Below are 54,543 nucleotides of genomic sequence, written 5' to 3' on the forward strand. Positions count from 1 at the left end.
AGGCTTTTCGAGGCACCGACCGGGGTTGTTTGCGTTGCCGCTTGCCCTGTCGATGGAGGCGCATTATAGGGAGCCAAAACTTTCTGGCAAGCCCTAGATCGCAATAAAACTGCAAAAATCGGCACTTTTTTAGTTATTCATAGCCAACCACAGCTTTTATACAAACTTATCCACAGAAATGCCTAATCCAGGGCTAAATTGGCTATGTCTCTATTGTGCAGATCAGGGCCCGGTATTGATTGGGGCATCTCGTTACCAGGTAAATGAACGTCACCTCGAGGATAAGAAATACCTATATAACAAGTGGCGCGATGAATACCGAGGCAGTTGAGGCAGTTGAGGCAGTTGAGGCAGTTGAGGCAGTTGAGGCAGTATCAGAATCCCTTAAAAGAAAAGCCGGGACAAGCCCGGCTTTTTCTTTATCACTCAGCAGCTGCTTCAGCAGCGGCCGGGCGGTCTACCAGCTCAATGTAAGCCATAGGGGCGTTGTCGCCTGCACGGAAACCGCATTTCAGAATGCGAGTATAACCGCCGGCGCGCTCCAGGTAGCGCGGGCCCAGTTCATTGAACAGCTTAGCCACGATCGCGTTATCGCGAGTGCGGGCAAATGCCAGGCGACGATTAGCAACGCTATCAGTCTTGGCAAGGGTGATCAGCGGTTCAACTACACGACGCAGCTCTTTTGCCTTAGGCAGAGTCGTCTTGATGATCTCATGACGAACCAGGGAGCTGGCCATGTTGCGGAACATAGCCTGACGATGGCTGCTGTTCCGGTTCAGTTGACGACCACTCAAACGATGGCGCATGACCTTATCCTTCTAACTAAATCTGTGAAACCCGTAATCTGGATTACTCGTCAGCGATGCTGGCGGGCGGCCAATTCTCGAGGCGCATGCCAAGAGACAGACCACGGGAGGCCAACACGTCCTTGATCTCAGTCAGGGACTTCTTACCGAGGTTAGGAGTTTTAAGCAACTCGACTTCGGTACGCTGTACCAGATCACCAATATAGTGGATAGCTTCTGCCTTCAGACAGTTCGCAGAACGAACTGTCAGCTCCAAATCATCGACAGGACGCAGCAGAATCGGATCAAACTCGGGTTTCTCTTCTTTCTTCTCGGGCACGCTGACATCGCGCAGATCCACGAAGGCTTCCAGTTGCTCGGCCAGAATAGTGGCAGAACGACGGATGGCTTCTTCTGGATCCAGAGTACCATTGGTCTCCATGTCGATAACGAGCTTGTCCAAGTCGGTGCGCTGTTCCACACGTGCCGCCTCAACATTGTAGGCGATGCGAACGATGGGGCTGAACGCGGAGTCCAGCAGCAGGCGGCCGATAGGACGCTCTTCATCATCGTTGTGAACACGGGCAGAAGCAGGCACATAACCACGACCGCGCTGAACTTTCAGGCGCATGCTGATCTCAGCATTGGCGCCAGTCAGGTGGCAGATTACGTGCTCCGGGTTTACGATCTCGACTTCATCACCGTGAGTGATATCACCAGCGGTAACGGGGCCTGTTCCAGACTTGGTCAGGGACAGAGTTACCTCGTCCTTGCCTTCCAGCTTCACAGCGATACCTTTCAGGTTGAGCAGGATTTCAAGAATGTCTTCCTGTACACCTTCTTTGCTGCTGTACTCGTGCAGTACTCCGTCGATCTCGACTTCAGTAACCGCACAACCGGGCATAGATGACAACAAAATACGACGCAGAGCATTGCCCAGCGTGTGACCAAAGCCACGCTCAAGCGGCTCGAGAGTCACTTTCGCGTGAGTCGGGCTAACTTGCTCGATGTCAACTAGCCGCGGTTTAAGAAAATCTGTTACAGAACCCAGCATTGTGTCCTCTCTTTAGAAGCTAGCTTTACTTGGAGTAAAGCTCGACGATCAGCTGTTCGTTAATGTCGGCAGACAGGTCGGAACGCTCTGGCAGGCGTTTGAAAGCACCTTCCATCTTAGCAGCGTCAACCTCTACCCAAGTCGGCTTCTCGCGCTGACCAGCAACTTCCAGGGAAGCTTTGATACGCGCTTGCTTTTTAGCCTTCTCACGAACGCAGATCACGTCCTCAGGGGATACCTGGAAAGAAGGAACATTCACGACACGGCCGTTTACCATGATGGCTTTGTGGCTCACCAGCTGACGAGATTCAGCACGAGTGGCGCCGAAGCCCATGCGGTAGACGACGTTGTCCAGACGACCTTCCAGCAGCTGCAACAGGTTTTCACCGGTGTTACCCTTTTGACGGGCAGCGTCGCGGTAGTAGTTGCGGAACTGTTTTTCCAATACGCCGTAGATACGACGTACTTTTTGTTTCTCGCGCAGTTGCACACCGTAGTCGGACAGACGCGCTTTACGCGCACCATGTTGACCAGGAACGGTGTCAATCTTGCACTTAGAATCAATCGCACGAACACCAGACTTCAGGAAGAGGTCGGTGCCCTCACGACGGCTAAGCTTAAGCTTAGGACCGATATATCTTGCCATCTTCTTTCTCCAACAATCCTAGACCAAGTAGCTACCAGCGTTACACGCGGCGCTTCTTGGGAGGACGACAACCGTTGTGCGGGATCGGAGTCACATCAGTAATGTTAGTGATGCGGAAACCAGCCGCGTTCAGAGCGCGGATGGAAGACTCACGACCGGGACCCGGACCTTTGACCATGACTTCCAGGTTCTTCACGCCGTATTCTTTGGCGATCTCACCAGCACGCTCAGCAGCTACCTGGGCAGCAAACGGAGTGGACTTACGGGAACCACGGAAACCGGAACCACCAGAGGTAGCCCAAGACAGAGCATTGCCCTGACGGTCAGTAATGGTCACGATTGTGTTGTTGAAAGATGCATGAACGTGCGCAATACCGTCGCTCACTTGCTTTTTAACGCGCTTGCGAGCACGAGTCGGAGTTTTAGCCATTTTCTACCTTCCCGTTACTTCTTGATAGCCTTGCGCGGACCCTTACGGGTACGAGCATTGGTCTTGGTACGTTGACCACGAACAGGCAGGCTACGACGGTGACGCAAACCACGGTAGCAACCCAGATCCATCAATCGCTTGATGTTCATGGAAATCTGACGACGCAAGTCACCTTCAACGGTGAATTTACCTACTTGCTCGCGCAGACTCTCGATCTGAGCTTCGTCCAAGTCTTTAATTTTCACATTCTCAGCAATACCGGCTGCGGCACAGATGGCCTTTGAGCGGGTACGACCGACGCCATAAATTGCAGTCAACGCAATGACTGCGTGCTTATGGTCAGGAATGTTAATGCCAGCGATACGGGCCACTGTTCACTCCTACGTAGCGTAGATAACGACCACCACAAAGCCCGTGAGCGGATACGTGGCGGTCAACCAATACACAACAAAAGTTGGCTGGCTATATTAGCCAGCACAACTATTTGTTGCAAGTACTAACCGTAAAAAATTAGCCTTGGCGCTGCTTATGCTTTGGCTCACTGCAAATCACACGCACCACACCGTGACGCTTGATGATTTTGCAGTTACGGCAGATTGCCTTAACGGAAGCACGAACTTTCATTGCTTAACTCCGTAACTACGCCGACCTTTAGCGGCCGTAGCCCTTCAGGTTGGCCTTCCTCAGGACGTCGCCATATTGATGAGACATCATATGGGTTTGTACCTGAGCCATGAAGTCCATGATAACCACCACGATAATCAGCAGCGAAGTGCCACCGAAGTAGAACTGTACGTTCCAGGCAGTCATCAAGAACTGAGGTACCAGACAGATAAAGGTTATATAGAGCGCACCTGCCAATGTCAGGCGTGTCATAACCTTATCGATGTAACGTGCTGTCTGCTCGCCCGGGCGGATCCCCGGGATAAAGGCTCCACTCTTCTTCAGGTTATCTGCTGTCTCGCGGGGGTTGAATACCAACGCGGTATAGAAGAAGCAGAAGAAGATAATGGCTGCTGCATAGAGCATTTCATACAGGGGCTGACCCGGCTGCAGGACCATAGAGACCTGTTGCAGGATATCAGCGACCTTGCCCTCGCCCTGGCCAAACCAAGAGGTAATGGTCCCAGGGAAGAGGATGATGCTAGATGCGAAAATCGCAGGAATCACACCGGCCATATTCACTTTCAATGGCAGGTGTGTGCTTTGCGCGGCGAATACCTGGCGGCCTTGTTGACGCTTGGCATAGTTAACGACGATACGACGCTGACCACGCTCCACGAACACCACAAAGTAAGTCACAGCGAAAACAATCAAGCCCAGCAACAACAACAGCAGGATGTGCAATTCCCCTTGACGTGCCTGTTCGGCCGTAGCGCCAATGGCATGAGGCAGACCGGCAACGATACCCGTGAAGATAATCAACGAGATACCATTACCAATCCCACGCTCGGTAATCTGTTCACCCAACCACATCAAGAACATGGTACCGGTGACCAGACTCACAACGGCTGTGAAATAGAAGCCCAAACCCGGATGAGTCACGAGTCCTTGCATCATATTCGGCAGACCGGTTGCGATACCAATGGCCTGGAAAGTTCCCAAAACCAGCGTGCCCCAACGGGTATATTGGCTAATCTTGCGACGGCCGGCTTCACCTTCCTTCTTGAGTTCAGCAAGAGCGGGGTGAACCACAGTCAGCAGCTGGATGATGATCGACGCCGAAATATACGGCATGATCCCCAGCGCAAGAATAGAAGCACGCGAGAGTGCACCACCACTGAACATGTTGAACATCTCAATGATGGTGCCCTTCTGTTGTTGGAACAACTCGGCCAGTACGGCGGCGTCAATACCAGGAATCGGCACATAAGAGCCTGCACGGAAAACGATAATCGCCCCGAGAACGAAGAGCAGACGGCTCTTCAGTTCACTCAGACCACCTTGTGCTTTAACATCCAATCCTGGTTTCTTAGCCATTGTACTGATTATTCCTCGATTTTACCGCCAGCGGCCTCGATGGCTGCACGTGCACCCTTGGTGACGGACAGACCACGAACGGTCACAGCACGGTCAATGTTGCCAGACAGAACAACTTTAGCGAACACGATGTTTTTGGTAATAACACCGGCTTGCTTCAGAGTGCTCACATCGACCACATCACCTTCTACCAGGGCAATTTCGTTCAGACGCACTTCGGCAGACACCAAAGATTTGCGGGAGAAGAAACCGAACTTCGGCAGACGGATTTTCAAAGGCATCTGGCCACCCTCGAAGCCGTTGCGAACTTTGCCGCCACCGGAACGAGAAGTTTGACCTTTAACACCACGACCACCAGTCTTGCCCAGACCAGAACCGATACCACGGCCCGGACGGTGCTTAACGCGCTTGGAACCAGCGGCCGGAGACAGAGTATTCAGACGCATGCTTAGCCCTCCACCTTAACCATGTAATAAACCTGGTTGATCATGCCGCGTACGCAGGGAGTATCTTCCAGCTCAACGGTGTGACCAATGCGACGCAGACCCAGACCACGCAGAGTCGCCTTGTGCTTTGGCAGACGGCCGATAGAGCTGCGAGTTTGAGTTACTTTTACAGTGTTAGCCATGTCGCATTACCCCAGAATTTCTTCAACGCGCAGACCACGCTTGGCAGCGATCTGTTCCGGCGATTGGCCGTGTACCAGAGCGTCGACAGTTGCGCGAACAACGTTGATTGGGTTGGTGGAACCGTAGGTCTTAGCCAGCACGTTGTGGATACCAGCCACTTCCAGCACGGCACGCATGGCGCCGCCGGCAATGATACCAGTACCTTGGGAGGCCGGCTTCATGAACACGGTGGAGCCAGAGTGAACACCGCGCACCGGGTGGTGCAGAGTGCCGTTGTTCAGCTCAACCTTGTTCAGGTTACGCTTAGCCTGTTCCATTGCCTTTTGAATGGCAGCCGGAACTTCACGGGCTTTACCGTAACCGTAACCTACACGGCCGTTACCATCACCCACCACGGTCAACGCGGTGAAGGACATGATACGACCACCTTTAACAGTTTTCGAAACACGGTTTACTGCAATCAGCTTTTCTTGCAGTTCGCCGGCTTGAGATTCGATTTTAGCCATCTTCGACTCCTAGCTTAGAACTGAAGACCAGCGTCACGAGCAGCGCTAGCCAGAGCGGCTACACGACCGTGATACTTGAAACCGGAACGATCGAAAGATACGTTCTGAACGCCTTTGGCAATCGCACGCTCAGCGATAGCTTTACCTACAGCGGTAGCTGCATCAGCATTACCGGTGTATTTGATAGCTTCACTGATGGCTTTCTCTACTGTGGAAGCAGAGGCCAGAACTTCGGAACCGTTGGCTGCGATAACCTGCGCATAGATATGACGCGGGGTACGGTGAACAACCAGACGGGTGGCTCCCAGTTCCTGCATCTTTTTCCGAGCACGAGTAGCACGACGGAGACGAGCTGCTTTCTTGTCCATAGTGTTACCTTACTTCTTCTTAGCTTCTTTAGTACGCACTTGCTCATTGGCATAGCGTACACCCTTGCCCTTGTAGGGCTCCGGAGCGCGGTAAGAACGGATATCGGCGGCGACTTGGCCAACCAGCTGCTTGTCCACACCACGGAGAACGATCTCAGTAGCGGTCGGGCATTCAGCGGTGACACCAGCCGGCAGCGCATGCTCTACCGGGTGAGAGAAGCCCAGAGCCAGCGCGACAGCATTGCCCTTGATGGAGGCTTTGTAACCTACACCAACCAGCTGCAGCTTGCGCTCGAAGCCTTGGGTAACACCGATTACCATGTTGTTGACCAATGCACGGGCAGTACCGGCCTGAGCGTCAGCACCAGCGATGCCGTCGCGCGGGGCGAACTTCAGTACATTGTCTTCTTTGGTCACTTCTACACCGGCGTGGATGGAACGAACCAGGGAACCTTTACCACCTTTGATGGACAGTTCCTGACCGTTCAGAGTCACCTCTACGCCAGCAGGAATAGTGACGGGTGCCTTAGCAACGCGAGACATTTCCGACCTCCTATTAAGCGACGTAGCAGATGATCTCACCACCCATGCTTGCCTTGCGGGCAGCACGGTCGGTCATCACACCTTTAGACGTGGACACGATAGCAACACCGAGACCGCCCATGACTTTCGGCAGATCAGTAGTGCGCTTGTAAATACGCAGGCCGGGACGGCTCACGCGTTGGATCAGTTCTACAACCGGCTTGCCCTGGAAATATTTCAGTTCAATTTCCAGTTCCGGCTTCACGTCACCAGCTACGGAGTAGCCAGCGATGTAACCTTCTTCTTTCAGCACTTTGGCAATAGCCACTTTCAGCTTGGAAGAAGGCATGGAAACCGCAACTTTGCTCGCCGCCTGACCGTTACGGATGCGGGTCAGCATATCCGCGATCGGATCTTGCATGCTCATAGTCTAACTCCCGAGATTCTTACCAAGAGGCCTTTTTGAGGCCTGGAATTTCGCCCTTCATGGCATGCTCACGCACCTTGATGCGGGACAGACCAAACTTGCGCAGGAAACCGTGCGGACGACCAGTAATATTGCAACGGTTACGCTGGCGGGACGGACTGGAATCACGGGGCAGCTGTTGCAGTTGCAAGACAGCGTCCCAACGCGCTTCTTCAGAAGCGTTCATATCAACGATGATAGCTTTCAGCTCGGTACGCTTGGTCGCGAACTTGGCTGCCAGCTTCGCACGCTTTGCTTCGCGCGCTTTCATGGATGTTTTAGCCATAACCCTAACCTTACTTGCGGAATGGGAAGTTAAAGGCAGCCAGCAGAGCACGGCCTTCTTCGTCGGTATTCGCGGAAGTGGTGATGGTGATATCCAGACCACGGACGCGATCGACCTTGTCATAGTCGATTTCCGGGAAGATGATTTGCTCACGCACGCCCATGGAGTAGTTACCACGGCCATCGAACGCCTTGGCGTTCAGACCACGGAAGTCACGGATACGCGGTACGGAGATGCAAATCAGCCGTTCCAGGAACTCCCACATACGCTCGCCACGCAGGGTTACTTTACAACCTATCGGGTAGCCTTCACGAATCTTGAAGCCCGCAACAGATTTGCGTGCTTTGGTGATCAGCGGTTTCTGACCGGAAATGGCAGCCATATCGGCAGCCGCATTTTCCAGCAGTTTCTTGTCAGAGATCGCTTCACCAACACCCATGTTCAGGGTGATTTTCTCGATCCGAGGGACTTGCATGATAGTCTTGTAACCGAACTGCTTGGACAGTTCATTTACTACATCGGATTTGTAGTAATCATGCAGTTTCGCCATCGTTAAACTCCAATTACTTCACAAGTTCGCCGGTGGATTTGAAGAAACGGACTTTCTTGCCGTCTTCAATCCGGAAACCAACGCGGTCAGCCTTGCCAGTGGCAGAGTTGAACAGCGCGATGTTAGATACATCGATGGGGGCTTCTTTGGTGACGATACCGCCAGCCTGACCCAGTGCGGGTACCGGCTTCTGGTGTTTCTTCACCTGGTTGATGCCTTCAACGATTACCTTACCTTTTGCAATCAGGACTTGAGTGACTTTGCCACGCTTGCCCTTGTCTTTGCCGGTAAGAACAATTACTTCGTCTTCGCGACGGATTTTAGCTGCCATCGTTCGACTCCTTACAGTACTTCGGGTGCCAGGGACACAATCTTCATGAACTTCTCATTACGGAGTTCACGGGTCACCGGGCCAAAAATACGAGTACCGATTGGCTGTTGGTTGTTGTTAAGCAACACAGCCGCATTGTTGTCGAAACGGATGACAGAGCCGTCCGGACGACGAACGCCTTTACGGGTGCGTACGACCACCGCGTTATACACATCACCTTTCTTCACTTTACCGCGAGGAATAGCTTCCTTGATGGAAACCTTAATGATGTCGCCGATGCCGGCGTAACGGCGGTGCGAACCACCCAGAACCTTAATACACATTACACTGCGAGCGCCGGAGTTGTCGGCAACACCCAGCATACTTTGCATCTGGATCATCTTAGTGCTCCGCTTTGTTTACTTCTTATCCCTTGCGGGGATCTGGCTGCCTTCAAAAGGCGCGAAACTATAACACAGCTATTTTTGAAAAGGTAGCCTAAAAAACAAACGGCCCCGATACGGGGCCGTTTGAGCTAAAAAGTACCGATTAGGCCTTTTCTACGACAGCAACCAGGGTCCAGGACTTGGTCTTGGACAGCGGGCGGCACTCGCGGATTTCCACGAGATCGCCAGCTTTACACTCGTTGTTCTCGTCGTGTACGTGCAGCTTGGTAGTGCGCTTGATGATCTTACCGTAGATCGGGTGCTTTACCTTGCGCTCGATAGCAACAGTGATGGACTTGTCCATCTTGTCGCTGATTACACGACCTTGCAGAGTACGGATCTTGTCAGTCATTACGCACCTGCCTTCTCAGTCAGTACAGTCTTGATACGTGCGACGTCACGACGCACTTGTTTCAGAGTGTGAGTCTGAGCCAGCTGGCCGGTGGAAGCTTGCATGCGCATGTTGAATTGCTCACGCAGCAGACCCAGCAGCTCCTGGTTCAGTTCTTCGACGCTCTTTTGACGCAGATCTTGGGCTTTCATCACATCACCGTCTTGATTACGAAAGTGGTCTGAACGGACAGCTTAGCAGCGGCCAGGGCGAATGCTTCACGGGCCAGAGCCTCGGGAACACCGTCCATCTCGTACAGAACTTTGCCAGGCTGGATCGGGCATACCCAGTATTCGACGTTACCCTTACCTTTACCCATACGAACTTCAAGGGGCTTTTCGGTAATCGGCTTGTCCGGGAACACACGGATCCAGATTTTACCCTGACGCTTAACGTGACGGGTCATGGCACGACGGGCTGCTTCGATTTGACGAGCAGTCAGTTGACCACGGGATGTCGCCTTCAGGCCGAAGGTACCGAAGGATACTTCGTTACCGGAGTTGGCCAGACCGCGGTTGCGACCCTTGTGGGTCTTGCGGAATTTAGTACGCTTTGGTTGCAACATTTACCGAATCTCCTTACTTGGCAGCGCGGCGCTTGTTGTCACGCTTGGGCTTCGCAGGAGCTTGCTCTTGAGCAGCGGCAGCATTGACTGCAGCCAGACCGCCCAGAACTTCGCCCTTGAAGATCCAAACTTTAACGCCGATCACACCGTAAGTGGTGTGGGCTTCAGAAGTTGCGTAGTCGATGTCGGCACGCAGGGTGTGCAACGGCACACGACCTTCACGGTACCATTCGGTACGCGCGATTTCAGCGCCGCCCAGACGACCGGACACTTCAACTTTGATGCCCTTGGCACCCAGGCGCATGGCGTTTTGTACGGCGCGCTTCATAGCGCGACGGAACATTACGCGACGTTCCAGCTGAGAAGTGATGCTGTCGGCAACCAGTTTGCCATCCAGCTCCGGCTTGCGGACTTCGGAAATGTTGATCTGAGCAGGCACGCCAGCAATAGTGGCTACAGCTTTGCGCAGTTTCTCAACGTCTTCGCCTTTCTTGCCGATCACGACACCCGGACGAGCGGTGTGAATGGTCACACGGATGCTCTTGGCCGGACGCTCGATAGTGATCTTGGACAAGGAAGCGTTTTTCAGCTCCTTGGTCAGGAACTGGCGTACTTGGAAATCGCTGTACAGGTTGTCAGCGAAGTCTTTGGTGTTCGCGAACCAGGTAGAATTCCAAGGCTTGGTAATACCCAGGCGAATGCCATTAGGATGTACTTTCTGACCCATTGCTTATCTCCCAGCCTTAGCGTCGGATACCACTACAGTGATGTGAGCGGTACGCTTGAGGATACGATCCGCGCGACCTTTGGCACGCGGGCGGATGCGCTTCATGGAGGGACCTTCGTCTACCATGATGGTGGCAACACGCAGGGCGTCGATGTCGGCGCCTTCGTTGTGCTCAGCGTTGGCAATGGCAGATTCCAGCACTTTCTTCACCAGAACAGCAGCCTTTTTCGGGCTGAAGGTCAGGATGTTCAGAGCCTTGTCTACGGACAGACCACGTACTTGATCGGCTACCAGACGAGCTTTCTGGGCAGAAGTACGGGCATAACGGTGTTTAGCGATAGCTTCCATCATTTATCCCTTAGCGCTTCTTAGCCTTCTTATCAGCAGCATGGCCGCGATAAGTACGAGTCGGTGCGAATTCACCCAGTTTGTGACCGATCATTTCTTCGGTAACGAAAACCGGAACGTGCTGACGACCATTATGGACAGCGATGGTCAAACCGATCATGTTCGGGATGATCATTGAACGACGGGACCAGGTCTTAACCGGCTTTTTATCCCCGCTTTCCACCGCTTTCTCTACCTTCTTCAGCAAGTGCAGGTCAATAAATGGACCCTTCTTGAGAGAACGTGGCATGGTGATTCCTCTATGTTAACAATTACTTGTTACGACGACGTACGATGTACTTGTCGGTACGCTTGTTCTTACGGGTCTTGAAGCCCTTAGCCTTCTGGCCCCATGGGGACACAGGCTGCATGCCCTTGTTACGACCCTCACCACCACCGTGCGGGTGATCAACCGGGTTCATCGCCATACCGCGAACGGTCGGACGAATACCACGCCAGCGGTTTGCACCGGCTTTACCCAGTTGACGCAGCATGTGCTCGGAGTTACCGACTTCACCGATGGTAGCGCGGCACTCGGCCAGAACTTTACGTACTTCGCCGGAACGCAGACGCAGAGTTACATAGTTACCTTCACGAGCCAGGATCTGGATGAAAGTACCAGCGGAACGAGCCAGCTGGGCACCTTTACCAGGCTTCATCTCTACGGCGTGAACGGTAGAACCGACCGGGATGTTACGCATCGGCAGGGTGTTACCTACCTTGATCGCAGCATCAGCACCAGAAGCGATAGCATCACCTGCTTTCAGGCCTTTCGGAGCCAGGATGTAACGACGCTCACCGTCTGCATACAGCACCAGGGCGATGTTTGCGGTACGGTTAGGATCGTATTCCAGACGCTCTACTTTGGCCGGAATGCCGTCTTTGTCGCGCTTGAAGTCGACCAGACGGTAGTGTTGCTTGTGACCACCACCGATGTGACGAGTGGTGATGCGGCCGTTGTTGTTACGACCACCGGACTTGCTTTTGCTGTCCAGCAGAGCGGCGAAGGGCTTGCCCTTGTACAGCTCTTGGTTGACGATCTTGACGACGTGGCGGCGGCCCGGAGAAGTAGGCTTGCACTTAACGATTGCCATTTTTGAGAACTCCTCTTACTCGGCTGCGCCCATGAAGTCGATGTCCTGACCCGCTTTCAGGGTGACATAAGCCTTCTTCCAATCGGAACGACGGCCTACGCGTGCACCTGCGCGCTTGGTCTTACCCTTCATGTTCAGGGTACGGACGGTCTCAACTTCGACCTCGAACAGTTTCGCAACTGCAGCTTTGACTTCCGCCTTGGTGGCATCAACAGCAACTTTGAACACGATAGTGTTCTGCTTTTCTGCAACCATGGTGCTCTTTTCAGAGATGTGCGGAGCCTTCAGAACTTTCAACAGACGTTCTTCGCGGATCATGCCAGCATCTCCTCGATTTGCTTCACTGCATCAGCAGTCATCAGAACCTTGTCGAAGGCGATCAGGCTGACCGGGTCGATACCGGCAACGTCACGCACGTCAACTTTGTACAGGTTGCGAGCAGCCAGGAACAGGTTCTCATCGACTTCAGCGGTCACGATCAGAACGTCAGTCAGTTCCATCTCTTTCAGCTTGGCGATCAGTTCTTTGGTCTTCGGAGCTTCGATGCCGAATTTCTCAACAACGATCAGACGCTCTTGACGTACCAGCTCGGACAGGATGCTACGGATAGCGCCGCGGTACATCTTCTTGTTTACTTTTTGGCTGTGATCTTGCGGCTTAGCAGCAAAGGTCACACCACCGGAACGCCAGATGGGCGAACGGATGGAGCCAGCACGGGCACGACCAGTACCCTTCTGACGCCACGGCTTTTTGCCGCCACCAGACACTTCAGAGCGAGTCAGCTGCGCACGAGTACCCTGACGGGCACCAGCGGCATAAGCAACGACAACCTGGTGAACCAGGGCTTCGTTGAATTCGCGCCCGAAGGTAGTCTCGGAAACTTCAAGAGCGCTCTTGGCGTCTTTCATTACCAATTCCATTACTATCTCCTCAGACGTTACGCTTTGACGGCAGGTTTAACGATCACGTTGCCGTTGGTTGCACCCGGTACTGCGCCTTTGATGAGCAGCAGGTTGCGTTCAGCGTCAACACGAACCAGTTCCAGGTTCTGAGTCGTTACACGCTCAGCACCCATGTGACCAGCCATCTTTTTGCCCTTGAATACACGGCCCGGGGTCTGGTTTTGACCGATGGAGCCAGGTACACGGTGGGACAGAGAGTTACCGTGGGTCATATCCTGGGTACGGAAGTTCCAGCGCTTAACAGTACCGGCAAAACCTTTACCCTTGGATGTGCCGGTAACGTCTACCAGCTTAACGTCAGCGAGAAGATCTACTTTCAGCTCGCTACCAACAGTGAAAGTTTCACCGTTGTTCAGGCGGAATTCCCACAGACCGCGACCGGCTTCTACACCAGCTTTGGCAAAGTGGCCAGCTTCCGGCTTGGTTACACGGCTGGCTTTCTTGGCGCCAGTGGTAACCTGAATAGCGTTGTAGCCGTCGGTTTCTACAGATTTGACCTGAGTTACACGGTTAGCTTCAACTTCGATAACAGTCACCGGGATAGAAACGCCATCTTCGGTGAAGATGCGAGTCATACCCACTTTGCGACCTACAAGACCGATTGTCATTGTTATCAACCTCTTTCCGTAATTAACCCAGGCTGATCTGGACGTCTACACCAGCTGCCAGATCCAGACGCATCAGAGCGTCTACGGTCTTGTCAGTCGGTTCAACGATGTCTACCAGACGCTTGTGAGTGCGGATCTCGTACTGATCACGCGCGTCTTTGTTGACGTGCGGGGAGATCAGAACGGTGAAGCGCTCTTTGCGAGTCGGCAGCGGAATAGGACCGCGAACCTGCGCGCCGGTGCGCTTTGCAGTTTCAACGATTTCCGCAGTGGATTGATCGATCAGGCGATGATCAAAAGCCTTCAGGCGGATACGGATTCTTTGGTTCTGCATTGACAGAGCTCCAATAGATAAAAGAACATAAATCAACACCGCCCGACCGGGATTACTCCCGCCAGAGGTGTGATTTTTCACGTTTCCCCCCATATCGGGAGGACTGTATGGCTGGCCCGCGTAAACGAGAAGCTCAGCATGCAGACATATCGTCTGGCTTACCTCATGGGTAAGCGGAGGGGATTATACGGATTTTTTCAATTCATGCAAGAGAAGGCGAACAGATTGTGCACAATCATCCGTCGCAGACGGATCTCGCCCAGGCGGCCTCGCCTGACCTCGATACCATGATGACGACAAGGTGCCGAGCGGACTGTTAAACTGCGCCCCTGCCTCTGTCAACGGAACGACCGCGATGCTCAAAGATCAGAAGAAAGCCTACCAGTATGGACTCTGCGCCGTGGCGCTCTGGTCGACAGTCGCCACCGCCTTCAAGATATCCCTCACCTATTTCGAGCCCGTGCAGTTGCTGCTCGTCGCGGCCTTCACCTCGACCCTGACCCTCACCGCCATCGTCGCCAAGCAAGGCAAGCTGCCCCTGCTGCTGAACTACATCCGGGCTCGCCCTCTCTATTATCTGGCCCTGGGGGTACTGAACCCCTTCCTCTATTACCTGTTGCTGTTCAAGGCCTATGATTTGCTGCCCGCCCAGCAGGCTCAGACCCTCAACTACACCTGGGCCATCACCCTCAGCCTGCTGGCGGTTCCCTTCCTCGGCCAGAAGCTGCGCCGCCGGGACGGGGTCGCCATCGTGCTGGGCTACTTCGGCGCCCTGGTCATCGCCACCAAGGGAGACGTGTTCGGCCTGCAGTTCGACAGCCCCCTCGGCGTGACCCTGGCGCTGGTATCGACCCTCATCTGGGCCGGCTACTGGATCCTCAACACCCGCAATCAAGGGGATCCCATCGTCAGCCTGCTGCTCGGCTTCCTCATCAGCCTGCCTTTCATCGTCGTGGCGACCTGGCTGATAGCGGGCTTCGCCATGACCGCCTGGCAAGGCTGGGCCGGCGCCATCTATGTGGGGCTGTTCGAGATGGGCTTCGGCTTCGTGCTCTGGCTGATGGCCCTGCGTCACGCCACCAACACGGCCCCCATCAGCAACCTCATCTTCATCTCACCCTTCGCCTCGCTGGTACTGCTGAATCTGCTCATCGGCGAGACCATACACCCGGCCACCCCCATCGGATTGGCGCTGATCGTGGCGGCCCTGCTCACCCAGCAACTCAAATACGGCAAGCGCTACCGCAACAAGGTCGGCTCGGAAGGCTGAAAACACAGAGGGCGCATCCTCCGATGCGCCCTCTGTCTCAATCTATCCACTCCAGCGGCTGCTGCTTGGGCAGCCGTATCTCCACCAGCAGGCCCCCGAGTGCCGAGCCACCGAGCCGTATGGTGCCGTGATGCAGAGAGACTATCTTGGCGACGATGGCCAGCCCCAGGCCACTGCCGCCGACGGTACGTGCCACATTGCCCTGGGTGAAGGGCTTGAGCACCCGCTGATAATCCTGCTCCGCGATGCCGGGGCCATTGTCAGAGAGCCGTAGTCGTACCCAGTGGCCATCATCCTTGAGCTCGGCCTGCAAGCGGCTCGCCCCGTAGCGCAGTGAGTTGCCCGACAGATTGTTGAGGATGCGCCTCAGGCTAACGGGGTTGCAGGCCACCCGCACCGCCTGCTCCGGCAACAGCAGCTCCACCTCCAGGCCCTGATCGGTCTGCATCAGCAGGGCATCGTGGATCAGCTGGGTCAGGTCGATCTGCTGGATGTCCAGCCCCTCGTCCGGCCGGATGTAGTCGATGAACTGATCGATGATGGCATTGGACTCGTCGATGTCCGCGTTGATGCTCTCCTTGAGGTACTCATCCCCGGAAGACATCATCTCGGTCGCCAGCCGGATGCGGGTCAGGGGGGTTCGCAAGTCATGGGAGACCCCCGCCATCATCAGGTTGCGCTCTTCTATCAGACTCTTGATGGAGCTCGACATGTGGTTGAAGGTGCGGGTCAGACGGCGTACCTCCCGGGAGCCCTGCTCACTCAGCGCATCGGGGAAGTTGCCGCGGGCCACCGCCACGGCCCCCGCCTCCAGATCCTCCAGCGGGCGCACCAGCTGGCGGGCGAATCGCCAGGCCGCGAACAGGGTCACCACCAGCAGCACGCTCATATAGAGCAGCAGCGGCTCAATATCGTCATCCTCAATCTCGGTCAGCGGGATCCGCACCCACATCTGGCTGGCCTGGGGCGGCTGGATCCAGATGATGTAGTGATCCTGGATCTCGACCCTGACCTTGGTCTTGCCCTTCAGCTCGTTGCTGATGTTCTCTTCCAGGTAGGGATAGGGTTTGGAGTCGTTGAGTCCGTGCTGCTCCGCTTCGCTCTGGGTATAGATGTCGCTGCCGGTCGCCACATAGACCAGGGCCTCGGCGTCTTCGCTCAGGGCCAGCTGATTGCTGTCGATGGGGAAGATGAGCTTGACCTGGTTGGCCAACAGATGGCTGATCTGATTGACCGCCGGCGACAGCAGATAGTTGTAGAAGGTGACATAGGAGACAAACTGATAGACCACCAGCACGGCAGCCAGAAACCAGAGCATGCGGGAAAACATGCTGCTCACTCGTTTCATGCGCCATCACCGTCCGGTACGAACACATAGCCCAGACCCCAGACGGTCTGCAGATAGCGCGGCTGGGCGGGATCCTGCTCCAGCAACCGGCGCAGGCGGGAGACCTGCACGTCTATGCTGCGCTCGGTGGCGGTGTACTCCCGCCCCCGGGCCAGATTCATCAGCTTGTCGCGGGAGAGCGGCTCGCGCGGGTGGCTCACCAGCACCTTGAGCACGGCGAACTCGCCGCTGGTCAGGGCGACCGGTTCTCCGTCCCGGCTCAGCTCCCGGGTCGCCAGGTTGAGTTGATAGGCACCGAAGGTCACCATCTTCTCGGCAGCGGAGGGGGCGCCGGGCAGCTCGACGGTATGACGGCGCAACACGGCGCGGATCCGGGCCAGCAGCTCGCGGGGATTGAACGGCTTGGGCAGATAGTCATCGGCCCCCATCTCGAGACCGACGATGCGATCCACCTCGTCCCCCTTGGCGGTGAGCATGAGCACCGGGATCTGGTTGCCCGCTTCCCGCAGGCGGCGGCAGATGGAGAGGCCATCTTCCCCCGGCAGCATCAGATCCAGCACCATCAGGCTGAAGTTCTCACGCGTCAACAGCCGGTCAGCCTGCTCGCCGTTGGCGACCCCCCGTACCATGAACCCCTGCTCGGTAAGATAACGCTCCAGCAGGGAACGCAGTTTCAGGTCATCGTCGACCACCAGGACCTTGTATTGCTGACTCATGCTTGCCACTCCTCTCTCGCTGCCCCCAATACTAGGGCTCCCCCTCCCAACGGCAAAGCATAAATATGTTACCGGTTATTACCCCGGGCGCGGCTAAAACCCCGGGCTATGGTCAGAGCCCGGGCCTCTCTGATACCTTTGCCCCCAAAGCCGGGGCGCCATCATCAAGAGTCCTGGCAGAACAACCTCCCTCATCAGGTCGTAACAGGGGCTGATTACGCCATGAAAACCAAACTCATCACGCGAGAAGGCTACAACAGGCTGCGACAAGAGCACGACATGCTGTGGCGAGAGGAGCGGCCCGAGGTCACCAAGAAGGTGGCCTGGGCGGCCAGCCTCGGCGATCGCAGCGAGAATGCCGACTACCAGTACAACAAGAAGCGGCTGCGGGAGATCGACCGCCGGGTGCGCTACCTGCGCAAGTGTCTGGAGGAGCTCACCATCGTCGACTACGCCCCCTCCCAGGAGGGCAAGGTGTTCTTCGGCGCCTGGGTCGAGGTGGAGAGCGAGGAAGGGGAGACCAAGCGCTTTCGCATCGTCGGTTATGACGAAATCTTCGGTCGCAAGGATTACATCTCCATCGACTCCCCCATGGCCCGCGCCCTGCTGAAGAAAGAGGTGGGTGACGAGGCCATAGTGCGTACGCCCGTGGGTGACGCCTGCTGGTATGTGAACGAGATAAGCTACCCCCGTTGAACCGCCGAGGGAGCCCCACTCCCTGCCGCCATGCCCCCGGCCGGGCTGGCATCCACCGTCCCCAGCCCCTATAGTGCTCCCACCCGGCGCCCAGGGCGCAAACCGGCCGGGTGGTGCCCCTTGCTGAGCCAGGACGCCACCTCAGTCCAGTTGGATAGAACCGACCATTAGAGATCCCCGATGCAGAGCCAACTCATAGAGAGACAGATCGCCACCGAGCTGAATGCTCGTCCCGATCAGGTGCAGGCCGCCGTGCGCCTGCTGGACGAGGGGGCGACCGTCCCCTTCATCGCCCGTTACCGCAAGGAGGTGACCGGCGGGCTGGACGACAGCCAGCTGCGTACCCTGGAGAGCCGCCTCGGCTACCTGCGGGAACTCGAAGATCGCCGCCAGGTGATCATCCGCTCCATCGAGGAGCAGGGCAAACTCACCCCGGAGCTCGCCCGCGACCTGCGCGAGGCGGACAGCAAGACCCGGCTGGAAGATCTCTACCTGCCCTACAAGCCCAAGCGCCGTACCAAGGGGCAGATGGCCATCGAGGCCGGACTCGAGCCCCTGGCGGATCGGCTGCTCGCCGATCCCATGCGTGACCCCGAGCAGGAGGCCGGCGCCTTCCTCAACACTGAACAGGGCATCAATGACAGCAAGGCTGCCCTCGACGGTGCCCGCTACATATTGATGGAGCGCTTCGCCGAGCAGGCCGACCTGCTGGAGAAGCTGCGGGACTACCTGTGGCACAACGCCACCCTGCGTGCCCGGGTAGTGGCGGGCAAGGAGCAGGAAGGGGCCAAGTTCAAGGATTACTTCGAACACGACGAACCCCTGCACAAGGCCCCCTCCCACCGGGTGCTGGCCATGCTGCGCGGCCGCAACGAGGGGGTGCTCAACCTGGCGCTGGTGACCGGCGAGGATGAGAGCGCCAGCCCCTGCGAAGGGATCATCGCTCATCACCTCAAGCTGAACCTGCAGAACCGTCCGGCGGACAAGTGGCTGCAGGGGGTGGTGAGCTGGACCTGGAAGATCAAGCTGTCGCTCCAGATGGAAACCGAGCTGGTCGGCCGAATCCGTGAGAGTGCCGAAGAGGAGGCGATCCAGGTGTTCGCCATGAACCTCAAGGATCTGCTGATGGCGGCACCAGCCGGCATGCGCTGCACCATGGGGCTGGATCCCGGCATCCGTACCGGGGTCAAGGTCGCCGTGGTGGATGCCACCGGCAAGCTGGTCGATCACACGACCATCTACCCGTTCGAGCCGAAGAAACAGGTGGATCAGAGCCTGCGCACCCTGAGCGAGCTGTGCCAGAAGCACAAGGTCGAGCTCATCAGCATCGGCAACGGCACCGCCTCCCGGGAAACCGACCGCCTGGTAAGCGATCTGTTCGAACGCTACCCGGCGGCCAAAGCCCAGAAGATAGTCGTGAGTGAAGCTGGCGCCTCCGTCTATTCCGCCTCCGAACTCGCCTCCCAGGAGTTCCCGGATCTCGACGTCTCCATCCGTGGCGCCGTCTCCATCGCCCGCCGGTTGCAGGATCCCCTGGCCGAGCTGGTCAAGATCGATCCCAAGAGCATCGGGGTCGGCCAATACCAGCACGATGTGGGCCAGAGCCAGCTGGCCCGCAGGCTCGATGCCGTGGTCGAGGATTGCGTGAACGCAGTCGGGGTGGATGTGAACACCGCCTCGGTCGCCCTGCTCAACCGGGTCTCCGGCCTCTCCCAGACCCTGGCCCAGAACATCGTTGCCTACCGGGACGACAACGGCGCCTTCCACAATCGCCAGCAGCTGCTCAAGGTAAGCCGGCTCGGTCCCAAGGCGTTCGAGCAGTGCGCCGGCTTCCTGCGCATTCGCGGCGGCAGCAACCCGCTGGACGGCTCGGCGGTTCACCCGGAGTCCTACCCCGTGGTGGAGAGGATCCTGGCACGGCTCCAACAGCAGGTGGAGAGCCTGCTCGGCAACAGCAGCCTGCTGCGGGGTCTGAAACCCGCCGACTACACGGATGAGCGTGTCGGCGTGCCCACCGTCACCGACATCATCGGCGAGCTGGACAAGCCGGGCCGCGACCCGCGCCCCGAGTTCAAGACCGCCACCTTCAAGGAAGGGGTCGAGAAAATCAGCGACCTGGTGCCCGAGATGGTGCTGGAGGGGGTGGTCACCAACGTCACCAACTTCGGCGCCTTCGTCGACATCGGGGTCCACCAGGATGGCCTGGTGCACATCAGCTCCCTGACCGATCGCTTCGTGAAAGATCCCCGCGAGGTGGTCAAGGCCGGCGACATAGTGCGGGTCAAGGTGCTGGAGGTGGACGCCCCCCGCAAGCGCATCAGCCTGACCATGCGTTTGCAAGAGAAGGCCGGCGAGAAGAGTGGGCCAGGGCGCAAGCCGGCGGAGCCACGCCAGGGCAACGCCGGTCGGGACAAGCCGCGCAGCGAGCCGCGGCAGAGTGCCCCCCAGACCGGCATGGGGGGCGCCATGGGCAACGCCTTCGCCGCCGCCCTCTCCAAGGCCAAGAAGTAAGAGAGCAAGATACAAAAAGCCCCGCGAGGGGCTTTTTACTGGGTATGCACATTGAATGCCTTGCCAGCGGCGCGGGGGATGTGGGCTCCACTGACCCGGCCGTTCAGATATCCTGGCTGAAATAGTGGCGGGGGGCGGGACGGCTTGCCTGCTGATAATGCTGCGCAATCACCTGGTTGCGTCTGTCCATATAGGCCCCGAGCGGGCTGGGCGACGTCTCGGCATCGGCGGCCATCAGCGCCTTGCGGGCCTGCGCCTCCTTGACCGTGGCGCTGCGGGCCACACTCAGATCCTGAGAGGAAGGCTCTATCGGTGCCAGCGCAGCGGCACGCACCTGCTGCATCTTGACCAGGGTCGCAGCCGGATCTCCGTGGATGACGCCGACATCGATGGCGACTTCCCCCCCACTCGCATAGCGCCTGCCATCCGGCCCCCGGGCATACTCGTAGGTCGGGCTGCCCGCGAGCTCGCCACCGGCCGTCTGGTGGGCCTGCTCATGCTTGCGTACCTCGAGATCCCGCTCCGCCAGCGCCTCTGCCTGCCGCCGCTGCTTCTGTTGCTCCTGCAGACCGGACTCCTGCTGCCTGCGCTTGCCCTCCTCATCCGTGGCCTCCACGAAACGATGGGGCAGGGTTGCCGGATGGCCGGTCTGGGCACTCTCTCTGCTGGACTGGGACTGTGGATTGGCATTGCCGGGGGCCGATCGGGATCGATCTTTTTGGGAGGCGACACCGGATTCGGCATTGGCGGCCTCCCCTTGCCGTAACTGGGGCACCAGCTCGGCACGGCGATTGTCAGTCTGCGCTGCTTCCGTCTGCGGATGCAGCTGGTTCGGCACCATGGTTGGCAGACTGACATTGACGTTCATCTCAGGCTCCGGTGCTGTGCAAGCTGCACATCGAACCCGTCTGCGGATGCAGCTGGTTCGGCACTGTGGGCGGCAGACTGACGTTGATGTTCATCTCAGGCCCGGATATCGATCAGGGTACCCATCATGTCGCTGGCGGTCTGGATCACCTTGGCGGAGGCGCCGGCCTGCAACTCGGCGACCTTGAGGTTGACCAGCTCATCCGGCAACTGGACCTGGTCACCCGCCGGGGTATTGAGGCGGGCTATCTGGCTGGAGGCCTGGGCTGCCTGTTGCTCCGCCCGCTGGAAACCCTGCCCCCCCGTAGTCATGGCTGAATCGATACGCATGGCTTCTCTCCTCTGTCGTTGGCCAATTATCAACCAGAACGGGGCGTTATTGAAGCCTTGAGCGCATTATTCGACCAATGGGCTCAGCCGACAAACTCCCGTACCAGGGCGATGAACTGATCAGGATGGGAGATGAAGGGGGCATGGGAGGCCTTATCCAGCACCCGGCTCTGGCTGTGGGGATAACGCTCGTCCAGCAGTCCAATGCTGGCCTTGGGCACCAGGGAATCCAGCCGACCATAGATGCGCAGCCAGGGCAGGCTCAGCGTCGTCAGCTCGTCGCGCAGATCGATCTCCGCCAGCAAGCCGAGACCGGCTTCCAGCGCAGCGAGCTGGGGGGCCGGGCGTTCTGCCAGCCAGTGGCGCAACTGACGGATATCGTCGCGGGCGTGTTCACTGCCCATGGCCTGGATCGCGAGGAAGCGCTCTATGGTCTGCTTGAAATCCCCCGCCAGCATCTGGTTGAAACCGGCCAGCACCTTGGGTGCTATGCCCGGCCAGTCATCCCGCGCCATGAAGCAGGGGGAGCTCGCCACCGTGATCAGGGATTGCACCCGCTCAGGCTGCATCAGGGCCAGCTGGCTCGCCACCAGGCCACCGAGGGACCAGCCGAGCAGATGAGAACGCGCGGGCATGACGGCGGCAACCTGCTCCGCCAACCAGGGCAAGGCGTAATCACTGCCTGCAGGCAGTGGACTGTTGCCAAATCCCGGCAGATCGATCAGGTGCAGACGATAATGCTGCGCCAGTGCCGGCATCACGCCGTGCCAGACGGCCCCGTTCATCCCCCAGCCATGCAGCAACACCAGATCCGGCCCCTGGCCAAACCGTTCAACCGATATGCTCATCTAGACTCAAGATCCTGTTTCTCTGCGTGGATGAGCGCATGTTAAAGCGGCTGCTCGCCAAAGCAAGTCCGATCCTCGGCGACCCCGGTGACTGGCTGGGGTTGTGCCAGCTCTGCCGCCAACCCTGCGATGAGCATCCCCTGCTGTGTCACTGGTGCCAGGCTGCACTGCACCAACCCCAATGCCGTTGCCGACTCTGCGCCGCCCCGCTGTCACAACATGTAAAGGAAGAGGAGCAGATCTGTGGCCGCTGCCAGCGCCGGCCGCCCCCCTGGCAGCGGTTGCAGGTGATCGGGGACTATCTACCCCCCTACCCTCTGTTGATCCCCGGCTTGAAATACGCGGGCCAGATCCTGCTGGCGCCACCGCTCGCCCGGGTGCTGGCGGATCACCTGGACCTGACCCAGCCCCCCGAGGTCATACTGCCGGTGCCGCTGCACTGGTGGCGCCAGTGGTGGCGCGGCTTCAATCAGGCGGAGGAGATAGGGCGGGCGCTTGGCGAGATCACCGGCATCCCCTGCGATGGCAGGCTGCTGCGCAGAGCCAAAGCCACGGCGCAGCAGACCCACCTCAGCGCGGGTCAGCGACGGCGCAACCTGCGTGGCGCCTTCCAGATTGCCCCTCACGCATACCGTCATGTGGCCCTGCTCGATGATGTGGTCACCACGGGCGCCACCGCGGGGCAACTCAGCCGGCTGCTCCATCAGAGCGGGGTCGAGCGGGTGGAGGTGTGGGCACTCTGTCGAACCCTGAGACACATCAAATAGGAAGGGACAAGCGATGTCGGCGAGATGCAGCGTCACGGCCGGGAACCCCGGCGTCGATCGGCCACTGCGCATCACAAGTGGCCGCCGTCATGCTACCCAAGCCCTGCCAAGAGAGTTATCATGAATACCTTAGTCGTACACTCAGGTTTATGAGGATAGTGATGATCAGCATTTCCGACACCGCCCAGGCCCACTTCCGCAAGTTGCTGGAAAAGCAGCCTGATGGCACCAACATCCGGGTGTTTGTGGTCAATCCGGGAACCCAGAATGCCGAGTGCGGCGTATCATATTGCCCACCCGACGCGGTCGATCCGGAAGATCAACACCTGCCCTTCAGTGGCTTCGACTGCCTGGTCGATCCCCTGAGCGCCCCCTTCCTGGTGGATGCCACCATCGACTTCGTCACCGATCAGATGGGCTCCCAGCTCACCCTGAAGGCGCCGAACGCCAAGATGCGCAAGGTCGCTGACGATGCCCCCCTGGCCGATCGCATCGAATACGTGCTGATGTCCGAGGTGAACCCCATGCTGGCCAGTCACGGTGGCAAGGTGACCCTGATTGACATCACCGACGACAAGCTGGCGATTTTGCAGTTTGGCGGCGGTTGCAACGGCTGCTCACAGGTGGATTACACCCTGAAAGAGGGGATCGAGAAGCAGCTGCTGGAGAAATTCCCGGGCGAGCTCAACGGCGTGAAAGACGCCACCGAGCACCAGCGTGGCGATCACTCCTACTATTGATTGCCTGCCGCCCATGAAAAAGGCCCTGCCAGAATCTGGCAGGGCCTTTTGCTATCCGGCGCACCGCGCACCATGACGATTACTCGTCTTTCTTGTCTCGCGACAGCAGGGCGATGGCAGCCTCTTTCGGGTTCTTGCCCTCGTAGAGCACCTTGAAGATCTGCTCGCAGATGGGCATCTCGACGCCACAACGGGCGGCCAGCAGATGCACTTCCTTGGTGTTGCGATAGCCTTCCACCACCTGGCCTATCTCGGCCATGGCGGTGTCCACGTCCTTGCCGGCACCGAGCGCCAGACCGAAACGGCGGTTGCGTGACTGGTTGTCGGTACAGGTCAGCACCAGATCCCCGAGCCCCGCCATCCCCATGAAGGTCTTGGCATCGGCACCCAAGGCGGCACCGAGACGCTGCATCTCCACCAGACCCCGGGTGATGAGCGCGGTTCTGGCGTTGGCGCCAAAACCGAGCCCGTCGGAGAGCCCGGCACCGATGGCGATGACGTTCTTGACCGCGCCACCGAGTTGCAGACCGGTGAAGTCCGGATTGGTGTAAACCCGGAACGAGCGGCCGCAATGGAGCAGCAGGGAGAGATCGTCGGCAAAGTCGTCGTGGGTCGAGGCGACCGAGATGGCGGTCGGCAAGCCGGCAGCCAATTCGCGGGCGAAGGTCGGGCCTGAGATCACCGCCAGCGGTATCTCGTCACCCAGCACCTCGCGCGCCACATCCTGCAACAGCCGACCGCTGTCCGGTTCCAGCCCCTTGGTGGCCCAGGCGATGCGGGTATCCGGGCGCAGGAAGGGCTTGACCCGGGCCAGCACCTGGCCGAACACATGGCTCGGCACGACCAGCAGCAGCACGGGGGCAGCTTGCACCGCCGCCTGCAGATCCGAGGTCAGTTGCAAGTCGGCCGGGAAGGGCACGTCCGGCAGGAAGGCCTTGTTGCAGCGATCCTGTTCCAGCTCGGCGACATGGGCAGGGTCGTGACCCCACAGCAGGGTCGGATGACCGTTGCGCGCCAGAGAAATGGCAAGGGCGGAGCCGTAAGACCCCGCCCCCAGGACCGAGATAGCGATCTGGTCGGCCATTATCAGGCTTCCGCAGCCGCCTGCTGGGCCTGTGCTTGCGCCATGTGCTGGGCAAACAGGGCATCGAAGTTGACCGGTGCCAGGTTCAGCTGCGGGAAGGAACCCTTGCTCACCAGATTAGCCACTGCTTCACGGGCATACGGGAACAGAATGTTCGGGCAGAAGGCCGCCAGGCAGTGAGCCAGCTGGGGTTCCGGCAGGTTGCCGATGGTGAAGATACCGGCCTGCTGCACTTCACACAGGAAGGCGGTCTCGGTTTCCAGCTTGCAGGTCACGGTCAGGGTCAACACCACTTCGTACACGCCGTCGGCCAGGACGTTGGTCTTGGTGTCCATGTCCAGCTTGACGTCCGGTTGCCACTCTTTCTGGAAGATGTGCGGGGTGTTCGGTGCTTCGAAAGAGACATCCTTGGTGTAGACACGCTGGATGTGGAATTCCGGTTGTACTTCCTGGTTGTTGATTTCGTCAGCCATTTCGTTTGATTCCTTTTTATGAAAATGAGTGGGCGCGGGCCCTTAAATCAGCGCTTTTTGGTCACCGGCAGATTCTCTGCCCGCCATTGGGCCATGCCGCCGCTGAGGGTATAAACCTGCTTGAAGCCGGCCTTGCTCAGTTGACGACCCGCACCACCAGCGGTCATCCCCGACTCGCACACCACTATGATGGGGGCGTCTTTGTGCTTTTCAACCGGGCCCAGATTGTTGGCCTGGATCTGGGTGAGGGGCAGGTGGTGAGCACCGGCCAGATGACCCTTGGCGAACTCGTCCTGACTGCGAATATCCACGACGGTGGCATTCTCACGGTTGATCAGCAGGGTGGCCGCGTGGTTGTTCACCGACTTCACCGGAGACAAACGAGCACGCACCGTGGTGTAAACCAGGGTGCCTGCCAGACCCAACCAGGCTGCGGTCAGCAGCGGGTTGCGGGTCGCAAAATCCAAATACTCTTGCATCTTCTACTATCCAGGGACCAAGACAAGTGCCCGAGTATACATGGGGCCCTTGATAAGATCAGCCACCTTGGCGGTAAAGCGGGAGTAAGCTCCCATCAGGGATTGGCCGTCGTTTGCACGGCGGAAAGGGTGGCCGTCAGGCCATGAAAATAACGAAGCAAATCCCGCGACGGGACGAAAAAACCGAGGGACGGACAAGCCGGCAACATGCCCAATACAGCGGGGCAACAGTTAAAAAACCAGGTGGCAGAGGGACTTGGCTATCAGGTGACTATTTCGGCAGATGTAGTAATATTACGCTAGTTTCAGTTCCCGCAATTCATTCCTATCCGAGAGGACATAGCCTTATGTCAACAGCTAAGAAACCGTTGGTTCTGGTCATCATGGACGGTTGGGGCTACAGCACCAAGCAAGAGTACAACGCCGTCGCTGCCGCCAAGACCCCCAACCTCGACCGCCTCGCCCGTGACTACACCAGCACCCTGATCTCCGGCTCCGGCCTGGACGTGGGCCTGCCCGATGGCCAGATGGGCAACTCCGAAGTGGGTCACGTCAACATCGGCGCCGGTCGCATCGTCTACCAGGAACTGACCCGCATCTCCAAGGAGATCCAGGACGGTGACTTCTTCCAGAACGTCGAGCTGGCCAAGGCTGTTGACGGTGCCGTGACCAAAGGCAAGGCCGTGCACATCATGGGCCTGATGTCCCCGGGTGGCGTCCACAGCCACGAAGAGCACATCATGGGCATGATCGAGATGGCCGCCAAACGTGGCGCCGAGCAGATCTACTTCCACGCCTTCCTGGATGGCCGTGACGTGCCGCCGCGCTCCGCCCAGTCCTCCATCGAGCTGTTCGACGCCCTGTTCGCCAAGCTCGGCAAGGGCCGTTTCGCCTCCATGATCGGTCGTTACTACTCCATGGACCGTGACAACCGCTGGGATCGCGTGCAGCAAGCCTATGACCTGATGACCCAGGGCAAGGCCGAGTTCACCGCCGACAGCGCCACCGAAGCCCTGGCCAACGCCTATGCCCGCGACGAGAACGACGAGTTCGTCAAGGCCACCCGCATCGGTGCCGCCGCGCCCATGCAGGATGGCGATGCACTGATCTTCATGAACTTCCGTGCCGACCGCGCCCGCGAGATCACCCGCGCCTTCGTCGACAGCGACTTCACCGGCTTCGCCCGCGCCGCAACGCCTGCACTGAACTTCGTGATGCTGACCGAGTACGCGGCCGACATCAAGACCGCCTGCGCCTACCCGCCCACCGCCCTGGTCAACACCCTGGGTGAATGGCTGGCCAAGCAGGGCAAGACCCAGCTGCGCATCTCCGAAACCGAGAAGTACGCCCACGTCACCTTCTTCTTCAACGGTGGCGAAGAGGATTGCTTCACCGGTGAAGATCGCGAGATCGTCGCCAGCCCGAAAGTGGCCACCTACGATCTGCAGCCGGAGATGAGCTCGGGCGAGCTGACCGACAAGCTGGTCGGCGCCATCAAGAGCGGCAAGTACGACGTCATCATCTGCAACTACCCGAACGGCGACATGGTCGGCCACACCGGCGTGTTCGATGCGGCCGTCAAGGCCTGTGAAGCGGTCGACCACTGCATCGGTCGCGTCACCGAGGCCCTGGCCGAAGTAGGTGGCGAATGCCTCATCACCGCCGACCACGGCAACGCCGAGAAGATGATGGACGAAGAGACTGGTCAGGCCCACACCGCCCACACCAATCTGCCGGTTCCCCTCATCTACTTCGGTCGCAAAGCCGAGGTGGTCGAAGGCGGCAAACTGTCCGATCTGGCCCCCACCATGCTGACCCTCATGGGTCTGCCGGTGCCGCCGGAAATGACTGGCAAGCCCCTGATGATTCTGAAATAATCCTTCCCCATGCGGGGATGCGAAGTTATTTCAACCAAAACCAGTCGCGTCGGCCTGTTGGCCGGCGCGCTGTTTTTTTGCCTGCTCGGCGGCGCCGGCAAGGCGCAGGCTGCCAACCAGCAGCTCGGTGCCATGCAGACCGAAATCAAGGCGCAGCAGAAGACCATCCGGCTGAGCAAGCAGGAGCTGGCCAAACTCAATACCCAGCTCAAGGCGGATGAACAGGCCATCTCGACGGCCGCCGCCAAACTCGATCAGACCAAGCTGCAGCTGAAACAGAACCAGCAGAAGCTGGTGAAACTGCAACAGGACAAGCTGGAACTGGAGCGCCAGGCCAGCCACCAGAAGCAATTGCTGGCCAGACAGGCGGAGAGCGCCTTTCAGGCGGGCAACCACGACTACCTCAAGCTGCTGCTCAATCAGCAGGATCCGGCCAAACTGAGCCGCGCCCTCGACTATTTCGACTACCTCAACAAGGCCCGTATCGAGGCCATCGAAGCCCTGCGTGCGACCCGCACCAAGCTGGCCCACAACCAGCAGGCCACCCAGGAGACCGAGAGCAAGCTGCAGAGTCTGCTCACCGAGCAGCAAGCCACCCACCAGAGCCTGCTGGCCAGCCAGCAGAGCCGCGCCACCGTACGCAACCTGTTGCAGCAATCGGTGCAGGATGACGAGCAGAAGCTGAGCAAGCTGGTGAAGGCTGAGAAGGCCCTCAAGGCGCGACTGGAAGAGCTGCGCCGCCAACAGGAAGAGAAAGAGCGACGCGAGCGGGCGGAGCGGGAACGCCTCGCCAAGTTGAAGGCGGAACAGGAGCGCCAGCGCAAGCTGGAGGCACAACGCCTGGCCGCCGAGCAGAAGCGGATCGCCGAGCAACAGCGTCTTGCCGCCCAGCAGCAGAAGGTGGGGGAGCAGCAGCGGCTCGCCGCCGAGCAGCGCCGGGTCAGCGCACAGCAGGATCGGGTGGCGCAGCAGCAAGCCGCCGCCCGCAACAGCGCCAAGGCAAGCAATGGCTACAGCGGCCTCAAGACCAACGGCAGCCTGCGCTGGCCGGTGCAGGGCCCCATCCTCATCTCCTACGGCTCGCCGCGCACCGCCGAGCTGAAATGGAAGGGCACCCTGATCGGCGCCAGTGAAGGCACCCAGGTCAAGGCGGTCGCCCCGGGTCAGGTGGTCTACGCAGACTGGCTGGACGGCTTCGGCATGCTGCTGGTGATCGATCACGGCCGCGGCTACATGAGCCTCTACGGTCACAATCAGTCGCTGCTGCGCCAGGTCGGCCAGAATGTGGAACAGGGGGAGCCCGTGGCCCTGGTGGGTGACAGTGGTGGTCAGGACAGGCCCGGCCTCTACTTCGAGATCCGCTATCAGGGCGAGGCTATCAACCCCACCAAGTGGCTCGCCAGACGCTAACCTGACGTTCACCAGAAAGCCTGCATGATGCTGGCTTTCTGGTGTTGGCGGGTGGTCAGGATGATGAAAACTTACCGACTATTCTGTCCATCCGGCCGGCTCATCAAGCCTTTCGCCCCCCATCTCTCACATCATCCCGCCATTCAAGGGAAGACGACCAAGCCTATCTGCTCCAGCAAGCCCTGCTGCTGCTCCTCGCTGATCTTGACCCCTTCCAGATTGACCCGCCGCAGATCCAGTCCCGGCAGATCGCACTGGCGCAGATCGCAGCCCTGCAGGTTGAAGCTGGTCCAGTCTATCTGTCCGAAGGCTGAGCCGCCGAGATCGGATCCCGCGAGGGAGGCCCCCAGCAGATTGGCCCCCTGCCAGCGGTTGCCGCCGAGTTCGCACTGCTCCAGCAGGCAGCCCTCGAAGTTGCCGTAGCTGAAGTTGTTGCCGGTCAGGTGCGCCTCGCAGAAGTAGCTCTTCCGGGTGATCTGGTTCGCGAAGCTGGCATTGGCGAAGTTGATGCCCATGGCCTGGCAGTCCCGCATCTCCAGCCCCAGACACTGGCTGCGGCTCAGGTCGGCCAGGGTGAGGTCACAGCGCAGGAAGCTGGCTTCCCGCAGATCGCAGCCCTGCAGCTGGCAACCCTGTTCGTGCTCCCTGTCGTAGAAACTGCAGTCGACGAAGCGGCTCTCGCTCAGATCCAGCCAGGAGAAATTGCAGTCGATGAAGCGGCAATCGCTGAAATCTTCATCGTCCACCTCCTGCTGTTCGAACCGTTTCCCGTTGAAGCTCTTGCCCTTTATCAATTGAAACCTCCCAGCGGCAGCGCCATCGGCTGACTTTGCTACCCAAAACCGTTAATGTTACCTGTAACATTCTCGCCGGACCCCCAGATGAACGATACCCGCAAGCGCCGCCCTACCCTGCAAGACATCGCCGACCTGACCGGGGTGACCAAGATGACCGTCAGCCGCTATCTGCGGGATCCCCAGGCCGTGGCCGAGGGCACTCGCGAACGGGTCGCCGCCGCGGTGGAGACCCTGGGCTACATCCCGAACCGGGCACCGGAGATCCTCTCCAACGCCACCAGCAAGGCCATCGGCATCCTGATCCCCTCCCTCTCCAACCAGGTCTTCTCCGCCGTGGTGCATGGCATCGAATCGGTGACCCGACCTGCCGGCTACCAGGCCCTGCTGGCCCACTACGGCTACAGCCCGCTGCGAGAAGAAGAGCAGGTCGCCTCCCTGCTCTCCTACAACGTGGATGGCCTGATCCTCTCGGACAGCCAGCACACCGAGCGCACCCGCAAGATGATCGCCACCGCCGGCATCCCGGTGGTGGAGACCATGGACCTGCCCCAGGATCCCATCGACATGGTGGTCGGCATGGATCACCGGGCGGCCGCCCGGGCCATGGTAACAGAGATGCTGCGTCGGGGGCGGCGCAAGGTGGTCTATCTGGGGGCGCGGCTCGATGTGCGTACCCAGTTGCGGATGGAAGGCTATTACCAGGCGATGAATGAGGCTGGCCTCGAGGGGCGCCACCTGCTGACCGAGCAATCCTCCACCTTCACCCTGGGAGGCCAGTTGCTGGACCAGGCGCTGGCGCGCTATCCGGATCTGGACGGCCTGTTCTGCACCAACGATGACCTGGCGGTGGGGGCCCTGCTGCAGTGCCAGGCCAAGTGGATCCCCGTGCCTCAGCAGGTCGCCATCGCCGGCAGCAACGCCCTCGACATCGGCCACGCCATGACCCCCAAGCTCGCCAGCATCGTCACCCCGCGCCAGGAGATAGGCCGCGAGGCGGCCGCCATGCTGCTGGCCCGGCTGAGCGGCCAGCCCCACGCCGAGAACCGCCGGGACATGGGTTTCTCCCTCTATGAAGGGGAGAGCCTGGGTTAAACGGCGCCCGGCCTGACCCTCGGGATGCAACAGGGGGGAATAAAAGCGCCCGCCTCCCCTGCTTTGCACGAAAAACGACAGGCCACCCTGAGGTGGCCTGTTTAGTTTTGCTAAACGATAAAGACTTAGCGTTTAACCAATTCAACCGCCTCACGGGACAGGCGGGTCACCTCATCCCAGTTGCCGGCCTTGACGGCCTCTGCCGGCAGCATCCAGGAGCCGCCAACGGTGGCGACACATTTCAGTGCCAGATAGTCGGCCACGTTTTTCGGGCCGATGCCGCCGGTCGGGCAGAACTTGACCTGGGGCAGGGGGGCGGCGATGGCGGACAGCGCCTTGGTGCCGCCGTTGGCCTCGGCCGGGAAGAACTTCAGGTGATCGTACCCGGCTTCCAGCGCCTGCATCACCTCGGACGGGGTGGCCACCCCGGGGATCAGCGGCGCCGTGCTCTTGGCCGCATGGGCCAGCAGGGCCGGGGTCATGCCCGGGGAGATGACGAAGCGGGCACCGGCGGCTACGGCGGCATCGAACTGGGCGCTGTTGAGCACGGTCCCCGCCCCCACCATGGCTTCCGGCATTTCGCGGGCGATGAGGGCGATGGCATCCAGCGCCACCGGGGTACGCAGGGTGATCTCGAAGACCGAGATGCCACCGGCCAGCAGGGCCTTGGCCATGGGCAGGGCCTGATCCAGCTCATTGATGACCATCACGGGCACCAGCGGGGAGGCGGCAAACACCTCGGCGGGAGTCACTTTCCAGTTTTGCATTGCTCTTCCTCAGTCAAAGATGGTGGCGCCACACTCGGCGCTCGATACCGCGCGACGCATCACGCTGAACAGTTCACGACCCCAGCCCTCTTGCTCCAGGGTCAGGTCAATCTCGGCCTGGCTGCGACCACTCAGGTCGCTCAGGCAATCCAGAGTACCGGTTTCGGCATCTACCCGCAGCAGGTCGCCATCACACAGCAGGCCGATGGCCCCGCCGTGCAGCGCCTCCGGAGTGACGTGGATGGCGGCCGGGATCTTGCCGGAAGCCCCGGACAGGCGGCCATCGGTGACCAGCGCCACCTTGTGACCCGCCTTTTGCAGGTTGCCGAGCACCGGCATCAGCTTGTGCAGCTCCGGCATGCCGTTGGCGGCCGGGCCGTTGTGGCGCACCACGATGACCGCATCCTGATTGAGCTCGCCAGCCTTGTAGGCCGCTTCCACCGCATGCTGGGAGGAGAAGACCCGGGCCGGCGCCTCGATGACGCGATATTCCGGCGCCACCGCAGAGACCTTGACCACGGCGCGGCCCAGGTTGCCCGCCAGCAGCTTGGTGCCACCGGTGACCTGGAACACTGAGCCGGAAGGGGAGAGGACGCTCGGATCCGTACTCTCGCCCACCGGTTGCCACACCAGTTTGCCATCCACCAGCTGCGGGCGACTGAGGTAGTCCTGCATCTCGCCGAAGGTCGGGGTGGCATCCAGGTGGATCAGATTGTCTTGCGCCAACCGGCGCATCAGACCGGGCACGGCGCCGGCCTGCTCGAAGGCGTTCACGTCCGCCGGGCCGTTCGGGTACATGCGTACCAGCAGCGGCACTACGTCGGAGAGATCGCTGAGATCGTCCCAGGTCAGTTCCAGCCCCGCAGCGCGGGCCAGCGCCACCATGTGGATGCTGTGGTTGGTGCTGCCACCGGAGGCGAGCAGGGCCACCAGGCCGTTCACCAGGGCGCGCTCGTCGATCACCTCGATCAGGGGGCGATAGGCCGGGGAGCCCGGGATCATGGCGCTGATGCGGCGGGCCGCCTCGGCAGTCAGGGCACGGCGCAGCGCGCTGTGGGGATGCACGAAGGCGGAGCCCGGCAGCATCAGGCCCATGGCCTCGAACACCAGCTGGTTGGTATTGGCGGTGCCGTAGAAGGTGCAGGTACCGGCCGAGTGGTAGGCACCACACTCCATCTGCAGCAGGGCGTCACGGCCCACTTCGCCGGCGGCGTACTGCTGGCGCACCTTGACCTTCTCGTCGTTGCTGATGCCGCTGGCCATGGGGCCGGCAGGGACGAAGGCGGTGGGCAGGTGGGCATGGGAGAGCGCCCCCATGATCTGGCCCGGGGCTATCTTGTCGCAGATGCCGAGCAGCAGGGTCGCATCGAAGGTGTTGTGGGACAGAGACAGCGCCGTCGCCTGGGCGATGAGATCCCGGGAGAAGAGGGACATGTCCATCCCGGGCTGGCCCTGGGTGACGCCATCGCACATGGCAGGCACGCCGCCGGCCACCTGGGCGCTGTGGCCGAGCTCCGCCAGCACCGCCTTGATCTGATCCGGATAGCCCTGATAAGGCTGATGGGCGCTCAGCATGTCGTTGTAGGCGGTGACTATGCCGACATTGGCCCGGGTCATGTCGAGGATGCGGCCCTTCTCGTCGCAGCTGGACGCCGCCACGGCATGGGCAAGGTTGCCGCAGGCCAGGGCGGCGCGGGTCTTGCCCTGCTCGGCCTGGCGCTGGATGCGGGCCTGGAAGGCGGCGCGGCGACTGCGGCTGCGCTCGCGGATACGGTCGGTGACCGCCTGGATCACGGGATGGATCATGACGCTTGCTCCGGTTAAATCATGGGTCGGCGGTCGGCAACCGCCGGGATCAGGGGGCGGCTCACAGGGCCTGCTCCAGTGCCGTGACGGCCCGATCGACCACCTGATCGAAGGTCCCGTCTATATCGATGTGGAATACCCCGGCCTCGCCATCTGGGCGCTCCAGAGTATCAAACTGGCTTTGTACCATGCTTTCTCGCATGAAATGGCCCTTGCGGGCGCGCATCCGCTCGAGGATCAGCGGCTGGTCGCCGTCGAGGAACAGGAAGTGCACCGACTCGTTGCCGTCGCGGATCTGATCCCGGTACTGGCGCTTGAGGGCGGAGCAGACGATCACGCCCACCTCGTTCTTCTGCTCCAGGCTGTAAGCCGCATCGCGGATCCGCTCAAGCCAGGGGGCGCGGTCCTCGTCGTTGAGAGGATTGCCCCCCGCCATCTTCTGGATATTGGCGCGGGGGTGCAGGTCATCACCGTCGATGAACTTGGCACCGAGGATTTCAGCCACCCGAAGGCCGACGCTGGATTTGCCGCTACCACACACACCCATCACGATAATGCTCTTGCCCGCCATTGTTTGACCTCTATCTCATTTTTCAAAAAACGTGTCGTTGATGGGTTTTAACTTACCACGTTACCGGTAACATGTTACCGGTAACAACGAAAAATGTGAAGTCTGCCACAGACTGAACAGTCTCGGCGCCCGGCCAGTGGCACGGGGCGGAGATAAAACAATAAATATAAATAAATCATGTAGATATGCTTGGCTAACGTACGCCAGGCTATCGCAATCGAACTTGGAATAAGGAACGCATAACAATGTCAGACCTCTCCCTGATCATGACGGCCGCCGGCTCCATCGTGCTGCTGCTCTTTCTGGTGATGAAGGCCCGCCTGCACGCCGTCGTCTCCCTCATCTTGGTCTCCATGGTCGCCGGCCTCGCCGCCGGCATGAACCCGGCCGAGATCGCCACCACCATCCAGAAAGGGATGGGGGGCACTCTCGGCTTCGTGGCCGTGGTCGTGGCCCTTGGCGCCATGTTCGGCAAGGTGATGGAAGTGACCGGAGCCCTCGACCGGGTTGCTCACACCCTGCTCGGCACCTTCGGCGTCAAGCGCGCCAGCTGGGCCATGACCCTCACCGGCTTTGTCTGCGCCCTGCCCCTGTTCTTCGACGTGGCCGTGGTGCTGCTGATCGGCGTCGCCTTCGCCATCGTCCGCCGTGGCGGCGGCAGCGTGGTGAAGATAGGCATCGCCCTGCTGGCGGGCATCGCCACCTGCCAGGCCTTCCTGATCCCGGCACCCGGCCCCATCCTGGTGGCCTCCCAGCTGGGTGCCGACTTCGGTTACATGATCCTGTTCGGCCTCATCGCCGCCATTCCGGCCATGATCCTGGCGGGCCCGCTGTTTGGCCAGCTGATCAGCAAGGTGGTGGATGTCCCCCTCCCCGCCGATGCCCAGAACAGCGTGCACGACGGCAGCAAGACCCTGCCCTCCTTCGGGCTGGCCATGGGCCTCATCGGCCTGCCATTGCTGCTGATCGGCCTCAAGACCATCGTCAGCCGCTTCGTGGAGGCGGGTTCCACCCTGCACGACTGGCTGGAGTTCATCGGCCACCCCTTCACCGCCATCATGGTCGCCTGTCTGGCCGCCTTCTATCTGCTGGGGGTGCGTCGCGGCATGTCCCGTGACGAGGTGATGAACATCTGCAACAGCGCCATCCAGCCTGCCGGCGTCATCATCCTGGTGACCGGTGCCGGTGGCGTGTTCAAGCAGGTACTGGTGGACTCCGGTGTCGGTGCCGCCCTCGGCAATACCCTGGCGGACTCCGGCCTGCCCATCGTCGCGCTGGCCTTCATCCTGGCCGCCGCGGTGCGGGTCATCCAGGGCTCGGCCACCGTCGCCATGCTGACCGCCTGCGGCCTGGTGCTGCCGATGCTGGAACCCCTCGGCCTGAGCGGTGCCCAGCTGGCCACCATCACCATCGCCATCGGTGGCGGCGCCATCGTGCTGTCCCACGTCAACGACTCCGGCTTCTGGCTGGCCAACCGCTACCTCGGCCTCAGCGAGAAGCAGACCCTGCAAACCTGGACCGTGATGGAAACCATCATTGGGACCACGGGCGGGATCATGGCGATGATCATCTACAGTTTCCTGTAAGGCGATCTCCCCTCGAAAAGGCCTCCGTTGTGAGGCCTTTTTCAGCTTCTTGATGATTCTTTTACTTTGGCTGAGGGAGTGAGGTTGTTAGAATCGCCTATTCATTGCCCCGAGTGGAACGCTTAACCCCGTGATATCAGGTTTCTCTATGCATTCATCGGCACATTATCGACAGTCGCTGACACGTTTGCCCCAGATCGCGGTCTCCGCCGATCAGTTTCAGGTACTCAGCAGCGCCAAGGAATTCAAGAGCCGGATCCTCTCCCTCATCGCCGGTGCGACCCAGCGTATCTATCTGATCGCCCTCTACCTGCAAGACGATGGGGCGGGACGGGAGATCCTCTCCGCCCTCTACGCCGCCAAGCAACGCAACCCGGCCCTCGATGTCAAAGTCTTCGTTGACTTCCACCGCGCCCAGCGCGGGCTCATCGGCAAGGGCAAGCAAGGTGGCAACCATCTGCTGTATCAGGAGATGGCCGCCCGCCACGAGCACCCCATCGAAATTTACGGGGTGCCGGTAAAGGGGCGCGAGCTGCTCGGGGTGCTGCACCTCAAGGGCTTCATCTTCGACGATGTGCTGCTCTACTCGGGCGCCAGCCTGAACGACATCTACCTGCACCAGCAGGATCGTTATCGTTTCGATCGCTATCACCAGATCCGCAGCCAGGCGCTGACCCGCAGCATGGTCAACTATGTGGATGACGTCTTCCTGCGCAGCGACGCCGTCCAGCGGCTGGATCGCACCGGCATTCCCGGCGCCAAGCAGCTGAAAGGGCAGATCCGTCGCTTCAAACAGGCACTGCGTACCAGCCAGTACCGCTTCGAGACCATACTGCCCAACAGCCAGGAGATCGCCATCACCCCCATGGCGGGCCTGGGCAAGCGCGGCAACCAGCTCAACCGGATGATCCGCAACCTGGTACGAGCCACGGAGCGGGAGATCTTCATCTGCACCCCCTACTTCAACCCTCCCAAGGAGTTGAACAAGGATGTGGAGGCACTGCTCCAGCGCGGTTGCAAGGTGACCATAGTCGTGGGTGACAAGACGGCCAACGACTTCTTCATCCCGCCGGAGGAGAAGTTCTCCACCATCGGTGGGCTGCCCTACCTGTACGAGACCAACCTGCGCAAGTTTGCCGAGCGCAACCAGCGTCACATCGACAGCGGCCGCCTCAACCTGATGCTCTGGTGCTGCGAGAAGAACTCCTATCACCTCAAGGGGATCTTCGTGGACGAGGAGTGGGCGCTGCTCACCGGCAACAACCTCAATCCCCGCGCCTGGGCGCTGGATCTGGAAAACGGCCTGCTGGTGCATGATCAGCACCACCATCTGCGTGCGCGCTTCGCCGAGGAGCGGGACAACATCCTGACCCATGCCCGTCGCATCAGCCGCTTCGACCAGATTGAGCAGATCCAGGATTACCCGGATCAGGTGCGCAAACTGCTGGCCCGGATCCACAGGGTCAAGGCACACCTGTTGCTCAAGCGCATCATCTAACGTCTGTGAAGCCTGCATCCCAGGCGCACAGCCATGCACCCAAAGGCCTGCCGATTTCGGCGGGCCTTTGTCATTCATGGCCCGCCGCCATCGCCCCCTGCCGGCATCTCTGTAACAGCAACGCGGCTTGCATCGCAACATCAATAACCCCTATCATCTGGACATATTTACAGTGTTTTCGGGCATCTAATTGATGAAATTGGATAAAATCTCCCTCGATAGCCTCAAGGGCGTCGGCAGCAAGATGCTGGAGAAACTCGAACGGCTGGGACTCGCCACCGTGCAGGACCTGCTGTTCCACCTCCCCTTGCGTTACGAGGATCGCACCCAGGTGTGGCCCATCGGCGATCTGCCGCCGGGTCTGCACGGCGCGGTCGAGGGTGAAATCCAGGATACCCAGCTGGTCATGGGTCGCCGCCGCATGCTGGTGTGCCGCATCAGCGACGGCACCGGCACCCTGACCCTGCGCTTCTTCAACTTCACCGCCGCCCAGAAGAACAGCCTGGGCCAGGGCCGGCTGATCCGCTGCTTTGGCGAGGTGAGACCCGGCAAATACGGGCTGGAGATGGCCCACCCCGAGTACAAGCTGCTCGGCGAGGAGCAGGCCGGCCAGACCGAGGATGCCCTCACCCCCGTTTATCCCACCACGGAAGGCTTGCGCCAGCTGACCCTGCGCAGCCTCACCGATCAGGCCCTGGCCCAGCTCGACCTCTACGGGGTGGACGAACTGCTGCCTGCCGGCCTCTATCCCCATCAGATCGAACTCGCCGCCGCCCTGCGTCTGCTGCATCGCCCGCCCCCCTCGGTGGCACTGGCATTGCTGGAGAGCGGCCAGCATCCGGCCCAGCAGCGGCTGGTGCTGGAAGAGCTGCTGGCTCACAACCTCTCGGTATTGAAAGTACGTGCCCAGTCCCAGACCCAGCTCGCCCGCGCCCTCAAGCCCGCTCCCACCCTGATCAAACAACTGCTCGGCGCCCTGCCGTTCAAACCGACCGGCGCCCAGAACCGGGTGGTGGCGGAAATAAGCCAGGACTTGCAGCGCCCCTACCCCATGATGCGGCTGGTGCAGGGGGATGTGGGCTCCGGCAAGACGCTGGTCGCGGCGCTCGCCGCCCTGCAGGCCATCGGCAACGGCTGCCAGGTGGGGCTGATGGCCCCGACCGAGCTGCTGGCAGAGCAGCATGCCATCAACTTCGCCAACTGGCTGGCACCGCTCGGCATCAAGGTCGGCTGGCTGGCTGGCAAGCAGAAGGGCAAGGCCCGGGAGGAGGCGCTCGCCGCCATTGCCGATGGCAGCGTCAAGATGGTGGTGGGCACCCACGCCATCTTCCAGGAGCAGGTGGTGTTCCAGCGACTGGCTCTGGTCATCATCGACGAACAGCACAGATTCGGGGTGCACCAGCGCCTCGCCCTGCGGGAGAAAGGGGAACGGGAGGGGGTACACCCCCATCAGCTGATCATGACCGCCACCCCCATCCCCCGCACTCTGGCGATGACCGCCTATGCGGATCTCGATACCTCCATCATCGATGAGCTGCCGCCGGGCCGTACCCCCATCACCACGGTCGCCCTGCCGGACAGCCGCCGGGATGATGTGATAGAACGGGTCAGGCTGGCCTGCGAGGAGGGCAAGCAGGCTTACTGGGTCTGCACCCTGATCGAGGAGTCCGAGGCGCTGGAATGCCAGGCCGCCGAGGATACCGCCGCCGAACTGCAAACCCGATTGCCCGGTCTGCATATCGGCCTGGTGCACGGCCGCATGCGTCCCGTCGAGAAGCAGCGGGTGATGGAGGAGTTCAAGGCAGGCATTCTGCAACTGCTGGTCGCCACCACCGTCATCGAGGTGGGGGTGGATGTGCCGAACGCCAGCCTGATGATCATCGAGAACCCGGAGCGGCTCGGGCTGGCCCAGTTGCACCAGCTGCGCGGCCGGGTCGGGCGGGGATCGGTGGCCTCCCACTGCGTGCTGCTCTATCACGCCCCGCTCTCCAAGACGGCCCAGAGCCGGCTCGGGGTACTGCGCGAGACCAACGATGGTTTCCTCATCGCCCAGCGGGATCTGGAGCTGCGCGGGCCGGGGGAACTGCTCGGCACTCGCCAGACCGGGCTGGCGGATCTCAAGATCGCCGACCTGGTGCGGGATCAACCGCTGATCCCACAGGTGCAGAAAATGGCTCGCTTCCTGATGGACAAGCACCCGAGCCATGTCGAGCCCTTGATCCGGCGCTGGCTCGGCTTGCGGGATCACTATTCCAATGCCTGATCCGTCACCGGTTTGACCCGCAGGATCACTATGCCAACGCCTGACCGGCCCATAGAAACAGGAGAAAAGCACCGATGAATTCCTGGCTACGCGCCCTGCTCTATCTCTTTGCCTTCCTGTTGCTCTTCGTCTGGATGGGGCTTGGCCTGTTCGATGCCGAGCGTGCCAAGGGCCCCATCGCCGACTGGCTGAGCCAGCAGACCGGGGTGCCGGTCAGCATAGGCCGGCTGGTGTTCAATCCGCTCCATCCTTACACCCTGCTGGCGGAGCAGGTGCACTACGGAGACGCGGTGCAGCTCGACAAGATCTATCTGGAGATAGACAACATCGACTGGCTGAACCGGGACGTGCGCATCGCCCACCTGGATCTCATCCGCCCCATCATCAAGCTGCCGCTCCCCAACCAGCTGCCCACCCTGCCGGTGCGCACCCTCACCATCAGCGACAGCACCATCGACAATCTCAGCCTGCTGAGTCCGGAGCTGACCCTGCGTGGCCTGAGCGCCACCCTGAGCGACTGGGAACTGATCGATCCCAAACGCCAGCCCCAGGCCAATCTGACCCTGGCCATCAATCAGCTGGAAGTGCCCCAGTTCACCCTGGCTCGCCTCAACCTGACGGGGCGACTGGAAGCCCAGGTGCTCAGCACCGACAAGCTCACCGCCAGCCTGTTCGACGGCGGGCTTGCAACCGGCATGGTGCTCGACTGGCCTGCTCGCAGCCTGCAACTGCACGATCTCAAGGCGCGCGCCATGCGAGTCGAGCTCGGCGATATCCCACAAGGCAACTTCCCCCTGCGCAAGATAAGCCTGAACAAGGGCCAGTTCGAGCAGCTCAGCGTCAATGCCATCAACCAGGAGATCGCCTTCAACAACTTCAACGGCCAGCTGACCGCCTTCGACTGGCAGGCCGGCCATCGTCCCAGCGGCTACCTCATCGGCACCCTGGCGGACTTCGGTCGCGGCCTGTTCCAGCTGGAGGCGATCAAGGGACGGCTCGCCTTCTCGCCCCAGCAATACGATGCTGAATTGCAGGGCAAGGCCTATGAGGGGGAGTTCAATCTGGAGCTGGCGTTGGACCCGGACCTGCAGCGGCTCACCCTCAAGGAGATGAGCCTGAGCGCCATGGACATCAGCCTGCCAGACGGTTGGTGGCAGGATTGGCAAGGCTGGCGCCCCCAGCAGATCGACGTGCGCAAGCTCACCTTCGACAAGCTCAAGGTGCTCTCCTTCGACGATGCGCTGCCACTCTCCCTGACCGGCTGGCAGTTTTACCTGACCGATCTCAGCCTGCGGGGCAATCAGCCGGGCCCCCTGCTCGGCCGCACCCGGGTGGAGAGCAAATGGTTCGAACTGGTGTGGGACGGCCTCAGTGCCCGCAACGGCGAGCTGGATGGGGAGCTGACCCCCAGCTCCTGGCAACTCCACCGCCTCTCGACCACCCTGCCTGACGAGGGCTCCCTCACCCTGAGCGGCCAATGGGGCAAGGAGCCGGGCCAGAGCAGCCGACTGCAACTGCAGGGCAAGCAGCTGGATATGGAGCAGTGGAACAGCTTGCTACATCCGGACAAGCCCTCCCCCCTCTCGGTGGCGGGCAAGCTGGACATCAGCGCCGATCTGCAGGCCGTGACAGGGGAGACCCCGGACAGCTGGCGCAGTACCCTGCAAGGCAGCCTGAGCCTGGATGCCAAGGATCCCTTCTGGGACAAGGTGGGGATAGATCCCCTGCTGGATGAGTGGTTCAAGGAACCCCAGGCACCCACCATGACGCCAGAGGCGCTGTGGCAGGCGCTGCAAAGAGGGGATACCCCCTTCTACCACATCACACTGCAGGCCAAGGCCGAGCAGGGCAAGGTGACAGTCGAACAGGCCGGCGCCTCCACCATCACCCACCTGCTCGCCCTGCAGGGCGGGCTGGATCTTGCCAAGAGCGAGTGGCAGCTGGATCTCGGGGTGCTGAACAAGCAACGCTGCGCCGAGCTGCTGGCCCAGTGGCGCGGCCCCCTCGATGCCCCGACTCTGGAGTGGCGCTTCCCCACCGGGCAGAACGCCTGCGGCTGGGAGCCCGGGGTTCGCTACCCTGCACAGGGCAACAGCAGCCCGCTCTGGCGCCCGGCCCAGCCCAAACCGGCGCCCCAACCAACGCCATAAACGAACAAGGCCTCATCATGAGGCCTTGTCGTCAGCAGGTCGGCAAGATCAATCTACTGGCCAGCCCGCTTGATGGGTTGCACCACATACTGACCGGAAAACTCCACCGCCAGCTTGCGGCCGCTGAACAGCTGCACCCTCAGGCTGAACTTGGCGGACTCCTTGTTCTTGAGGGGATCCAGCACCGCGGGCATCCCCTCTCGGGCCACCCTGGCTTCCGGCTCCTCGCTCACCGGACGGTAATATTTGATGTTCCCCTCCGCCAGCACTATGTCACCGCCCAGTCCGGCCTCCTTGAGCTGCAACCAGATGAGGCCCCACCCCGCCAGCACGCACTGGCTATAAATGCTGCCGGCGAACATGGTGTCGTGCACATTGAGGTTGGCCGCCAGGTTGGCCTTGAGGTGGAAGGTCTGGCCGTCGTAATGGGTGATGTGGACACCCATCTTCTCGCTGATGGGGATGCCCCTCGACCAGCGGGTGGTGAGATCCTGACACCACTCCGATCGGTACTGGATGGTCTGCAAAGGACTCAGGGACTTGATCATCTGCCGATGGGGGATGCGGCCGAAGGAGACGGGGCCTTCCCCCACCTCCAGGAAGCCGCAGCGACGGTAGAACTCTACCGCCTCCTGGCGGGCGTTCATCACCAGCCGCTTCACCTTCTCGTCCCGGGCGAGCTGCTCGAGGTCTTCCACCATGCGGGCCCCGAGTCCCTGGCCCCGGTACTCGGGGCGCAATGCCATGAAGCGGATCTGGGCCTCGTCCCCCCCGACGAACAGGCGACCGACGGCGATGGGGGTGTCGTCTTCCGCCAGCATCAGACGGTGGATGGCGACGGTGTCGTATTCGTCCCGCTCGGAGCCGATGGGCAGATTGAAGGGCTTGCGCAGTAGCTCCCAGCGCAGTTGGTAGTAAGCATCCAGCTCGGCTGCCGTTTGGGGGGTGACCACCCGGTACATAGATACATCCTTGAGTTACACTGGTCGAAAACCATCTTGCCGTGCAAATTCATGGACTTCAATCTGCAAGCGTACCAAGCCGATCACTTATTGCACCTCAGTGTCAAACCCGAGCGCCGCCTCAGCATCCTGGAAAATGGTCAGCATCGCTGGCTGGAAATGGACGGCGTGGTGCAGTCGGCCATGAGCCTCGCCCAGCCTGAACGCCTCTGCCTGCCCCATCAACGCAGCATTGCCGTTCACCTGCCCGAACGGGCGAAGCGGATCCTGGAACTGGGCCTCGGCGGCGGCGATCTCACCCGCCATCTGGCGGCCCGCTGGCCCGAGGCCGAACACGATTGCGTGGATCTGGACGCCGAGATCCTCACCCTGTTCCAGCAGTTCTTTCAACCCTCTACGCTGCGAGCTCCCCGGCTGCACCAGGCCGATGCACTCCACTTCCTGCTCCAGCATCAGGAACGCTACGATCTGGTGCTGCTGGATCTGTTCAGTCAGGACGGCAATCCCCTGCTGCTGTTCCAGGCCCCCCTCTACCAGGCCCTGGCCCAGCGCCTCACGGGCACCCTCATCATCAACCTGCTGCCACGCACCCAGCTCGAACAGGCGCAGGCCCTGCGGCTGGCGAGGGAGTGGGTCGGTCCCACCGAGCTGCATGCCGTGCCCGGCTACCGCAATGTCATCCTGCACACCACCCGCGAGCCCCATCACGGCTCATAGGGGCTGAAAACGTACCGACAAGCCGGGATCGCCTCTTGACAGGCAGTGGTTATGTATTGCACAGCGAATTTCTGCCATACAAAACGCCATAAAAACAGCCGTTGGCAGCATGAAGGGTAGCTATCAGACCTGCAGCCAGAAGGTCACAGGGCCGTCATTGAGCAGCCGCACCTTCATGTCGGCGGCAAAACGGCCGCTCTCGGTCGGTAGACCGCTCTCCCGCGCCTTGTCCACGAAATAGTCATAGAGGCGCTCCGCCTCCACCGGGTGCGCGCCGCCGGAGAAGCTCGGCCGCATCCCCTTGCCGGTATCCGCCGCCAGGGTGAACTGGGAGACCACCAGCAGGCTGCCGCCGGCCTGACCGACGTTGAGGTTCATCTTGCCGTCCTCGTCGGAGAAGATGCGATAGCCGCTCACCTTGTGCAGCAGCTTGTCGGCCTTGGCCTCATCATCCCCCTGCTCGACCCCGAGCAGCACCAGCAGGCCCCCCTCGATGGCGCCCACCACCTCGCCGTCCACCGTCACGCTGGCCTCGGCAACCCGTTGGATCAATGCAATCACCCGCAACTCCTTCATCTGTGGGAAAGAAACGACCGCCAGCTGGCGGTCGTTGATGGTAGCAATAAGCGATGGGCGCAGGCCAATGTCACATCAGCCTTGCGCACATCCTCCCGCCGGATGGACCCTGGCGCAGCTCAACCCAGCTCCTCGGCCCCCGGCTTCTCATATTCGCCGAGGCAGGCGGTGGTCTCGGCACCGAGCAGTATCACCAGCCAGCTCAGATAGACCCAGACGAACAGGATAGGAATGGTCGCCAACGCCCCGTAGATGGCCTGATAGGAGGGGAAGTTGGTGATATAGATGGCAAAGCCACGCTTGGCCAGCTCGAACAGGGTGGCCGCGACCAGGGCGCCGATGAAGGCATGGGTCAACCGCACCTTGCAGTTCGGCACCACCGTATAGATCAGCAGGAAGGTGAGCACGGAGAACAGGAACGGCAGGCTGCGCAGCAGCAGGAAACCGATGCCGAACAGGCTGTCACCGGCGAACAGCTTGAGGGACAAGATATAAGAGGAGATGGCGAGGCTGGCACCGATGAGCACCGGGCCCAGGGTCAGGATCATCCAGTACATGGCGAAGGCCTGGGCCAGGGGCCGGTTCTGGGTCGAGCGCCAGATGTAGTTGAGGTTCTTGTCGATGGCCGAGATCAGCATCAGTGCCACCACGATCAGGGCGCCAATCCCCACCGCCGTGGTGTTGGTGGCATTGGCCACGAAGCCGTCGATGTACTCCTTGAGCATCTCGCCGGCGGTGGGCACGAAGTTGTGATAGACGAACTGCTCTATCCCCTGCTTCAGGCTCTGGAATACCGGAAAGGCCGACATCATGCCAAACACCACGGCGATCATGGGCACCAGGGAGAGCAGAGTGACATAGGCCAGGTAACCCGCGGTGACGGTCAACCTGTCCTGCTGGAAACGGCCCCAGACAAACTGGGCGAAGTGGCCACCATCGTGGCGCAAGAAGGAAACGGCATGGCCCAGACGGCCACGGATTTTCTGCAACATCGCAATTCTCGAACAATTCATCATGCCGATATTGTGTCAGATAGGGTGGCCATTTGGCCACCTGCGTGCACCCTGACCCGTCAGCGTGGCTCGCACCCGGGCAAGCGCCCATAAAAAAAGAGGCCATAAGGCCTCTCTTTGGTCTGTCGATGAACAGCTATCAAGCACGACCGGCGCGCTTGCGATCCATCTCGGTCAGCAGCTTCTTGCGGATACGGATCGCCTTGGGGGTGATCTCGACCAGCTCGTCGTTGTCGATGAACTCGAGGGCCTGTTCCAGGGTCATGCGGATCGGCGGAGTCAGCACCTGGGCTTCGTCGGTACCGGAGGCACGCATGTTGGTCAGCTGTTTGCCCTTCAGGCAGTTGACGGTCAGGTCGTTGGAGCGGGAGTGGATCCCGATCACCTGGCCTTCGTACACCTCGGTCGCGTGACCGATGAACAGACGACCGCGGTCTTGCAGACCGAACAGGGCGAAGGTCAGAGCCTTGCCGGTGGCGTTGGAGATCAGCACGCCGTTCTGACGCTCACCGATGCTGCCACCCTTGTGCGGACCGTAGTGGTCGAAGGTGTGGTACAGCAGGCCGGTACCTGAGGTCATGGTCAGGAACTCGGTCTGGAAGCCGATCAGGCCACGGCTCGGGATCATGAAGTCCAGACGGACACGGCCCTTGCCATCCGGGGTCATGTTGGTCATCTCGCCCTTACGCAGACCGAGTTGCTCCATCACGGAACCCTGGTGGATCTCTTCCACGTCGACAGTCACGGTTTCGAACGGTTCTTGCAGAACGCCGTCAACGGTGCGCAGGATAACTTCCGGACGGGATACGGCCAGCTCGTAACCTTCGCGACGCATGTTTTCGATCAGGATGGACAGGTGCAGTTCACCACGGCCGGAGACGCGGAACTTGTCCGGATCTTCGGTCTCTTCCACGCGCAGGGCCACGTTGTGGACCAGCTCCTGGTTCAGACGCTCCAGGATGTTGCGGGAAGTCACGAACTTGCCTTCTTTACCGGCGAACGGGGAGGTGTTCACCTGGAAGGTCATGTTCACGGTCGGCTCGTCAACGGAGAGCGGCGGCAGGGCTTCGACGGCGTTGTTGTCACAGACGGTGTCGGAGATCTTCAGCTCGCCCAGACCGGTGATGGCGATGATGTCGCCCGCTTGCGCGTCGGCCACTTCGGTACGGGACAGACCCAGGTAACCCAGCACCTGACCGACCTTGCCGGTACGGCTCTTGCCGTTGGCACCGACGATGGTGACCTGCTGGTTGGTCTTGACGCGACCACGGGTGATTCGGCCGATACCGATGACACCGACGTAGGAGTTGTAGTCCAGCTGGGAGATCTGCATCTGGAAACCGCCATCGGCGTCAGCCTTGGGGGCTTCCACGTTGTCGACGATGGCCTGGAACAGGGGTTCCATGTTCTCGGACGGCACGTCCTGATCCATGGTGGCCCAGCCGTTCAGTGCAGAGGCGTAAACAACCTTGAAGTCCAGTTGCTCATCGGTGGCGCCCAGGTTGTCAAACAGGTCGAATACCTGATCCATTACCCAGTCAGGACGAGCACCCGGACGGTCGATCTTGTTGATGACCACGATCGGCTTCAGACCCTGGGCGAACGCCTTCTGGGTCACGAAACGGGTTTGCGGCATCGGGCCGTCGACGGCGTCGACCAGCAGCAGCACGGAGTCAACCATGGACAGTACACGCTCAACTTCACCACCGAAGTCGGCGTGACCCGGGGTATCAACGATGTTGATGCGGTAGTCGTTCCAGCGGATCGCAGTGTTCTTGGCGAGAATGGTGATGCCACGTTCCCGTTCCAGATCATTGGAGTCCATGATCCGTTCCTGACCTTCGCTGGTGCGATCCAGAGTGCCGGATTGCTGCAGCAGCTTATCAACCAGAGTCGTTTTGCCGTGGTCAACGTGCGCAATAATCGCAATATTGCGTAAATTCTCTAACATTCTCGCCTCAAATCACCGGGTAAAATTGGGCGCTAATTGTACTCTCGCCTTTGTGATCTGCCTAGCAGAATTGCAGACCATTCGTGCACGACAGGGGATCAGGATCATAGACCCCGTTTGAAAAGCCTGCTTAGATGGGGGTTGGAACGCTGGCGCACCACATTGGTGCACCAAAAGGATCCAAGGCTGCACCACTATGAGGCGCAACACTGCACGAGAGCGGGTGACCCGACAGCCTGAAACGGTGCAAATGCCCTGAAATCAAGCTGTCACAAACTTGGCACGATACTGGCTTATGTGAATATGACGACGCATTCACCCAAAGAGTTTTAACACCGGAGGTTACTTAGCATGTCAGCCCAGAACGTTTTGGCCCTGATCCAGGAACACGAAGTCAAGTTTGTTGATCTGCGCTTTACCGACACCAAGGGTAAAGAACAGCACGTATCCATTCCTTCCCATCAGGTCGATGAAGACTTCTTCGAAGATGGCAAGATGTTCGATGGTTCCTCCATCGGCGGCTGGAAGGGCATCAATGAGTCTGACATGGTGCTGATGCCGGACCCGGCCTCCGCCAAGCTGGATCCCTTCACCGAAGAGACCACCCTGAACATCGTCTGTGACGTGCTCGAGCCCGCCACCATGCAAGGCTACGATCGCGATCCGCGCTCCATCGCCAAGCGCGCCGAAGATTTCCTGAAGTCCAGCGGCATCGCCGACACCGTGCTGTTCGGGCCGGAGCCGGAATTCTTCATGTTCGACAACATCACCTTCTCCAACACCATGGGCCACAGCTTCGTGAAGATCGAATCCGAAGAAGCTGCCTGGAACTCCGGTACCGATTACGAACACGGCAACAAGGGTCACCGTCCCTTCGTCAAGGGTGGTTACTTCCCAGTTGCGCCGGTTGACTCCTCCCAGGACATCCGTGCCGCCATGTGTCTGGTGCTGGAAGAGATGGGCCAGGTGGTCGAAGCGCACCACCACGAAGTGGCGACCGCCGGTCAGAACGAGATCGCGACCCGCTTCAACACTCTGACTCTGAAAGCTGACGAAGTGCAGGTGCTGAAGTACGTGATCCACAACGTGGCCCACGCCTACAACAAGACCGTCACCTTCATGCCCAAACCCATGTTCGGTGACAACGGCTCCGGCATGCACTGCCACCAGTCCCTGGCCAAGAACGGCGTCAACCTGTTCGCCGGCGACCTGTACGGTGGTCTGTCCGAGATGGCGCTGCACTACATCGGCGGCATCATCAAGCACGCCAAGGCCATCAACGCCTTCGCCAACCCGACCACCAACTCCTACAAGCGTCTGGTGCCAGGCTACGAAGCCCCGGTCATGCTGGCCTACTCCGCCCGCAACCGCTCTGCCTCCATCCGTATCCCGGTGGTGCCGAGCCCGAAAGCCCGTCGCATCGAGGTTCGCTTCCCGGATCCGGCAGCCAACCCCTACCTGGCCTTCGCCGCCCAGCTGATGGCCGGTCTGGACGGTATCATCAACAAGATCCATCCGGGCGACGCCATGGACAAGAACTTGTATGACCTGCCGCCGGAAGAAGCCGCCGAAGTGCCGACCGTTGCCGGCTCCCTGGACGAAGCCCTGTCCGCCCTGGACGCAGACCGCGAGTTCCTGACCCGTGGTGGCGTGTTCAGCGATGACTTCATTAACTCCTACCTGGAGCTGAAGCAGCAGGACGTGGATCGCGTACGCATGACTCCGCACCCGCTGGAGTTCGAGCTGTACTACTCCGTCTAATCGGTGTCCTTGCGTCATCAACATGAAAACCCGCCAGCTGGCGGGTTTTTTTATGGTGGGCCGGCAACCCGTACACGCGCCATTCACGGAAGAAACCGCCAGCCCATCGATCGATGCCAGCCCCATATTGCCGACAATCGGTCTGGCCGTTTTTTCTCTGATAGGATTAAGCTGAACCCCGTCAAGGAGAGATGGATGAACACAGTGCCATGGATGCTGAGCCTCTTGCTGATACTGCCTTTCGCCGCCCAGGCTGCCAGGGTCTACTCCTGGGTCGATGCCAACGGCGTGACCCACTACACCGATGCTCCCCCTCCCGGCAAAAGCGCCAAGGAGGTCGATCTGCGGGTCTCCCCCCTCATCGGCACCGCCCCCCACTCGGTGCAGGTCGACAACTTCAATCATCTGACCGGGGTTGATGACAAGAAGGCACAGGCGACCGCCAAGCTGTCTGTCGAGCTGCTCTCCCCCGAGCCAGGCAGTACCCTGCGTGACAACACGGGCAACATCGTCTTCCAGGCCGAGGTCAATCCCCAGGCTCCGGTACAGTTCGATCTGCGCCTGCTGCTCAACGGCAAGGCCGTCCCTCTGGTCCATAACAGCCTGGCAATCCGGGTGGAGAACCTCGATCGCGGCGCCCATCAGGCGCAGCTCGAGCTGCTCGCCAAAGACGGTACGATCCTTGCTAAATCCAAGCCAACCACCTTTTACCTGCACAGAACCACGGTGGATCCGGCTCCCAAGGCCACCCCCAAAGCGGATTAGGGGTGATGTGATGCACCGATGCGGGTAAACTCAATGCACCATATCGGTGCATAACCGGTGAGCAGCACCGTTTTAGGGAGAAACCTGTGCCAACCCGCTCGGACAACGCCAAGACACTCTTGGACAACCTGCTGACCGCCGTCATCCTGATGGACGAGCGGCTCTGCATTCAATTCGTCAACCCGGCGGCAGAGCAGCTGCTCTCCCTCAGCGAGCGGCGCCTGATCGGCATCGAACTGCCCTATCTGCTCGAACACATCTCCCTCGATCTGCAGCGATTCAAACAGTGCCTCATTTCGGGGCAAGGCTTTACCGACAGCGAAGTGACCCTGGTGGTGGAAGGGGAACCCAGACTGGTGGAGATCAGCGTCAGTCCCATGGCCGACACCCAGGGCAGCGGTGAACAGCGGCTGATGGTGGTGGAGCTGCGCAAGATCGATCAGCAGAAGAAGATAAGCCAGGAGCTGCAGCAACATGCCCAGCAGCAGGCGGCCAAGGAGCTGGTACGCGGTCTGGCCCACGAGATCAAGAACCCCCTCGGTGGCTTGCGCGGCGCCGCCCAGTTGCTGCAAAAAGAGCTGCCGGATCCCGCCTTGCGGGAATATACCGGCATCATCATCGAGCAGGCCGACCGGCTGCGAGCCCTGGTCGATCGCCTGCTCGGCCCCCAGCGGCCCGGCCGCCACCAGATGCACAATGTGCACTCGGTACTGGAACAGGTGCGCCGTCTGGTGGATCTGGAGCTGCCTCCCCAGATCCGGATCGAGCGGGACTACGATCCCAGCATTCCGGAATTCGAGATGGAGGCGGATCAGCTGCAGCAGGCCTTCCTCAACATAGTGCGCAACGCCGCCGAGGCGCTGGGGGAGCAGACCGGGCTCATCCGCATCAAGACTCGCACCGCCTTCCAGATCACCATCCACGGCCAGCGCTACCGGCTGGCGGCGGAGATCAAGATCATCGACAACGGCCCCGGCATTCCCGATGCCATCCGCGACACCCTCTTCTACCCCATGATCACCGGCAAGGAGGGAGGGACGGGGCTTGGCCTCTCCATCGCCCAGAACCTGATCGATCAGCACAAGGGGCGCATCGACTGCATCAGCTGGCCCGGCCATACCGAATTCACCATCTATCTACCGCTTCGCAAATAAGGGAACCTCATGACAGCAAAAGTGTGGATCGTCGATGACGACAGCTCCATCCGGTGGGTCCTGGAGCGCACCCTGGGCAGCGAAGGCTTCGATTGCGAGAGTTTCGCCGATGGTGAAGCCCTGCTGAGCTCCCTGGAGATGCGCTCGCCCGACGTCATCCTCTCCGACATTCGCATGCCCGGCATCGATGGTCTCAGCCTGCTGGAGCAGATCCATCGCCGTCAGGCGGATCTGCCCATCATCATCATGACCGCCCACTCGGACTTGGACAGTGCGGTCAACGCCTACCAGCGCGGCGCCTTCGAGTACCTGCCCAAGCCCTTCGACATCGACGAGGCCGTCAGCCTGGTGCGCCGCGCCGAGAATCACCTCAAGGAGCAGCGAACCAAACGCAAGGGTCGCCAGCAGGAGCCCGGCAACAGCCCGGAGATCATCGGCGAGGCCCCCGCCATGCAGGAGGTGTTTCGCGCCATCGGCCGACTGTCACGCTCCAGCATCTCGGTGCTCATCAACGGCCAGAGCGGCACCGGCAAGGAGCTGGTCGCCCACGCACTGCACAAGCACAGCCCCCGCTCCCACAAGAACTTCATCGCACTCAACATGGCGGCCATCCCCAAAGATCTCATCGAATCCGAGCTGTTCGGCCATGAGAAAGGGGCCTTCACCGGTGCCAACAACATCCGTCATGGCCGCTTCGAGCAGGCCGATGGCGGCACCCTGTTTCTCGACGAGATAGGGGACATGCCCCTCGAGGTACAGACCCGGCTGCTGCGGGTGCTGGCTGATGGACAGTTCTACCGGGTCGGCGGTCACCAGCCGGTGCAGGTGGACGTGCGGATCATCGCCGCCACCCACCAGAATCTGGAGAAGCGGGTGGCCGACGGCGAGTTTCGGGAGGATTTGTTCCATCGCCTCAACGTCATTCGCATTCATATTCCGGCCCTCAAGGAACGGCGCGAAGACATTCCCCAGCTCGCCCAGCACTTCCTGTTGCGGGCGGCCAAGGAGCTGAACGTGGAGGCCAAGAGCCTGCATCCGGACACCCAGGCCTATGTCAGCCGCCTGCCCTGGCCGGGCAACGTGCGCCAGCTGGAGAACGTCTGCCGCTGGCTGACCGTGATGGCCTCGGGTCAGGAGGTGCTGGTGAGCGATCTCCCTCCCGAACTGCTGACCCCGGTCACCAGCACGGCGGAGCCGGGACAACCCGCCCTCGCCGGTGGCTGGCAGCAACAGTTGCAGGATTGGGTGGCTGGCAAGTTGGCGCTGGGGGAGACCGACATCCTGGCCGATGCCCTGCCCCAGTTCGAGCGGATCATGCTGGAGACGGCGCTGGAGCACACTCGCGGTCACAAGCAGGAGGCAGCCCGCCTGCTCGGCTGGGGTCGCAACACCCTGACCCGCAAGCTCAAGGAACTCGATATTCCCTGAGCCTCAGGGGAAAACGATTCCCATCACGCCTTGATGAATATATGCCCGCCCAGTACCCCGTTTGCCTGCAAACGGGGTATCTTTTTCAGGAGTCCTGCCTAGAATGGCAGGCTTTCCAACCCGACTCGCAGAAGGCGCCATCATGATTGACAGATCCCTCCCCCTGACCGACCTGCACCGCCATCTGGACGGCAACATTCGCCCGCAGACCATTCTCGAGCTGGGTAGACAGCACAACATTCAGCTGCCCGCCACTGAGCTGGAGGCGCTGCGCCCCCACGTGCAGATCGTCGAGAACGAACCGAGCCTGGTCGCCTTCCTGAAGAAGCTGGACTGGGGCGTGGCCGTGCTGGCCGACTACGATGCCTGCCGCCGGGTGGCCTACGAGAACGTGGAAGATCTGCTGCGCGCCGGCATCGACTATGCCGAGCTGCGTTTCAGCCCGGCCTACATGGCCATGGCCCACAAGCTGCACCCCCAGGGCGTGGTGGAGGCCGTCATCGATGGCGTGGCCGCCGGCAGCCGCGATTTTGGCATCAAGACCAACCTCATCGGCATCATGAGTCGCACCTTCGGCACCGAGCAGTGCCGGGTCGAACTGGAGGCCTGCCTGGCCCACCGGGATCAGCTGGTCGCCGTCGATCTGGCGGGGGATGAAATGGGCTTCCCTGGCAACCTGTTCACCGACCACTTCCGCAAGGTGCGGGACGCGGGAATGCGGGTTACCGTGCACGCCGGTGAAGCCGCAGGCCCCGAGAGCATGTGGCAGGCCATCCGGGAGCTCGGCGCCGAGCGCATCGGCCACGGCGTCAAGGCGATCCAGGATCCGGCCCTGATGGCCTACCTGGCGGAGCACCGCATCGGCATCGAGTCCTGCCTCACCTCCAACCTGCAGACCACCACGGTGGCGAGCCTCGGCGATCACCCGATCCGCCAGTTCCTGGCCGCCGGCGTACTGGCCTGCCTCAACACCGACGATCCTGCTGTTGAGGGCATAGATCTCCCCTACGAATACGAGGTCGCAGCCCCTGCTGCTGGCATGAGTGATGAGGAAATCCGCACCGCACAGCGCAATGGTCTGACGCTGGCCTTCCTGAGCGACGCCGAGAAGGCCGAACTGAGCGCCCGGGCCGCCCGCCGCCAAGGCTAATCGCCATCCCGTCTCCAATAAAAAAACCGCCTCTCGGCGGTTTTTTTATTGTCCGGCAATCGAACGACTCAGATCACCCGGGAGAACTGCTGCTGACGCGCCTTGCTGCGCAGATAGGCGTCGAAACACATGCAGATGTTGCGAATGAGCAGCTGACCGGTGGAGACCACCTCCATCCCCTCGTCCGTCATGCGCACCAGACCATCGTCGATGAAGGTCTGCAGCAGCTTGAGATCCTCGGCGAAGTACTCCTTGAACACCAGGCCGTGGGCCTGCTCGACGGCGGCGAAGTTCAGGGAGAAGTCACAGATGAGGCGCTTGATCACCTCCCGGCGGATCAGGTCGTCCTGATTGAGGGAGCACCCCTTCCACTGGGCATGGCCCAGCTCGTCCACCTGGGCGTAGTAGGCCTTGAGATCCTTCTGGTTCTGGGAGTAGGCGTCGCCGATCATGCTGATGGAGGAGACCCCCAGACCCAGCAGGTCGCAATTCCCCTGGGTGGTGTACCCCTGGAAGTTGCGGTGCAGCTTGCCTTCTCGCTGGGCCACCGCCAGTTCGTCGTCCGGCTTGGCGAAGTGATCCATGCCGATGAACTGGTAACCCTGGCCGGTGAGGAAGGTGATGGTGTCATGCAGCATGGCCAGCTTCTCGCGGGGCGCCGGCATGTCCGCCTCTTTCAACTTGTGCTGGGCTGCGAAGCGGCTCGGCAGATGGGCATAGTTGAAGATGGAAAGACGGGCCGGATCGGTTTTGAGCACCTCTTCCAGGGTGTGATGGAAGCTGTCCCGGTTCTGGTGGGGCAGGCCATAAATCAGATCGAGATTGGTGGAGCGGAAGCCCAGCGCACGGGCACGCTCCAGCATGGCGCGGATGAAGTCGTTGTCCTGCTCCCGGTTGACCGCGATCTGGACCTGCTTGTTGAAGTCCTGCACGCCGAGACTGATACGGTTGAAGCCCACCTCTCGCAGCACATCCAGCATGGAGAGTTCGATCTCCCGCGGATCCACTTCGATGCTGATCTCCCCTTCTTCGGCAAACTGGAAGTGTTCCCGCAGCATGGCCATCAGGCGCCGG

63 protein-coding genes (1 of these 63 only partly in view) are annotated in these 54,543 nt (G+C 60.4%); 18 read left to right on the top strand and 45 right to left on the bottom strand.

Features of this window, described 5'->3' with window-relative positions:
- Positions 1-422: 422 nt before the first annotated feature.
- The 28 genes from rplQ to rpsJ form a co-directional block, all read right to left on the bottom strand.
- Positions 423-806 (bottom strand): 50S ribosomal protein L17, encoded by a 384-nt coding sequence (rplQ, locus tag ACW5W7_RS16625; protein ID WP_005307999.1) that lies wholly within the window; start codon positions 804-806, stop codon positions 423-425.
- A 43-nt stretch (positions 807-849) separates the two neighbouring features.
- The gene (locus tag ACW5W7_RS16630) at positions 850-1,839 is read right to left on the bottom strand and encodes a DNA-directed RNA polymerase subunit alpha (protein ID WP_005307997.1); all 990 of its coding nucleotides are present in this window, start codon (positions 1,837-1,839) and stop codon (positions 850-852) included.
- A 25-nt stretch (positions 1,840-1,864) separates the two neighbouring features.
- Positions 1,865-2,485 (bottom strand): 30S ribosomal protein S4, encoded by a 621-nt coding sequence (rpsD, locus tag ACW5W7_RS16635; protein ID WP_010672568.1) that lies wholly within the window; start codon positions 2,483-2,485, stop codon positions 1,865-1,867.
- A gap of 40 nt (positions 2,486-2,525) precedes the next feature.
- Positions 2,526-2,915 (bottom strand): 30S ribosomal protein S11, encoded by a 390-nt coding sequence (rpsK, locus tag ACW5W7_RS16640; RefSeq protein WP_005319702.1) that lies wholly within the window; start codon positions 2,913-2,915, stop codon positions 2,526-2,528.
- A gap of 14 nt (positions 2,916-2,929) precedes the next feature.
- Entirely contained in the window at positions 2,930-3,286 is a 357-nt protein-coding gene (gene rpsM / locus ACW5W7_RS16645; RefSeq protein WP_005307991.1) for a 30S ribosomal protein S13, read from the bottom strand.
- A 139-nt stretch (positions 3,287-3,425) separates the two neighbouring features.
- A complete protein-coding gene (gene rpmJ, locus ACW5W7_RS16650) occupies positions 3,426-3,539 on the bottom strand; it encodes a 50S ribosomal protein L36 (protein ID WP_005319705.1) in 114 nt (37 codons plus the stop codon).
- A 27-nt stretch (positions 3,540-3,566) separates the two neighbouring features.
- Positions 3,567-4,895 carry a preprotein translocase subunit SecY gene (gene secY / locus ACW5W7_RS16655; RefSeq protein ID WP_349920653.1) on the bottom strand — a complete coding sequence of 443 codons (1,329 nt, stop codon included), beginning with the start codon at positions 4,893-4,895 and terminating at the stop codon, positions 3,567-3,569.
- Positions 4,896-4,903: 8 nt separating this feature from the next.
- Positions 4,904-5,341, bottom strand: a complete 438-nt coding sequence (rplO, locus tag ACW5W7_RS16660) for a 50S ribosomal protein L15 (protein ID WP_005307987.1) — start codon at positions 5,339-5,341, stop codon at positions 4,904-4,906.
- A 2-nt stretch (positions 5,342-5,343) separates the two neighbouring features.
- Entirely contained in the window at positions 5,344-5,523 is a 180-nt protein-coding gene (gene rpmD / locus ACW5W7_RS16665) for a 50S ribosomal protein L30 (RefSeq protein WP_005307985.1), read from the bottom strand.
- 6 nt (positions 5,524-5,529) lie between these two features.
- The gene (gene rpsE, locus ACW5W7_RS16670; protein ID WP_100860714.1) at positions 5,530-6,030 is read right to left on the bottom strand and encodes a 30S ribosomal protein S5; all 501 of its coding nucleotides are present in this window, start codon (positions 6,028-6,030) and stop codon (positions 5,530-5,532) included.
- A gap of 14 nt (positions 6,031-6,044) precedes the next feature.
- Entirely contained in the window at positions 6,045-6,398 is a 354-nt protein-coding gene (gene rplR, locus ACW5W7_RS16675) for a 50S ribosomal protein L18 (protein ID WP_456502423.1), read from the bottom strand.
- Between the two features lie 9 nt (positions 6,399-6,407).
- Positions 6,408-6,941, bottom strand: a complete 534-nt coding sequence (gene rplF / locus ACW5W7_RS16680) for a 50S ribosomal protein L6 (protein WP_349920652.1) — start codon at positions 6,939-6,941, stop codon at positions 6,408-6,410.
- Between the two features lie 13 nt (positions 6,942-6,954).
- A complete protein-coding gene (gene rpsH / locus ACW5W7_RS16685) occupies positions 6,955-7,347 on the bottom strand; it encodes a 30S ribosomal protein S8 (RefSeq protein ID WP_005307980.1) in 393 nt (130 codons plus the stop codon).
- A 19-nt stretch (positions 7,348-7,366) separates the two neighbouring features.
- Positions 7,367-7,672 carry a 30S ribosomal protein S14 gene (gene rpsN, locus ACW5W7_RS16690; protein ID WP_005331161.1) on the bottom strand — a complete coding sequence of 102 codons (306 nt, stop codon included), beginning with the start codon at positions 7,670-7,672 and terminating at the stop codon, positions 7,367-7,369.
- Between the two features lie 10 nt (positions 7,673-7,682).
- Positions 7,683-8,222, bottom strand: coding sequence for a 50S ribosomal protein L5 (gene rplE / locus ACW5W7_RS16695; RefSeq protein WP_005331162.1), 540 nt, complete (start codon positions 8,220-8,222; stop codon positions 7,683-7,685).
- A gap of 13 nt (positions 8,223-8,235) precedes the next feature.
- The gene (gene rplX / locus ACW5W7_RS16700; protein ID WP_025325387.1) at positions 8,236-8,553 is read right to left on the bottom strand and encodes a 50S ribosomal protein L24; all 318 of its coding nucleotides are present in this window, start codon (positions 8,551-8,553) and stop codon (positions 8,236-8,238) included.
- An 11-nt stretch (positions 8,554-8,564) separates the two neighbouring features.
- On the bottom strand, positions 8,565-8,933 hold the full coding sequence (gene rplN / locus ACW5W7_RS16705; RefSeq protein ID WP_005307975.1) for a 50S ribosomal protein L14: 369 nt from the start codon (positions 8,931-8,933) through the stop codon (positions 8,565-8,567).
- Between the two features lie 148 nt (positions 8,934-9,081).
- The gene (gene rpsQ / locus ACW5W7_RS16710) at positions 9,082-9,330 is read right to left on the bottom strand and encodes a 30S ribosomal protein S17 (protein ID WP_005307966.1); all 249 of its coding nucleotides are present in this window, start codon (positions 9,328-9,330) and stop codon (positions 9,082-9,084) included.
- Positions 9,330-9,521 carry a 50S ribosomal protein L29 gene (gene rpmC, locus ACW5W7_RS16715; RefSeq protein WP_005307965.1) on the bottom strand — a complete coding sequence of 64 codons (192 nt, stop codon included), beginning with the start codon at positions 9,519-9,521 and terminating at the stop codon, positions 9,330-9,332. Before rpmC ends, rpsQ begins: the two co-directional genes overlap by 1 nt.
- Positions 9,521-9,934 (bottom strand): 50S ribosomal protein L16, encoded by a 414-nt coding sequence (gene rplP, locus ACW5W7_RS16720; protein WP_005307963.1) that lies wholly within the window; start codon positions 9,932-9,934, stop codon positions 9,521-9,523. Before rplP ends, rpmC begins: the two co-directional genes overlap by 1 nt.
- Before the next feature lie 13 nt (positions 9,935-9,947).
- Complete coding sequence (rpsC, locus tag ACW5W7_RS16725; protein WP_005307962.1) at positions 9,948-10,661, bottom strand: 30S ribosomal protein S3; 714 nt, start codon at positions 10,659-10,661, stop codon at positions 9,948-9,950.
- 3 nt (positions 10,662-10,664) lie between these two features.
- A complete protein-coding gene (gene rplV / locus ACW5W7_RS16730; protein WP_005319741.1) occupies positions 10,665-11,009 on the bottom strand; it encodes a 50S ribosomal protein L22 in 345 nt (114 codons plus the stop codon).
- 10 nt (positions 11,010-11,019) lie between these two features.
- A complete protein-coding gene (gene rpsS / locus ACW5W7_RS16735; protein WP_005307960.1) occupies positions 11,020-11,298 on the bottom strand; it encodes a 30S ribosomal protein S19 in 279 nt (92 codons plus the stop codon).
- 22 nt (positions 11,299-11,320) lie between these two features.
- Complete coding sequence (gene rplB / locus ACW5W7_RS16740) at positions 11,321-12,142, bottom strand: 50S ribosomal protein L2 (protein WP_100292730.1); 822 nt, start codon at positions 12,140-12,142, stop codon at positions 11,321-11,323.
- 15 nt (positions 12,143-12,157) lie between these two features.
- Positions 12,158-12,460, bottom strand: a complete 303-nt coding sequence (gene rplW / locus ACW5W7_RS16745; RefSeq protein WP_005307955.1) for a 50S ribosomal protein L23 — start codon at positions 12,458-12,460, stop codon at positions 12,158-12,160.
- Positions 12,457-13,062 (bottom strand): 50S ribosomal protein L4, encoded by a 606-nt coding sequence (rplD, locus tag ACW5W7_RS16750; protein WP_005340616.1) that lies wholly within the window; start codon positions 13,060-13,062, stop codon positions 12,457-12,459. The genes rplW and rplD overlap by 4 nt, the downstream gene beginning before the upstream one ends.
- Before the next feature lie 17 nt (positions 13,063-13,079).
- On the bottom strand, positions 13,080-13,712 hold the full coding sequence (gene rplC, locus ACW5W7_RS16755; RefSeq protein ID WP_010672559.1) for a 50S ribosomal protein L3: 633 nt from the start codon (positions 13,710-13,712) through the stop codon (positions 13,080-13,082).
- 22 nt (positions 13,713-13,734) lie between these two features.
- Positions 13,735-14,046, bottom strand: a complete 312-nt coding sequence (gene rpsJ / locus ACW5W7_RS16760; RefSeq protein ID WP_005307944.1) for a 30S ribosomal protein S10 — start codon at positions 14,044-14,046, stop codon at positions 13,735-13,737.
- Positions 14,047-14,401: 355 nt separating this feature from the next.
- Between rpsJ and ACW5W7_RS16765 the strand changes: the two genes are divergently transcribed.
- Positions 14,402-15,316: a DMT family transporter gene (locus tag ACW5W7_RS16765; protein WP_456502424.1), complete on the top strand. Its 915-nt coding sequence runs from the start codon at positions 14,402-14,404 to the stop codon at positions 15,314-15,316.
- A 37-nt stretch (positions 15,317-15,353) separates the two neighbouring features.
- On the opposite strand, the gene envZ is transcribed toward ACW5W7_RS16765, so the two are convergent.
- Together envZ and ompR are read right to left on the bottom strand one after the other, a co-directional pair.
- Positions 15,354-16,664 carry a two-component system sensor histidine kinase EnvZ gene (envZ, locus tag ACW5W7_RS16770; RefSeq protein WP_456502425.1) on the bottom strand — a complete coding sequence of 437 codons (1,311 nt, stop codon included), beginning with the start codon at positions 16,662-16,664 and terminating at the stop codon, positions 15,354-15,356.
- A complete protein-coding gene (gene ompR, locus ACW5W7_RS16775; RefSeq protein WP_434665093.1) occupies positions 16,661-17,380 on the bottom strand; it encodes an osmolarity response regulator transcription factor OmpR in 720 nt (239 codons plus the stop codon). Before ompR ends, envZ begins: the two co-directional genes overlap by 4 nt.
- A 222-nt stretch (positions 17,381-17,602) precedes the next feature.
- On the opposite strand from ompR, the gene greB reads away from it, so the two are divergent.
- Positions 17,603-18,076, top strand: coding sequence for a transcription elongation factor GreB (gene greB / locus ACW5W7_RS16780; protein ID WP_100860708.1), 474 nt, complete (start codon positions 17,603-17,605; stop codon positions 18,074-18,076).
- A 180-nt stretch (positions 18,077-18,256) separates the two neighbouring features.
- Complete coding sequence (locus ACW5W7_RS16785) at positions 18,257-20,587, top strand: Tex family protein (RefSeq protein WP_456502426.1); 2,331 nt, start codon at positions 18,257-18,259, stop codon at positions 20,585-20,587.
- A gap of 103 nt (positions 20,588-20,690) precedes the next feature.
- On the opposite strand, the gene ACW5W7_RS16790 is transcribed toward ACW5W7_RS16785, so the two are convergent.
- From ACW5W7_RS16790 to bioH, 3 genes are all read right to left on the bottom strand, one after another.
- Positions 20,691-21,455, bottom strand: a complete 765-nt coding sequence (locus tag ACW5W7_RS16790) for a putative metalloprotease CJM1_0395 family protein (protein ID WP_456502427.1) — start codon at positions 21,453-21,455, stop codon at positions 20,691-20,693.
- A gap of 95 nt (positions 21,456-21,550) precedes the next feature.
- Positions 21,551-21,784, bottom strand: a complete 234-nt coding sequence (locus ACW5W7_RS16795; RefSeq protein WP_456502428.1) for a flagellar biosynthesis protein FlgE — start codon at positions 21,782-21,784, stop codon at positions 21,551-21,553.
- 83 nt (positions 21,785-21,867) lie between these two features.
- Positions 21,868-22,632, bottom strand: coding sequence for a pimeloyl-ACP methyl ester esterase BioH (gene bioH / locus ACW5W7_RS16800; protein WP_456502429.1), 765 nt, complete (start codon positions 22,630-22,632; stop codon positions 21,868-21,870).
- A gap of 38 nt (positions 22,633-22,670) precedes the next feature.
- On the opposite strand from bioH, the gene ACW5W7_RS16805 reads away from it, so the two are divergent.
- Together ACW5W7_RS16805 and nfuA are read left to right on the top strand one after the other, a co-directional pair.
- On the top strand, positions 22,671-23,399 hold the full coding sequence (locus ACW5W7_RS16805; RefSeq protein ID WP_456502430.1) for a ComF family protein: 729 nt from the start codon (positions 22,671-22,673) through the stop codon (positions 23,397-23,399).
- A gap of 161 nt (positions 23,400-23,560) precedes the next feature.
- Complete coding sequence (nfuA, locus tag ACW5W7_RS16810) at positions 23,561-24,139, top strand: Fe-S biogenesis protein NfuA (RefSeq protein ID WP_349920643.1); 579 nt, start codon at positions 23,561-23,563, stop codon at positions 24,137-24,139.
- A 79-nt stretch (positions 24,140-24,218) separates the two neighbouring features.
- Here the strand turns inward: nfuA and gpsA are convergent, their stop codons facing one another.
- The 3 genes from gpsA to ACW5W7_RS16825 are packed head-to-tail and all read right to left on the bottom strand — an operon-like array spanning position 24,219 to position 26,175.
- Positions 24,219-25,223, bottom strand: coding sequence for an NAD(P)H-dependent glycerol-3-phosphate dehydrogenase (gene gpsA, locus ACW5W7_RS16815; protein WP_456502431.1), 1,005 nt, complete (start codon positions 25,221-25,223; stop codon positions 24,219-24,221).
- Between the two features lie 2 nt (positions 25,224-25,225).
- Positions 25,226-25,696, bottom strand: coding sequence for a protein-export chaperone SecB (gene secB, locus ACW5W7_RS16820; RefSeq protein ID WP_349920641.1), 471 nt, complete (start codon positions 25,694-25,696; stop codon positions 25,226-25,228).
- A 47-nt stretch (positions 25,697-25,743) separates the two neighbouring features.
- Positions 25,744-26,175, bottom strand: coding sequence for a rhodanese-like domain-containing protein (locus tag ACW5W7_RS16825; RefSeq protein WP_349920640.1), 432 nt, complete (start codon positions 26,173-26,175; stop codon positions 25,744-25,746).
- A 347-nt stretch (positions 26,176-26,522) separates the two neighbouring features.
- Between ACW5W7_RS16825 and gpmM the strand changes: the two genes are divergently transcribed.
- Together gpmM and ACW5W7_RS16835 are read left to right on the top strand one after the other, a co-directional pair.
- Positions 26,523-28,052: a 2,3-bisphosphoglycerate-independent phosphoglycerate mutase gene (gene gpmM / locus ACW5W7_RS16830; protein WP_349920639.1), complete on the top strand. Its 1,530-nt coding sequence runs from the start codon at positions 26,523-26,525 to the stop codon at positions 28,050-28,052.
- A gap of 9 nt (positions 28,053-28,061) precedes the next feature.
- Entirely contained in the window at positions 28,062-29,462 is a 1,401-nt protein-coding gene (locus ACW5W7_RS16835) for a peptidoglycan DD-metalloendopeptidase family protein (RefSeq protein ID WP_456502432.1), read from the top strand.
- Positions 29,463-29,605: 143 nt separating this feature from the next.
- Here the strand turns inward: ACW5W7_RS16835 and ACW5W7_RS16840 are convergent, their stop codons facing one another.
- Positions 29,606-30,256, bottom strand: a complete 651-nt coding sequence (locus ACW5W7_RS16840; protein WP_456502433.1) for a Qnr family pentapeptide repeat protein — start codon at positions 30,254-30,256, stop codon at positions 29,606-29,608.
- Positions 30,257-30,343: 87 nt separating this feature from the next.
- Here ACW5W7_RS16840 and ACW5W7_RS16845 point away from each other — a divergent pair, with 87 nt between their 5' ends.
- A complete protein-coding gene (locus ACW5W7_RS16845; RefSeq protein WP_456502434.1) occupies positions 30,344-31,351 on the top strand; it encodes a substrate-binding domain-containing protein in 1,008 nt (335 codons plus the stop codon).
- 125 nt (positions 31,352-31,476) lie between these two features.
- On the opposite strand, the gene ACW5W7_RS16850 is transcribed toward ACW5W7_RS16845, so the two are convergent.
- The 3 genes from ACW5W7_RS16850 to ACW5W7_RS16860 form a co-directional block, all read right to left on the bottom strand.
- Positions 31,477-32,118: a bifunctional 4-hydroxy-2-oxoglutarate aldolase/2-dehydro-3-deoxy-phosphogluconate aldolase gene (locus ACW5W7_RS16850; RefSeq protein WP_349920635.1), complete on the bottom strand. Its 642-nt coding sequence runs from the start codon at positions 32,116-32,118 to the stop codon at positions 31,477-31,479.
- Between the two features lie 9 nt (positions 32,119-32,127).
- Complete coding sequence (edd, locus tag ACW5W7_RS16855; RefSeq protein WP_456502435.1) at positions 32,128-33,924, bottom strand: phosphogluconate dehydratase; 1,797 nt, start codon at positions 33,922-33,924, stop codon at positions 32,128-32,130.
- Between the two features lie 61 nt (positions 33,925-33,985).
- Positions 33,986-34,495, bottom strand: a complete 510-nt coding sequence (locus ACW5W7_RS16860) for a gluconokinase, GntK/IdnK-type (RefSeq protein WP_434665067.1) — start codon at positions 34,493-34,495, stop codon at positions 33,986-33,988.
- A gap of 245 nt (positions 34,496-34,740) precedes the next feature.
- Here ACW5W7_RS16860 and gntU point away from each other — a divergent pair, with 245 nt between their 5' ends.
- The 4 genes from gntU to ACW5W7_RS16880 all read left to right on the top strand — a co-directional run bounded on the left by gntU (position 34,741) and on the right by ACW5W7_RS16880 (position 41,992).
- The gene (gene gntU, locus ACW5W7_RS16865; protein WP_456502436.1) at positions 34,741-36,081 is read left to right on the top strand and encodes a gluconate transporter; all 1,341 of its coding nucleotides are present in this window, start codon (positions 34,741-34,743) and stop codon (positions 36,079-36,081) included.
- A 148-nt stretch (positions 36,082-36,229) separates the two neighbouring features.
- On the top strand, positions 36,230-37,579 hold the full coding sequence (gene pssA / locus ACW5W7_RS16870) for a CDP-diacylglycerol--serine O-phosphatidyltransferase (protein WP_456502437.1): 1,350 nt from the start codon (positions 36,230-36,232) through the stop codon (positions 37,577-37,579).
- Between the two features lie 193 nt (positions 37,580-37,772).
- Positions 37,773-39,842, top strand: a complete 2,070-nt coding sequence (gene recG / locus ACW5W7_RS16875; RefSeq protein WP_456502438.1) for an ATP-dependent DNA helicase RecG — start codon at positions 37,773-37,775, stop codon at positions 39,840-39,842.
- Positions 39,843-39,916: 74 nt separating this feature from the next.
- Positions 39,917-41,992: a membrane assembly protein AsmA gene (locus tag ACW5W7_RS16880; RefSeq protein ID WP_456502439.1), complete on the top strand. Its 2,076-nt coding sequence runs from the start codon at positions 39,917-39,919 to the stop codon at positions 41,990-41,992.
- Positions 41,993-42,045: 53 nt separating this feature from the next.
- On the opposite strand, the gene ACW5W7_RS16885 is transcribed toward ACW5W7_RS16880, so the two are convergent.
- Positions 42,046-42,954, bottom strand: a complete 909-nt coding sequence (locus ACW5W7_RS16885; protein WP_349920628.1) for a bifunctional GNAT family N-acetyltransferase/hotdog fold thioesterase — start codon at positions 42,952-42,954, stop codon at positions 42,046-42,048.
- A 51-nt stretch (positions 42,955-43,005) separates the two neighbouring features.
- On the opposite strand from ACW5W7_RS16885, the gene ACW5W7_RS16890 reads away from it, so the two are divergent.
- Positions 43,006-43,671 carry a spermidine synthase gene (locus ACW5W7_RS16890; RefSeq protein WP_456502487.1) on the top strand — a complete coding sequence of 222 codons (666 nt, stop codon included), beginning with the start codon at positions 43,006-43,008 and terminating at the stop codon, positions 43,669-43,671.
- A gap of 123 nt (positions 43,672-43,794) precedes the next feature.
- Here the strand turns inward: ACW5W7_RS16890 and dtd are convergent, their stop codons facing one another.
- From dtd to typA, 3 genes are all read right to left on the bottom strand, one after another.
- A complete protein-coding gene (gene dtd / locus ACW5W7_RS16895) occupies positions 43,795-44,232 on the bottom strand; it encodes a D-aminoacyl-tRNA deacylase (RefSeq protein WP_456502440.1) in 438 nt (145 codons plus the stop codon).
- Positions 44,233-44,366: 134 nt separating this feature from the next.
- Positions 44,367-45,239: a virulence factor BrkB family protein gene (locus tag ACW5W7_RS16900; RefSeq protein ID WP_456502441.1), complete on the bottom strand. Its 873-nt coding sequence runs from the start codon at positions 45,237-45,239 to the stop codon at positions 44,367-44,369.
- 160 nt (positions 45,240-45,399) lie between these two features.
- The gene (gene typA / locus ACW5W7_RS16905; protein WP_349920624.1) at positions 45,400-47,211 is read right to left on the bottom strand and encodes a translational GTPase TypA; all 1,812 of its coding nucleotides are present in this window, start codon (positions 47,209-47,211) and stop codon (positions 45,400-45,402) included.
- 351 nt (positions 47,212-47,562) lie between these two features.
- On the opposite strand from typA, the gene glnA reads away from it, so the two are divergent.
- The 5 genes from glnA (at position 47,563) to add (ending at position 53,469) form a co-directional block, all read left to right on the top strand.
- Positions 47,563-48,972, top strand: coding sequence for a glutamate--ammonia ligase (gene glnA, locus ACW5W7_RS16910; RefSeq protein WP_349920623.1), 1,410 nt, complete (start codon positions 47,563-47,565; stop codon positions 48,970-48,972).
- Positions 48,973-49,167: 195 nt separating this feature from the next.
- Positions 49,168-49,737 (top strand): DUF4124 domain-containing protein, encoded by a 570-nt coding sequence (locus ACW5W7_RS16915; protein WP_456502442.1) that lies wholly within the window; start codon positions 49,168-49,170, stop codon positions 49,735-49,737.
- 86 nt (positions 49,738-49,823) lie between these two features.
- On the top strand, positions 49,824-50,891 hold the full coding sequence (gene glnL, locus ACW5W7_RS16920) for a nitrogen regulation protein NR(II) (RefSeq protein ID WP_349920621.1): 1,068 nt from the start codon (positions 49,824-49,826) through the stop codon (positions 50,889-50,891).
- Positions 50,892-50,900: 9 nt separating this feature from the next.
- The gene (glnG, locus tag ACW5W7_RS16925) at positions 50,901-52,319 is read left to right on the top strand and encodes a nitrogen regulation protein NR(I) (protein ID WP_349920620.1); all 1,419 of its coding nucleotides are present in this window, start codon (positions 50,901-50,903) and stop codon (positions 52,317-52,319) included.
- A gap of 142 nt (positions 52,320-52,461) precedes the next feature.
- A complete protein-coding gene (gene add / locus ACW5W7_RS16930; RefSeq protein ID WP_456502443.1) occupies positions 52,462-53,469 on the top strand; it encodes an adenosine deaminase in 1,008 nt (335 codons plus the stop codon).
- A 68-nt stretch (positions 53,470-53,537) separates the two neighbouring features.
- Here the strand turns inward: add and hemN are convergent, their stop codons facing one another.
- Positions 53,538-54,543 carry the 3' portion of an oxygen-independent coproporphyrinogen III oxidase gene (hemN, locus tag ACW5W7_RS16935; RefSeq protein ID WP_456502444.1) on the bottom strand. It continues 368 nt past the right edge of the window, so the window shows 1,006 of its 1,374 coding nt (coding positions 369-1,374); the start codon falls outside the window, past its right edge — the gene reads right to left on this strand; the stop codon is at positions 53,538-53,540.

The sequence above is a fragment of the Aeromonas intestinalis genome (genome assembly GCF_054052485.1).

Excerpts from the sequence above, each read along its gene's own strand:
- rplQ (WP_005307999.1), bottom strand. The coding sequence starts at position 806 with ATGCGCCATCGTTTGAGTGGTCGTCAACTGAACCGGAACAGCAGCCAT.
- ACW5W7_RS16630 (WP_005307997.1), bottom strand. The coding sequence starts at position 1,839 with ATGCTGGGTTCTGTAACAGATTTTCTTAAACCGCGGCTAGTTGACATC.
- rpsD (WP_010672568.1), bottom strand. The coding sequence starts at position 2,485 with ATGGCAAGATATATCGGTCCTAAGCTTAAGCTTAGCCGTCGTGAGGGC.
- rpsK (WP_005319702.1), bottom strand. The coding sequence starts at position 2,915 with ATGGCTAAAACTCCGACTCGTGCTCGCAAGCGCGTTAAAAAGCAAGTG.
- rpmJ (WP_005319705.1), bottom strand. The coding sequence starts at position 3,539 with ATGAAAGTTCGTGCTTCCGTTAAGGCAATCTGCCGTAACTGCAAAATC.
- secY (WP_349920653.1), bottom strand. The coding sequence starts at position 4,895 with ATGGCTAAGAAACCAGGATTGGATGTTAAAGCACAAGGTGGTCTGAGT.
- rplO (WP_005307987.1), bottom strand. The coding sequence starts at position 5,341 with ATGCGTCTGAATACTCTGTCTCCGGCCGCTGGTTCCAAGCGCGTTAAG.
- rpmD (WP_005307985.1), bottom strand. The coding sequence starts at position 5,523 with ATGGCTAACACTGTAAAAGTAACTCAAACTCGCAGCTCTATCGGCCGT.
- rpsE (WP_100860714.1), bottom strand. The coding sequence starts at position 6,030 with ATGGCTAAAATCGAATCTCAAGCCGGCGAACTGCAAGAAAAGCTGATT.
- rplR (WP_456502423.1), bottom strand. The coding sequence starts at position 6,398 with ATGGACAAGAAAGCAGCTCGTCTCCGTCGTGCTACTCGTGCTCGGAAA.
- rplF (WP_349920652.1), bottom strand. The coding sequence starts at position 6,941 with ATGTCTCGCGTTGCTAAGGCACCCGTCACTATTCCTGCTGGCGTAGAG.
- rpsH (WP_005307980.1), bottom strand. The coding sequence starts at position 7,347 with ATGAGCATGCAAGATCCGATCGCGGATATGCTGACCCGCATCCGTAAC.
- rpsN (WP_005331161.1), bottom strand. The coding sequence starts at position 7,672 with ATGGCTAAAACATCCATGAAAGCGCGCGAAGCAAAGCGTGCGAAGCTG.
- rplE (WP_005331162.1), bottom strand. The coding sequence starts at position 8,222 with ATGGCGAAACTGCATGATTACTACAAATCCGATGTAGTAAATGAACTG.
- rplX (WP_025325387.1), bottom strand. The coding sequence starts at position 8,553 with ATGGCAGCTAAAATCCGTCGCGAAGACGAAGTAATTGTTCTTACCGGC.
- rplN (WP_005307975.1), bottom strand. The coding sequence starts at position 8,933 with ATGATCCAGATGCAAAGTATGCTGGGTGTTGCCGACAACTCCGGCGCT.
- rpsQ (WP_005307966.1), bottom strand. The coding sequence starts at position 9,330 with ATGACTGACAAGATCCGTACTCTGCAAGGTCGTGTAATCAGCGACAAG.
- rpmC (WP_005307965.1), bottom strand. The coding sequence starts at position 9,521 with ATGAAAGCCCAAGATCTGCGTCAAAAGAGCGTCGAAGAACTGAACCAG.
- rplP (WP_005307963.1), bottom strand. The coding sequence starts at position 9,934 with ATGTTGCAACCAAAGCGTACTAAATTCCGCAAGACCCACAAGGGTCGC.
- rpsC (WP_005307962.1), bottom strand. The coding sequence starts at position 10,661 with ATGGGTCAGAAAGTACATCCTAATGGCATTCGCCTGGGTATTACCAAG.
- rplV (WP_005319741.1), bottom strand. The coding sequence starts at position 11,009 with ATGGAAGCTATCGCTAAACACCGTTATGCCCGTACTTCTGCCCAGAAA.
- rpsS (WP_005307960.1), bottom strand. The coding sequence starts at position 11,298 with ATGCCACGTTCTCTCAAGAAGGGTCCATTTATTGACCTGCACTTGCTG.
- rplB (WP_100292730.1), bottom strand. The coding sequence starts at position 12,142 with ATGGCAATCGTTAAGTGCAAGCCTACTTCTCCGGGCCGCCGCCACGTC.
- rplW (WP_005307955.1), bottom strand. The coding sequence starts at position 12,460 with ATGATCCGCGAAGAACGTCTGTTGAAAGTTCTGAAGGCTCCGCACATC.
- rplD (WP_005340616.1), bottom strand. The coding sequence starts at position 13,062 with ATGGAATTGGTAATGAAAGACGCCAAGAGCGCTCTTGAAGTTTCCGAG.
- rplC (WP_010672559.1), bottom strand. The coding sequence starts at position 13,712 with ATGACAATCGGTCTTGTAGGTCGCAAAGTGGGTATGACTCGCATCTTC.
- rpsJ (WP_005307944.1), bottom strand. The coding sequence starts at position 14,046 with ATGCAGAACCAAAGAATCCGTATCCGCCTGAAGGCTTTTGATCATCGC.
- ACW5W7_RS16765 (WP_456502424.1), top strand. The coding sequence starts at position 14,402 with ATGCTCAAAGATCAGAAGAAAGCCTACCAGTATGGACTCTGCGCCGTG.
- envZ (WP_456502425.1), bottom strand. The coding sequence starts at position 16,664 with ATGAAACGAGTGAGCAGCATGTTTTCCCGCATGCTCTGGTTTCTGGCT.
- ompR (WP_434665093.1), bottom strand. The coding sequence starts at position 17,380 with ATGAGTCAGCAATACAAGGTCCTGGTGGTCGACGATGACCTGAAACTG.
- greB (WP_100860708.1), top strand. The coding sequence starts at position 17,603 with ATGAAAACCAAACTCATCACGCGAGAAGGCTACAACAGGCTGCGACAA.
- ACW5W7_RS16785 (WP_456502426.1), top strand. The coding sequence starts at position 18,257 with ATGCAGAGCCAACTCATAGAGAGACAGATCGCCACCGAGCTGAATGCT.
- ACW5W7_RS16790 (WP_456502427.1), bottom strand. The coding sequence starts at position 21,455 with ATGAACGTCAATGTCAGTCTGCCAACCATGGTGCCGAACCAGCTGCAT.
- ACW5W7_RS16795 (WP_456502428.1), bottom strand. The coding sequence starts at position 21,784 with ATGCGTATCGATTCAGCCATGACTACGGGGGGGCAGGGTTTCCAGCGG.
- bioH (WP_456502429.1), bottom strand. The coding sequence starts at position 22,632 with ATGAGCATATCGGTTGAACGGTTTGGCCAGGGGCCGGATCTGGTGTTG.
- ACW5W7_RS16805 (WP_456502430.1), top strand. The coding sequence starts at position 22,671 with ATGTTAAAGCGGCTGCTCGCCAAAGCAAGTCCGATCCTCGGCGACCCC.
- nfuA (WP_349920643.1), top strand. The coding sequence starts at position 23,561 with ATGATCAGCATTTCCGACACCGCCCAGGCCCACTTCCGCAAGTTGCTG.
- gpsA (WP_456502431.1), bottom strand. The coding sequence starts at position 25,223 with ATGGCCGACCAGATCGCTATCTCGGTCCTGGGGGCGGGGTCTTACGGC.
- secB (WP_349920641.1), bottom strand. The coding sequence starts at position 25,696 with ATGGCTGACGAAATCAACAACCAGGAAGTACAACCGGAATTCCACATC.
- ACW5W7_RS16825 (WP_349920640.1), bottom strand. The coding sequence starts at position 26,175 with ATGCAAGAGTATTTGGATTTTGCGACCCGCAACCCGCTGCTGACCGCA.
- gpmM (WP_349920639.1), top strand. The coding sequence starts at position 26,523 with ATGTCAACAGCTAAGAAACCGTTGGTTCTGGTCATCATGGACGGTTGG.
- ACW5W7_RS16835 (WP_456502432.1), top strand. The coding sequence starts at position 28,062 with ATGCGGGGATGCGAAGTTATTTCAACCAAAACCAGTCGCGTCGGCCTG.
- ACW5W7_RS16845 (WP_456502434.1), top strand. The coding sequence starts at position 30,344 with ATGAACGATACCCGCAAGCGCCGCCCTACCCTGCAAGACATCGCCGAC.
- ACW5W7_RS16850 (WP_349920635.1), bottom strand. The coding sequence starts at position 32,118 with ATGCAAAACTGGAAAGTGACTCCCGCCGAGGTGTTTGCCGCCTCCCCG.
- edd (WP_456502435.1), bottom strand. The coding sequence starts at position 33,924 with ATGATCCATCCCGTGATCCAGGCGGTCACCGACCGTATCCGCGAGCGC.
- ACW5W7_RS16860 (WP_434665067.1), bottom strand. The coding sequence starts at position 34,495 with ATGGCGGGCAAGAGCATTATCGTGATGGGTGTGTGTGGTAGCGGCAAA.
- gntU (WP_456502436.1), top strand. The coding sequence starts at position 34,741 with ATGTCAGACCTCTCCCTGATCATGACGGCCGCCGGCTCCATCGTGCTG.
- pssA (WP_456502437.1), top strand. The coding sequence starts at position 36,230 with ATGCATTCATCGGCACATTATCGACAGTCGCTGACACGTTTGCCCCAG.
- recG (WP_456502438.1), top strand. The coding sequence starts at position 37,773 with ATGAAATTGGATAAAATCTCCCTCGATAGCCTCAAGGGCGTCGGCAGC.
- ACW5W7_RS16880 (WP_456502439.1), top strand. The coding sequence starts at position 39,917 with ATGAATTCCTGGCTACGCGCCCTGCTCTATCTCTTTGCCTTCCTGTTG.
- ACW5W7_RS16885 (WP_349920628.1), bottom strand. The coding sequence starts at position 42,954 with ATGTACCGGGTGGTCACCCCCCAAACGGCAGCCGAGCTGGATGCTTAC.
- ACW5W7_RS16890 (WP_456502487.1), top strand. The coding sequence starts at position 43,006 with ATGGACTTCAATCTGCAAGCGTACCAAGCCGATCACTTATTGCACCTC.
- ACW5W7_RS16900 (WP_456502441.1), bottom strand. The coding sequence starts at position 45,239 with ATGTTGCAGAAAATCCGTGGCCGTCTGGGCCATGCCGTTTCCTTCTTG.
- typA (WP_349920624.1), bottom strand. The coding sequence starts at position 47,211 with ATGTTAGAGAATTTACGCAATATTGCGATTATTGCGCACGTTGACCAC.
- glnA (WP_349920623.1), top strand. The coding sequence starts at position 47,563 with ATGTCAGCCCAGAACGTTTTGGCCCTGATCCAGGAACACGAAGTCAAG.
- ACW5W7_RS16915 (WP_456502442.1), top strand. The coding sequence starts at position 49,168 with ATGAACACAGTGCCATGGATGCTGAGCCTCTTGCTGATACTGCCTTTC.
- glnG (WP_349920620.1), top strand. The coding sequence starts at position 50,901 with ATGACAGCAAAAGTGTGGATCGTCGATGACGACAGCTCCATCCGGTGG.
- add (WP_456502443.1), top strand. The coding sequence starts at position 52,462 with ATGATTGACAGATCCCTCCCCCTGACCGACCTGCACCGCCATCTGGAC.